The sequence below is a fragment of the Pseudescherichia vulneris genome (assembly GCF_902164725.1).
Lineage (GTDB): Bacteria > Pseudomonadota > Gammaproteobacteria > Enterobacterales > Enterobacteriaceae > Pseudescherichia > Pseudescherichia vulneris.
In genome coordinates, this window is record NZ_LR607338.1 from 3821532 (window position 1) to 3874425 (window position 52894).

Sequence of the window (52894 nt, forward strand, 5' to 3'; positions counted from 1 at the left end):
GCCTACATAGGGCGCGGTGCCGTTTGTAGGCCCGGTAAGCGCGAGCGCCACCGGGCATGCTCACTAGATGTGCAGCTCTTGCAGCTTATCTTTCGGCAGCGCCAGCTCGTCGTTGCTGTTGACGCGCACGTCGCGCTCCAGGATATGACGCGCAATCTCCTGCGCCTCGTCCAGAGAGTGCATCTGATAGGTACCGCACTGGTAAACGTTCAGCTCAGGGATCTGGTTCTGCTCTTTCACCTTCAGCACATCAGCCATCGCCGCTTTCCAGGCATCGGCAACGCGCTGCTCGTCAGGCGTGCCAATCAGGCTCATGTAGAAGCCGGTACGGCAGCCCATCGGCGAGATATCAATGATCTCTACGCCGTTGCCGTTCAGGTGGTCACGCATAAAGCCTGCGAACAGGTGTTCCAGGGTATGAATGCCCTTCTCCGGCATCACTTCTTTATTCGGGATGCAGAAACGCAGGTCGAAGACGGTGATGGCATCGCCGTGCGGCGTGTTCATGGTTTTCGCAACGCGAACAGCAGGGGCTTCCATACGGGTGTGGTCGACAGTGAAGCTATCCAACAACGGCATTTTTTCACCTCCGGAGTGATTTTTTTAAAATTAAGTGAACTCTTTGCACGCATGCAAGTCTGAATATATGAAAGACGCGCATTTGTTATCATCATCCCTGTTTTCAGAGATGAAATTTTGGCCACAGCAATGTGGCCTTTTTCTTTTCTGTCAGCGCTGTCAGGCGTGTTTTGCCAACAGTTCGTCAAACGACTCGGTGTCCGCCGCCTCAATCTCCCGCAGACGCGCCCAGGATGCATCGCGCTCTTTGGTGAAGTCCTCGTCCAGCAGAACCTCCAGCGGCTCTTCCCGCAGCATATCACGATACTGTGCCGCCAGCGCCTTGCCGGTGCCGCCAATACCGCTCTCAAGCATCGAGTGCAGAATACGCGCCGAAAAGGTCAGCTCTGGATCGTCAAAGCTCGCCACCAGCTGGTCACACACTTCTGCATAGGCGGTGCCGCCGTCAATGCTGTCCAGCGTCAGCGCAACACGCTTCAGGTCGCGGAACAGATCTTTGCCAACGTCTTTCAGCGGGAACTGCGCGGTTTCACAGCCGATGCCCAGGGTCAGACCCGGTTTACGCCCCTCCAGGATCACCCGATTCCAGTTGGTCCGGGTACAGAGCAGTTCGTCGCTGCTCATCTCTGGCGCATCCGCCAGCACGCACCAGACCATAAACAGATCGAGGAAACGCACCTGCTGCTCATCGACGCCCACCGCCGAGAAGGGGTTAATATCCAGAGAACGAACCTCAATGTACTCAATGCCGCCGCGCAGGAGCGCATCTGACGGCGCTTCGCCGCTGCGGGTTACCCGTTTCGGGCGCACCGGCGCATAGAGCTCGTTTTCGATCTGCAGAATATTGGTGTTGATCTGCAGATGCTTGCCGTCCTTCGTCAGCCCCATCTTTTCGTAATCAGCAGACGGCGTTTTGATCGCCCGTTTCAATGCTGCCACATAACCTTCTAAATCGTTAAACGTAATACCGAGATTGCTTTGCGATTTATTGGTATAGCCGAGGTCGCTCAGACGCAGCGAGGTGGCATACGGCAGGTAGTACATTCCCTCTTCCGTCTTTTCAAACGGCAGCGTAGTGGGTTTGCCCTGCAGGAACGAGGAGCAGATAGCCGGAGACGCGCCGAACAGGTAGGGGATCACCCAGCCGAAGCGGTAGTAGTTGCGGATCAGGCGGAAATAGCCGTCAGAGACCGCCTCTTTATCCGTACTGCCGCACTTTGCCTGCCAGAAGGCCATCGGCAGTGAAAAGTTGTAGTGCACGCCCGAGATGGTCTGCATCAGCGCACCGTAGCGGTTTTTTAACCCCTCACGGTAGAGCGTCTTGAGACGACCAATATTGGATTTGCCGTACTGCGCCAGCTCAATGTCCTGCCCGTTCTCAATATAGCAGGGCATACTCAGCGGCCACAGCCGCTCCTCTCCCAGATTGCGCACGGTATAGCGGTGCACGTCGCGCAGCACCGTCAGCATATGATCGATATCGCCATCAACCGGGGTAATAAATTCCAGCAGCGCTTCTGCGAAATCAGTGGTGATCCATTTATGTGTCAGCGCTGCACCCAGCTGCTCCGGATGTCCGGTTGTTGCAAGCGTGCCGTCAGCGTTAACGCGCAGCGTTTCGCGCTCCAGCCCTCGCATAATCCCTTTCAGGACATGAGGATTTTTTTCCAGCCAGGACAGTGCCTGTGATACGTCCGGGATCAAGTTGACCTCCCGCCTGTCGAAATCATTTCTAATAAGCATAATTGTAATGGTTGACGATCAAAGCGTATGACCAACCAATTAGTGCCACCACGTTATACCCTGCAGGGTTGCAGCCGTCAGGACGGCGTAGCGTAGCCCCTTGCCAAGGCATAAAAAAAAGATAACCGGCCCCCACGCAATGCGCATCCATCCCGCAAGCAGGCACAGCAGATCACCGATAACAGGCATCCAGCTCAATAATAGCGTGGCTGCGCCATAACGTTTCAAATAGTGTTGGGCTTTTTCCTGCCAGCGCGATGTTTTCCGCAGCGGAAAGAAACGTCCAAGGATAACGTTAGTCACCCCTCCAAGGCTATTACCCATTGTTGCTATTAACAAAAGAAGCCAGGGCTGACTGACGCCAGAGATTAACAGAGCAACCAGCAGCACTTCTGAGCTGCCCGGCAGAAGCGTGGCGCTGAGAAAGCTGCTGGTAAATAGGGAAAGGAGTGACAGCGCGTCGCTCACAGCGTACGCACGTCCACCGCATCCATTCCTGCCCGCCGCGCCGCCTCCAGACCAAAGTCAGCGTCTTCAAACACGACGCATTTGGTCGGGTCGACCCCCATCAGCTCGGCACAGAGCAGGAAGGTATCGGGCGCGGGCTTGTGGTGCTCGACGTCATCGGCGGCGACCACGGCGGTAAAGTACTGGCGCAGGTTAAGGTGAGTCAGCAGCGCTTCGGCAATGGCGCGCTCGCTGCCGGTGCCTACTGCCATTGGACGACGACCGTGCCACGCTTTCACCACCTCAATCAGCGGCAGCGGTTCGACGGTGTCCAGCAGCATCGCCTTCACCGCCTCGGTTTTTTCTTGCGCCAGGGCGTAAGGATCGAGATCGCCGTGGTTCCACTCAATCACCGCCTGCGCAATACGCCAGGTCGGCGAGCCGTTAAGCGCGACAATAGCCTGCTCATCAAAGCGCATGCCATAGTGCGCCAGCACGTCGTGCCAGGCTTTACGATGGGTAGGTTCGGTATCAAGGATGGTGCCATCCATATCGAAAATCAGACCGTCATAACGTTCGTACATCGCGTTCTCACACTGCGGATAACAGAACATTACTTTAACGTAAACAGGGCGTTTTGTCGCTGATGGCGATAGAGAGTTAGCGGGTAAACAGGATATTTGATAGAGAAATTATGAGGATGAAACAGAGAAGATAATATCAGGAGAAGATGGTGCATCCAGGAGGATTCGAACCTCCGACCGCTCGGTTCGTAGCCGAGTACTCTATCCAGCTGAGCTATGGATGCATTAGGATGGTGCTTTACTGCTTTTTCTAGAAGATGGTGCATCCAGGAGGATTCGAACCTCCGACCGCTCGGTTCGTAGCCGAGTACTCTATCCAGCTGAGCTATGGATGCATCAGGATACTGCTTTACTGCTTTTTCAATGTCGCTCAACTTGCCGCAACACTGCACAATATGGTGCATCCAGGAGGATTCGAACCTCCGACCGCTCGGTTCGTAGCCGAGTACTCTATCCAGCTGAGCTATGGATGCAAATGGCGGTGAGGCGGGGATTCGAACCCCGGATGCAGCTTTTGACCGCATACTCCCTTAGCAGGGGAGCGCCTTCAGCCTCTCGGCCACCTCACCAACACGCCTCTTGCGAGTGCTTCGAAGAACTTGTTTCTGCTCTTCGTCGCTGCGTTGGCGCACATATTACTTTCTGGGACTTATAAGTCAAACAATTTTTCCCAGCCCTGATTCGTTTGCACACTTCGCAAACAATTTGCGCTGAAAAGGATCAAAAAGTGTGTTTTAGCAGCAGGATCCTTGCCGTAACGCAGCATCAAGAAAGCGAGCAGAGAAATGAAAATGTCATGCAAAAGGGGGAGAATAAGCGGGAAGAGCGAAAAAAAGCGGGCTGAAAAGAGCTGCGTCTCGCCAGAAAGCGAGACGCGATGATATCAGTAGCTGGACTGTTGTGATTTTTCAGCCTGGATACGCTGGTAGATCTCTTCACGATGAACAGATACTTCTTTAGGGGCGTTCACACCAATTCTCACCTGGTTGCCCTTAACCCCTAAAACTGTCACGGTGACCTCGTCCCCAATCATGAGGGTTTCACCAACTCGACGAGTCAGAATCAGCATTCTTTGCTCCTTGAAAGATTAAAAGAGTCGGGTCTCTTGTATCCCGGCATTATCCATCATATAACGCCAAAAAGTAAGCGATGACAAACACGTAAAGTGTAAGCAGTCACGGCATCACATTCTGTTAAATGTAAGTTTAGCCGATATACACAACTTCAACCTGACTTTATCGTTATCAATAGCGTAGTGGCAAGTACGCCATAACCCAAGGGCTATGGCGTCCGCATTCGCTTTGTTTGTTATTACAGTTTTGCGCTTACCCAGTCTTTGACGCTGGCTAATGCCGCAGGGAGCGCAGCTGCGTCGGTACCGCCAGCCTGCGCCATATCCGGACGGCCACCGCCTTTACCACCCACCTGCTGGGCAACCATACCAATCAGCTCCCCTGCCTTCACGCGGTCGGTCACCTCTTTCGAGACTCCCGCAATCAGAGAAACCTTACCCTCTGCTACCGTGGCAAGAACGATCACCGCGGAACCCAGCTGGTTCTTCAGATCGTCAACCATAGTACGCAGCATCTTCGGCTCGACGCCCGCCAGCTCGCTCACTAGCAGCTTCACGCCGTTAATCTCTTCAGCTTTATCAGAGAGGTTTGCGCTCTCCTGTGCCGCCTGCTGCGCTTTCAGCTGCTGCAGCTCTTTCTCCAGCTGGCGGGTTTTGTCGAGAACGGAGCGCACTTTCTCGCCCAGGTTCTGACTGTCGCCCTTCAGCAGCTGAGCAATGTCATGCAGCTGCTCGCTCTGCGCATGGAGGCTGGCAAGCGCATTTTCACCGGTGACGGCTTCGATGCGACGAACGCCTGCCGCAGTACCTGATTCAGACACGATGCGGAACAGCCCGATATCACCGGTGCGGGAAGCGTGGGTGCCGCCGCACAGCTCGGTAGAGAAGTCACCCATGCTCAGCACGCGTACGCGCTCGTCATACTTTTCGCCAAACAGCGCCATTGCTCCTTTGGCCCGCGCGTCTTCCAGATCCATAATCTGGGTTTCGATCGGCAGGTTACGGCGGATCTGGGCGTTAACCAGATCTTCCACCGCGCGCAACTCCGCAGGCTTCATTGCTTCAAAGTGGGAGAAGTCAAAGCGCAGCACCTTGTCGTTCACCAGCGAGCCTTTCTGTGCCACGTGTGTACCCAGCACTTCGCGCAGCGCGGCGTGCATCAGATGGGTGGCAGAGTGGTTCAGACGGATACGTTCACGGCGGGCTTCATCCACCTCGGCCTTAACGCCGTCGCCCACTTTCAGGGAGCCGGATGCCAGCTTGCCCTGGTGACCAATCGCCTGGCCATACTTCTGGGTATCAGTCACGGTAAAGGTGAAGCCGTTGCCTTTCAGCTCGCCCTTATCGCCAACCTGGCCACCGGATTCTGCGTAGAACGGCGTTGCGTCAAGAATAACCACCGCCTCTTGCCCTGCGCCAATAGTGTCGACGGACTGGCCCTCAACAAACAGCGCGGTCACCTTGCTGGTCAGCTCCAGGCTGTCGTAGCCTTTAAATTCGGATGCGCCGTCAACGCGGATCATCGCGTTGTAGTCTGCACCAAAGCCGCTGGACTCACGGGCGCGGTTACGCTGCGCTTCCATCGCCGCTTTAAAGCCCTCTTCGTCAACGTTGATATCGCGCTCGCGACAGACGTCGGCGGTGAGGTCCATCGGGAAGCCGTAGGTGTCATACAGACGGAAGACAGTCTCACCGTCCAGCGTATCACCGGTCAGCTTCGCCAGCTCTTCGTCGAGCAGCGCCAGGCCACGCTCCAGCGTGCGGGCAAACTGCTCTTCTTCGGTTTTCAGGATCTGCTCAACCTGCGCCTGCTGGCTCTTCAGCTCTTCGCCTGCCGCACCCATCACATTAATCAGCGGAGCAACCAGCTTGTAGAAGAAGGTCTCTTTCGCGCCAAGCATGTTGCCATGACGGACCGCACGACGAATGATACGGCGCAGCACGTAGCCACGGCTCTCGTTCGACGGCAGTACGCCGTCGGCGAGCAGGAACGCACAGGAGCGAATATGGTCGGCGATCACGCGCAGGGATTTGTTGTTCAGATCGGTAGCGCCGGTTACTTTCGCCACGGCGGCGATCAGATCGCGGAACAGGTCGATCTCGTAGTTCGAGTTGACGTGCTGCAGCACTGCCGCAATACGCTCCAGGCCCATACCTGTGTCCACGGACGGTTTCGGCAGCGGCTCCATGGTGCCATCGGCCTGGCGGTTGAACTGCATAAAGACGATGTTCCAGATCTCAATGTAGCGATCGCCGTCTTCGTCCGGGCTGCCCGGAGGACCACCGGCGATATGCGCGCCGTGGTCGAAGAAGATTTCGGTACAGGGACCGCACGGACCGGTATCGCCCATCTGCCAGAAGTTATCAGAAGCGTAGGCACCGCCTTTGTTATCCCCAATGCGGATGATACGTTCGCGCGGGATGCCAACTTCTTTTTCCCAGATTTCGTAAGCTTCGTCGTCGGTTTCGTAGACGGTTACCCACAGGCGATCTTTCGGCAGGTTGAACCAGTTTTCACCGGTCAGCAGTTCCCATGCGTACTGGATAGCATCGTGTTTGAAATAGTCGCCAAAGCTGAAGTTACCCAGCATTTCAAAGAAGGTGTGATGGCGCGCGGTGTAACCGACGTTTTCCAGATCGTTGTGTTTACCGCCCGCACGCACGCAGCGCTGCGCTGTAGTAGCGCGGGAATAATTACGCTTGTCGAGACCAAGGAAAACATCCTTGAACTGGTTCATCCCGGCGTTGGTAAACAGCAGAGTTGGATCGTTGTTGGGTACCAGGGAGCTGCTCGCAACAACCTGATGACCTTTACTATGGAAAAAATCGAGAAACGCCTGACGGATCTCAGCGGTGCTCTTGCTCATAATTATCCTGAAATCAAGCTAACGAAATGTCGCAGCTGGCGTTTCTCCCTGTTACAGGCGACGACCAGCTACTGGAAAAAGTGGGAATAAGATAAGTTTTCTTGACTGCGAAGTAAAATCCCGTATGCAGCCAGGCCATAAAATTTCACCAAAGTTCTTTAATATCCTCCATCAGGAATCCCCGATAGAGTAAAAAACGCTGTACTTTAACCTTATCAGCAAAGACCGCTGGCAGCGGATCGCCATATTTGCGCTGGGCCTGCTCGCGGGCAATCTCAATCCAGTCGATGTCGCTTTCGCGCATCGCCTCCTCTCCCGTTTCCCGGTCAATTCCTTTCTGGGTCAGCTCCTGGCGGATACGCGCCGGGCCATAGCCTTTACGGCTGCGGCTGGCGATAAACTGGCGGGCAAAGCGGGCATCGTCGAGGTAGCGGTTTTCATAACACCAGCTCACCACGTTATTGATATCTTCTTCGGTGGCGTCTACCGGTTCGGGTCCGGTTTTGGTCATCACCGGGGCGGTCAGCTTGCGGCGGAACTCCTGTTCGCTGTGGTCACGCATGCCAAGAATGCGCATGGCGCGATCGAGCAAACGGGAATAGGCGGAGCGGCGGGGCGAGGTATCTGTCATGGCACACCTGCTGGATAGATAAATAGCAAAAAGGGCTGCATCGGCAGCCCTTGTTCATTACGTCAGATTATTAAAAATCTTCGTTGGTCTCTTTCGCATTGACGTCGTTGTCGTCAACCGTGAAGTCCGGTTTGCTGTCCGGGTTGGTGAGCAGAATTTCACGGATCTTCGTTTCGATCTCTTTCGCGGTAGTCGGGTTCTCTTTCAGCCAGGTAGTGGCATTCGCTTTACCCTGACCGATCTTCTCACCGTTGTAGCTATACCATGCGCCCGCTTTTTCGATCAGCTTCTCTTTCACGCCCAGGTCAACCAGTTCGCCGTAGAAGTTGATGCCTTCGCCATAGAGGATCTGGAACTCAGCCTGTTTGAACGGCGCAGCGATCTTGTTTTTCACCACTTTCACGCGGGTTTCGCTACCTACCACGTTATCACCCTCTTTCACCGCGCCGATACGGCGGATGTCGAGACGCACGGAGGCGTAGAATTTCAGCGCGTTACCGCCGGTGGTGGTTTCCGGGTTACCGAACATCACACCAATCTTCATACGGATCTGGTTGATGAAGATCAGCAGGGTGTTGGACTGCTTCAGGTTACCTGCCAGCTTACGCATCGCCTGGCTCATCATACGTGCCGCGAGGCCCATGTGAGAGTCACCGATCTCGCCTTCGATCTCGGCTTTCGGCGTCAGTGCCGCAACGGAGTCAACGACCAGCACGTCAACCGCACCGGAGCGCGCCAGCGCGTCACAGATCTCAAGCGCCTGCTCACCGGTATCCGGCTGGGAGCAAAGCAGGTTGTCGATATCAACGCCCAGCTTGCGCGCGTACACAGGGTCAAGCGCATGCTCAGCATCGATAAAGGCACAGGTTTTACCCTGACGCTGTGCAGCAGCGATAACCTGCAGCGTCAGCGTCGTTTTACCTGAGGACTCCGGCCCGTAGATCTCTACGATACGGCCCATTGGCAGGCCGCCCGCACCGAGGGCGATGTCCAGCGAAAGCGAACCCGTGGAGATCGTTTCTACGTCCATAGTACGGTCTTCACCCAGGCGCATGATGGAGCCTTTACCGAATTGCTTTTCGATCTGGCCCAGTGCTGCCGCCAACGCTTTCTGTTTGTTTTCGTCGATAGCCATTATTACTCCTGTCATGCCGGGTAAAGCAGGTGATGCTCGCCGGGGATTACTGTTTTGTTGCGCTCATTATACTGTATACGCATACAGTATCAAGCTCTTTGTAGAAAATGTTGCCACAGGGTTTGCAGGGCATAAGCGGTGGCCTGACGACGCACGTTTTCACGGTCACCGGCGAAGCATTCCCGCCGCGTGATCCCCTCTCCCGCCGCGCTGGCAAAGCCAAACCACACCGTGCCGACCGGCTTGTTTTCGCTGCCGCCGTCCGGCCCCGCGATGCCGCTAATGGAGAGGGCATAGGTCGCGCGGGCGGCCTTAATCGCACCGATCGCCATCTCCACCACCACGGGCTCACTCACTGCCCCGTGCTGGGCTAACGTCTCGGGTTTGACGCCAATCATCTGCGCCTTGGCTTCATTAGAATAGGTGACAAACCCCCGTTCAAACCAGGCGGAGCTGCCGGCGATATCGGTAATGGCTTTCGCCACCCAGCCGCCGGTACAGGACTCGGCCGTGGTCACGGTTGCGCCGCGCGCCTTTAACGCCTGCCCGATGCGCTCGCTCAGCTGCATCAATTCACTGTCAGTCATAACCGCTCCGTAAACGGCTGAAATGAGAGAGATAAGATAGCACTTTCTCTCTTAATATGGGGGCGAAGACGGGATTTTACGAGGCCGATTCAGAAAAAAGGCCAGCGCGCGCTGGCCTTGGATCGCGGGTAAGCGCTACTGCACGCGGGCCAGCGACACCGCCTGGCCCAGCTGCCAGACCGCCATCGCATAGTGGGTGCTGGCGTTGTACCGGGTGATGGTGTAGAAGTTCGGCAAACCGTACCAGTATTCGTACCCGGTCCCGACGTCGAGGCGCAGCAGGCTTACCTGCTGATGGTTGCCCACCGGCTGCTGCGGCGTCAGGCCAGCGGCCGCCAGCTGCGAGACGCTGTATTTAGTTTTAAAGCCGTTTGCCAGACCCGGTGCCTGACCATTAGCCGGAATAGCGACCGGATCGCCCTTCACCCAGCCATTGGCTTTAAAGTAGTTCGCCACGCTGCCAATCGCGTCAACCGGATCCCACAGGTTAATGTGTCCGTCGCCGTTAAAATCGACCGCCAGCTTTTTATAGGATGAGGGCATAAACTGTCCGTAGCCCATCGCCCCGGCAAAGGAGCCTTTCAGCTCCAGCGGATCGTCCTGCTCGTCGCGGGCCATCAGCAGGAAGGTCTCCAGCTCGCTGGAGAAGTACTCGGCGCGGCGCGGGTAGTTAAACGACAGGGTCGCCAGCGCGTCGAGAATGCGCGTTTTCCCCATCACGCGGCCCCAGCGGGTCTCTACCCCGATAATGCCGACGATAATCTCCGGCGGCACGCCGTAGACCTGCCATGCACGGTTGAGGGCGTCCTCATACTGGTTCCAGAACGCGACACCGTTCTGCACGTTGTCCGGGGTAATAAACTGCTTCTTGTAGCGCAGCCATGCGCCGTTCGGGCCGACTGGGGCTGGGCCAGTAGGTGCCTGGCGATCCATCAGGCGCAGGACGTAATCAAGACGCTTCGCCTGGGATAAGATTTCACGCAGCTGCTGGGGATCGAAACCATGCTTGCTGACCATTTTGTTGATGAACTGCTCTGCCGCCGGGTTATTGGCAAAGTCACCGCCTGACATAATGACATCATGCTGCGGCTGAAGCAGGAAACCGCCGGATGGCGTACCGGTTGTGGCCGGAGGCGCTTCCGGCGTTTTGGGTTTGCTGCTGCAGGCAGAGAGCAAAACAAGCGCGGGAAGAAGAGTAATATAACGACGCTTAAACATGGGTTGTCCCTAATACAAAATCGACCTGAGAATCATGGTAAATCATCTGGCTGGCCTTTCAAGCCCAGCCGCTTCGCCAGCCGGTGCAGGTTGGCGACGTCCATCTCCAGCGCCCGGGCACAGGCGGCCCAGCTCTGGTTATGCTGTGCCAGCGTCTGGCGGATAGTTTGGCGCTGAAAATCCTCCGTCGCCTCGCGCAGATTTCTGCCCGGCACGGAGGGCGCGGCGTCCGCTATCTGCGGCAGAGGCGCGTCGGCAAAGGCAAAGTGCTGCGCCTCCAGCGTGACCTCATCCCCTGCCCGTGCGGCACGCGCCAGCACCACGGCACGATGGATGGCGTGCTCCAGCTCGCGCACGTTGCCCGGCCAGCCATACTGTAGCAGCTGCGAACGCGCTCCGCTGCTTAATAGCACCTGCGCGAGGCCAAAGCGCTGCCGACACTGCTCGCAGAAGTAGCCTGCCAGCAGTACGACATCCTCACCACGCTCGCGCAGCGGCGGCACCGCCAGCGGAAAGACGCTCAGGCGATGGAACAGATCGGCGCGAAAGCGTCCGGCCAGCACCTCTTCCCGCAGATCGCGGTTGGTGGCCGCCAGCACCCGGACGTCAACCCGCAGGCTGCGATCGTCCCCGACGCGCTGAATGTCGCCGTACTGCAATACGCGCAGCAGCTTAGCCTGCAGCGCCAGCGACAGCTCGCCAATTTCATCAAGGAACAGCGTGCCGTTATCAGCCATCTCAAACTTGCCGCTGCGGTTGCTGATCGCCCCGGTAAATGCCCCTTTAACGTGACCAAACAGCTCGCTCTCCGCCACGCTCTCCGGCAGCGCCGCGCAGTTAAGATAGACCAGCGGCTGGTCTGCACGCGGAGAGCCTTCATGAATGGCTTTCGCCACCAGCTCTTTGCCGGTGCCGGTCTCGCCACTAATCAGCACGTTCAAATCCGAGGCGGCAACAATGTCGATCTCCTTTTTCAGCTGCGTCATGCCCGGGGACAGGCCGATCATCCGGGTGGTGGTCACCGGCTCGAAGATCGCAGGCGCGCCCGGGAGCATATTCTGGCTCTCCAGCTGCTCAATCAGCAGGGCGTTATTGAGCGCCCCCGCCGCCAGAGCGGCAATCAGCCGCAGCTCCTCGTCGCTGAAGTTATCAAAGCGATCCGGCGACATGCCGTCGAGGGTCAGCGCGCCAATCAAATGCTGCCCGGCAAACAGCGGCAGGCCGATGCAGGCGTGTACCTTCAGCGCCTCCTGGCCCGGAATGAGCCCGTCATAGGGATCGGGCAGATCGCTATCGGCCGGGAAACGCACCACGTCCCCTGCCCTGGCGATGGCCTCCAGCCGCGGATGCCCTTCCAGCCTAAAACGTCGCCCCAGCACGTCCGGCGCGAGGCCGTCGATGGCTAAGGGAATAAACTCCCGCGCGCTGTAGCGCAGCAGCGCCGAGGCGTCGCAGCCTAAGACCTGACGCAGAGTGGCAATCAGCCGCTGAAAGCGATCCTGATGGCCGATGCCACTTTGTAACTCGATGGCGATCTCTGCTAATACCTCAACTGAAAAACTCATCGTTACCTCGCTGTCATTTTGACAATTCATAGTGTCATATTGACAACATTTATGATAGTCAAAATGACTACCCACCTTGAGTCATCATCACTATAAACTCTTTATTTTCAAAAAGTTAAAAAGCTGGCACGCAACTTGATATAAGCAAAGTATCTGAGTCAAACATGCTGAATTGAAAATGAGGTTGCTATGTCTATTCTGGTTAAAAATAACATTCATTGGGTTGGTCAACGTGACTGGGAAGTGCGCGATTTCCATGGGACCGAATATAAAACGCTGCGCGGCAGCAGCTATAACAGCTATCTCATCCGCGAAGGCAAAAACGTACTGATCGATACGGTCGATCATAAATTCAGCCGCGAGTTCGTGCAGAACCTGCGCAGCGAGATCGATCTTAACGCCATCGACTACATCATCATTAACCATGCTGAAGAGGACCACGCGGGTGCGCTGACCGAGCTGATGTCGCACATCCCGAATACGCCGATCTACTGCACCACCAACGCCATCGACTCCATTAACGGTCACCATCACCATCCGGAGTGGAACTTCCACACCGTGAAGACCGGCGATACGTTAGATATCGGCAACGGCAAGCAGCTGATCTTTGTTGAAACGCCGATGCTGCACTGGCCGGACAGCATGATGACCTATATGACTGGCGACGCGGTGCTGTTCAGCAACGACGCCTTCGGCCAGCACTACTGCGATGAACGCCTGTTCAACGATGAAGTGGATCAGAACGAGCTGTTTGAGCAGTGCCAGCGCTACTACGCCAATATCCTGACCCCGTTCAGCCGCCTGGTGACGCCAAAAATCACCGAAATCCTCGGCTTCAACCTGCCGGTGGATATGATTGCGACCTCTCACGGCGTGGTCTGGCGTGAAAACCCGACCCAAATCGTTGAGCTGTATCTGAAATGGGCGGCGGACTATCAGGAAGATCGCATCACTATCTTCTACGACACCATGTCCAATAATACCCGCATGATGGCAGACGCCATTGCCCAGGGGATCAACGAAGTAGACCCCAACGTAACGGTCAAAATCTTCAACGTGGCGCGCAGCGATAAGAACGAAGTATTAACCAACGTCTTCCGCTCCAAAGGCGTGCTGGTGGGCACCTCCACCATGAACAACGTGATGATGCCGAAAATTGCCGGTCTGGTAGAAGAGATGACCGGCCTGCGCTTCCGCAACAAACGCGCCAGCGCCTTTGGCTCCCACGGCTGGAGCGGCGGCGCGGTAGACCGCCTCTCTACCCGACTTCAGGATGCCGGTTTTGAGATGTCCTTAAGCCTGAAGGCGAAATGGCGTCCGGATATTGATGCGCTTGAAATTTGTCGCCAGCATGGCCGTGATATCGCACGTCAGTGGGCACTTACTCCATTACCTGTCGCTGCACCTGCGTCCGCAACAGCGCCAGAGGCCAGCCCCTGTGCAACTGCCGCCGATCTGGGTCCGAGCATGCAGTGCAGCGTCTGCCAGTGGATCTACGATCCGGCTAAAGGCGAGCCGATGCAGGACGTTGCCCCTGGGACGCCGTGGTGCGATGTGCCGGACAACTTTCTCTGCCCGGAATGCTCCCTGGGTAAAGAGGTCTTTGATGAACTGGCTACGGAGGTAAAATGAACCACGGCATCGTGATTATTGGCTCGGGCTTTGCCGCCCGCCAGCTGGTGAAAAATATCCGCAAGCTTGATGCGAACGTGCCGGTGACGCTGATTGCGGCCGACAGTATCGATGAATACAACAAGCCGGACTTAAGCCACGTGATCAGCCAGAGCCAGCGTGCAGACGACCTCACCCGCCAGACGGCGGGGGAGTTTGCCGAACAGTTTAACCTGCGTCTGTTTCCCTACACCTGGGTGACCGATATTGACGCCGCCGCGCACATGGTGAAAGCGGGCGATCGATCCTGGCAGTACGATAAGCTAGTGCTGGCGACGGGGGCATCCGCCTTTGTGCCGCCGGTTGAGGGGCGAGAGCTGATGCTTACCCTCAACAGCCAGCGGGAGTATCGCGCCTGTGAAACCGCGCTTCGCGACGCGCAGCGGGTGATGATTATCGGCAGTGGTCTGATTGGCACCGAGCTGGCGATGGATTTTTGCCGCGCCGGAAAAGAGGTTGCCCTCATCGACCGGGCAGCCAGCATTCTGCCGACGCTGATGCCGCCAGAAGTAAGCAGTCGCTTACAGCATCGCCTGACCGATATGGGCGTGCAGCTGCTGCTGAAATCGCAGCTGCAGCGGCTAGAGGAGACCGCTGACGGTATCCGCGTTCAGCTGGATCGCAGCCGCAGCATTGAAGTAGATGCGGTGGTGGCTGCCACCGGCCTGCGGGCGGAAACCGCGCTGGCGCAGCGCGCCGGAGCAGAAACGCATCGCGGGGTGAAGGTCGACAGCTACCTGCAAACCACGCAGCCGGATATCTATGCGCTTGGCGACTGTGCGGAGATCAACGACAACGTCCTGCCGTTCCTCCAGCCGATTCAGCTTAGCGCCATGTACCTGGCGAAAAACCTGCTCGGTGCCAGCGTTCCGCTTAAGCTACCCGCGATGCTGATAAAGGTCAAAACCCCTGAGCTGCCCTTACAGCTGGCGGGCGACGCCGGACGACGCGATCTGCGCTGGCAGATGGAAACCAGCGCGGCGGGGATGGTCGCTCAGGGGTTTGATGAAGACGGTCAGCTCTGCGCCTTTGCGATTAGCGAGGAGCGCATGAAAGAGGCGTTTACTCTGCTGAAGCAGCTCCCGCCAGCGAGTCATAGCCCCGTATCCGATAGTTAACAATCGAGGCTAGCCAGCAAAGGATAAAAATCGCCACCACGATAAAACCGGCGTCGCCGAGGTTATCGTTCAGCGAGGCGATAGCATCCCATACGCCGCCGCTCAGGGCGAACTTATCCACCAGCAGCCCCAGCGCTTCCAGCCCGCCGATAACCAGCGCCACCACCACTGACGTACCGGTGATGGTCATGTTGTAGTAGAGCTTGCGCTGGGGTTTAGCAAAGGCCCAGCCGTAGGCGTTGACCATCAGCAAATTATCCAGCGAATCCACCAGCGCCATGCCGCTGGCAAACAGCGCCGGGAAGACCATAATCGACCAGATAGAGATGCCGTTAGAGGCGCTGGCAGCAGAGATCCCCAGCACGCCAATCTCCGTTGCGGTATCGAACCCCAGGCCAAAGAGAAAGCCCACCAGATACATGTGCCAGCTCCTGCCTACCAGGCGAAAGGCGGCGCTAAACAGCCAGTGCATCACCCCACCCGGCGTGGCGCTTTCGGCATCCACCGGCTTACCCTGCTTCAAGGCCTGGAAGCTGCGCCATACGCCGCGCAAAATCACCAGGTTCACCAGCGCCATTGCCAGCAGAAAGATGGCCGACACCGCCGTGCCGATCATACCGCCGGTTTCGTGAAACCACGCCATCCGGTGCTGGAACGCCGCCGCCGTGGCGGCAATGGCCACAGAGGCCAGCACGACGATGCTGGAATGGCCCAGAGAGAACCAGGCCCCGACGCCAAACGGGCGTTTGCCCTGCTGCATCATTTTGCGCGTCACGTTATCGATGGCGGCGATGTGATCCGCATCGACCGCGTGGCGCAGCCCGTAGCCCCACGCCAGCAGGCTGGCAGCCATCAGTGCCGGGCTGCTGGCAAAGGCGTGCCACGCCCAGCCCCGGGCCAGCAGGTTAGCCATCGTTAGCCCCAGCATTAGCAGCGCCGCACGCGGCTCGCTGCGTAAAATTCGCATCAACATCATCAGTTCCTTAGTTATAAATGTCTGGCGGCGGCAATCACCGCCTGCCCAAAGGCAAGTGCACCGTCCCCCGCAGGCAGCCTGCGAGGAAACAGCAGCGTAAAATCAGAAAGGTAAAACGCGAGGCGCGCGCGCAGGAGCCGGTTATGGATCACCCCGCCGCTAAAGCAGAGCGTGTGGATCCCGTGCGCGTCGGCGTGCTGGCGCATCAGGTCTGCCAGGCCGTGGGCCAGCGCATCATGAAAAGCCCACGCTCGCGCCTGCGGTTCCGCCTGCCAGCCCAGCAGCAGCTGCCATAAGCGCGTCAGATCGAGCCTGCCCGCGTGCAGCGGCAAGGTGAGCGGATGCGCCACGCCAGCGCAGCGTTCGGCCAGCGCCTCCAGTCGACAGGCCGCCTCCCCCTCGTAGCTCAGGGTTGTCGGGGCGCACCCCAGCGCACAGGCCACGGCGTCAAACAGACGCCCGCAGGAGGAGGCCAGCGGCGCATTAATCCCCCGCTCAATTGCCCGCGCCAGCGGCAGCCAGTTTTGCGCCTGCACCGGCTGGGTTTCAGGGTAGCCCTGCCACTCCGGGACAAATGCCAGGCAGTGAGCCAGCAGGTTCCGCCAGGGCTGCTGCGCGGCCAGATCGCCACCGGGGAGCGCCACGGCGGGGAGACCGCCCAGATGTTCGCACTCGCGGTAGTTCACCCGCAGACACTCTCCCCCCCACAGCGCGCCATCGGCACCCATGCCGATCCCGTCCAGCGTCAGGGCGATAACGTCTCCGCCCGTCAGCGGCCAGCCGTGCTCGGCCAGGCAGGCCGCCGCGTGGGCGTGGTGATGCAGCACCTGCATAACCGACAGCCCGCTCTCCGCCGCCCACTGGCTGGATCGGTAGCCCGGATGGGCATCGCAGACAATCTGGCGAGGAGAGAAGTGATAGATGGACTGCATCAGATCCAGCGCCTGTCGCCACTGCGCCTCGACGCCCTCGTCACCGAGATCGCCGAAGTGCTGGCTCATTACCGCCTGCCCGCCGCGCACCAGGCAGAAGGTATTTTTCATATCCGCCCCCATGCAGAGCAGCGGCGGCACATCGGTAAAGCCTGGCGGCAGCGGCAGCGCGTCCGGTACAAAACCACGCGAGCGCCGAAGCACTTCTCCGTCGGCCCGCACGACCGAGTCGTCCATCCGCTGGACGATATCGCGGTTATGCAGCAGGAAACCGTCGGCGGTGGCGGCGAGATCCCGCTGCGCCTCGTGGTTAGTTAACGCGGGCGGTTTACCGCTGAGGTTGCCGGAGGTCATTACCAGCGGACGGTTAAGGCTCTGCATCAGCAGATGCTGGAGGGGATTGGCAGGCAGCATGACGCCTACCTCGTTGAGCCCCGGCGCGATAGCCGCATCCAACTCGGGCAGGAGGGTTTTATCCACCAGCACCACCGGCGCGGCCGGGATCTCCAGCGCCGCGCGGGCCGCCTCAGGCAGGTTCTGCGCATCGGCAATCATCACCGCCAGCGGCTTGGCCGGACGCCGCTTGCGCAGACGCAGACGCGCCACTGCCTGCGGGTTATGCGCATCGCAGGCGAGATGAAAGCCGCCGAGGCCCTTCACCGCCACGATGCCGCCTGCATCCAGCACGGCCACCGCCGCCCTCAACGCCGCCTCTCCTGCCAGCGTCTCGCCCGCCGCATGCCATGCCAGCTGCGGGCCGCACTCCGGGCAGGCCACCGGCTGAGCGTGAAAGCGGCGATCCGCCGGGTTGCGATACTCCGCCTCGCAGGCCGGACAGAGCGGAAATGCCGCCATGGCGGTCTGCGGGCGGTCGTAGGGCATAGCGCGGATAATGGTCACCCGCGGCCCACAGTGGGTGCAGTTGACGAAGGGGTAGCGATAGCGGCGATCCCTGGGATCGTTCATCTCTGCCAGGCAGGCCGGACAGGTTGCCGCATCCGGCACGATTTGAGTATCCATGCCGCCCCCCGCGCTGGGCAGAATAGTGAACGCCACAGGACGCTGCAGCCAGTGAAACGGCACGGCCTCGGTCTGGTCAATGCGCGCCAGCGGCGGGCAGGCCTGCCGCATTTGCACCATAAACCCGGCCTCCTCTCCCCAGAGCCGCACCACCACGCCCTGCCCGTCGTTGCAGACGTCGCCGGTACGCTGGAGCCGCTGCGCCAGCTGCCAGATAAAGGGGCGGAAGCCCACCCCCTGAACTTTGCCCCGCACGCGGATAAGGACGCCGCTATCGCTCATGCCCCTACACCGCCGCGTCGCGCAGGCGGGTTTTCATCGCCTGATAGGTGGTCTGGGTATAGTTTTCTGCCCAGGGCTGATCGGCAATGGCGCTGACCTTCACCGCGCAGTACTTGGTCTCCGGCGTTTTGGAGATCGGATCAAGATTGTCCTGAGTGAGCTCGTTGCAGGCCCCAATCCACCACTGGTAGGTCATGTAGACGCTGCCGCGATTAATGCGCTCATTCACGTCGGCACGGCTGATTACCTTCCCGCGCCGGGACTCCACCCACACCAGCTGCCGGTCATGAATACCGAGCGCCTGCGCATCGTCCGGGCTGATCTGCACAAAGCCTGGCTCGTCGGCGAGGGTTTGCAGCGCCGCGCAGTTGCCGGTCATCGAGCGGCAGGAGTAGTGGCCCACCTCGCGCACGGTGCAGAGCACCAGCGGGAAGTCGGCATCCGGCACCTCGGCGGGCGCGCGCCATTGCGCCGCAAACAGGTGCCCTTTGCCGTCAGGGGTATCGAACTTATTGCCCTGGTAAAGATAGGGCGTTCCCGGATGATCCAGCGTTGGACAGGGCCACTGCACGTGCCCCATATCGCCCATCTTCTCGTAGGTGACGCCGTAGAAGAGCGGGCACAGCTCGCGCAGCTCATCCCAGATCTGCTGGTTGCTGTCATAGTGCATCGGGTAGCCCATCTCGGTGGCGATCAGGCTGATGATCTCCCAGTCGCGCTTGACGTTGTACTGCGCGTCCACTGCCTTCTCGAAACGCTGGAAGCCGCGATCGGCGCAGGTAAAGACGCCCCCGTGTTCACCCCATGAGGTCGCGGGTAGCAGGACATCCGCCTGCTCAGCGGTTTTGGTCATAAAGATATCCTGCACCACCACGAAGTCGAGCGCCTCAAAGCCCTTGCGCACCAGGCCCAGGTCGGCTTCGGTCTGGAGCGGATCCTCACCCATGATGTAGTAGGCTTTGACCTTGCCCTCCAGCGCCAGGTGCGGCACTTCGGTAATGCGAACCCCGACCTGGTCGTCCATATCCGCAGCGTTAATTCCCCAGGCTCTGGCGAATTTCTCCCGCACCACCGGATCCACCACGTCCTGGTAGCCAGGGAACTGGTTGGGGATCACCCCCATATCGCACGCCCCCTGGACGTTGTTCTGCCCGCGCACCGGTCCGACGCCGACGTGCTCCCGTCCCAGGTTGCCGGTGAGCAGCGCCAGGCTTGCCAGACCTTTCACCACGTCCACCGCCTGGCCGAACTGGGTGACACCCATGCCCCACATAATGGTGGCCGACGGTGCTGCGGCGTAGGTACGCATCGCCTGGCGGATCTGCTGGGCGCTGACCCCGGTCAGATGCTCAACCGCTTCGGGCGCATAATCTTTAACCACCTCGCGGTAGGCGTCGAGGCCGCTGGTAAAGCTGGCTACATACTTCCTGTCGTACAGCTCCTCCTCCAGCAGCACATAGCCAAAGGCGTTGACCAGCGCCATATTGCAGCCGTTGTTGATTTGCAGATGCTGATCGGCAATGCGCGCGGTCTCGATCCGTCGCGGATCGCAGACGATGATTTTCGCCCCGTTCTGTTTAGCTTTGATCACCCGGCGGGCAACGATGGGGTGCGAGTCGGCGCAGTTGTAGCCGAACACCAGCAGGCAGCGGGAGTGTTCGATGTCACCGATGGAGTTGCTCATCGCTCCGTTACCCAGCGCCTCCTGCAAACCCGCTACCGACGGGCCGTGACAGACCCTGGCGCAGCAGTCGACGTTGTTGGTGTGCAGCACGCCGCGGGCAAACTTCTGCATCACATAGTTGGTTTCATTGCCGGTTCCGCGTGAAGAGCCGGTGGTCATGATCGCCCGGCCACCGTACTGGGCCTTGATCTCCCCCAGCCGTTTTGCCGTGTAGCGAATGGCTTCATCCCAGCTTACGGGCGTTAATTTGCCGCCTTTTTGATAGCGGATCATCGGCTGGGTCAGGCGCGGCGTCAGGAGTTTTGTATCGTTAAGAAAATCCCAGCCGTAATAGCCCTTCAGGCAGAGCTGATTCTGGTTGGTGACGCCTTCCGCCGCTTCGGCACGAATAATTTTGTTGTTATCGACCACCAGCTTCAGTTTGCAGCCTGCGCCGCAGTATGGACAAACGCTCGTAATTTTTTTCATCAGTAACAGACCTGTTAAAAGTTGAAATGCTGTTCAGTTAAAAGAGAAATGAAGCGGCGGTATCGAGCGCCGCGCGGCGGCGTCTCTCAGCGCTGAGCTGCTCCAGACGCGCTCTGTCAACACAGACCAGCGCCTCGGTGGGGCAGACTTCCATGCAGGCGGGGCCTGCCTCGCGGGTATGGCAGAGATCGCACTTGTTGGCCTCGGCTTTCTCCGCCCGCACGTTCAGGCCCGCGCCGCTGTTGCGAACCACCGGACGCACAACGACCTCCATCGCGCCATAGGGGCAGGCGACCACGCAGGTTTTGCACCCGATGCAGCGCTCCTGCATCACGTTAACAAAGCCTTTATCCCGGCTGATTGCGCCGTTGGGGCAGACGTTGGCGCACGGGGCGTCCTCGCACTGACGGCAAAGGGTAGCGGTAGAGACGTTCACGCCTTTAATGACGTGAATACGCGGCAGGAAGGTGTCGGGGGTTAAAGAGGCACAATCCTGTTGCGCCTGATGGGAGACCACGCAGGCAACTTCACAGGTACGGCAGCCAATACATTTACTGGCGTCGGCCATGATGAAACGGTTCATCAAATTCTCCAGCATTAACGGTAGTGTGCCGGAGTATTCACGAATCGTGCCAGAGTTTATTTCATTGATTTATATAGTTTTTAAAACAAGAAGAAACTGTCATCGACACTTGTGACGATGACAGCTGTCGACATCAGGCGTGCGGACCGTGGCTAACGGAGCCGCGCAGGATCAGCTCGCCGGTAAAGGGTGGCTGGGTCGTGAACTCTCCGCCATCAAGCATAAAAATAAGGCGGTTGATGGTCTCTTTGATCATCTCCGTGACCGGAATTTTAACGCTGGCCAGCGGCGGGACGGTATAGGGGGCGATGGCAATGTCATCGAAGCCAATCACCGAGACCTGATCCGGGACAGCAATGCCGCTGCCGTGCAGCTGGCTAATGGCCCCTATCGCCATATCGTCATTGCTGGCCACCAGCGCACTAAAGCGCACCCCGCGTTCCAGCAGCGTCGCGACGCCTGCCGAGCCGCTGGCGGGCGTCCACTTACCTTCGACGATCAGTTCGTTACGCACCGCCACGCCGTGCCGCTCCAGCGCCTCTCTATAGCCGGAGAGACGCTCGTTACCGGTAGGCGAGTCGAGGGAGCCGGTGATAAAGGCGATATCCCGGTGCCCCTGGGCCAGCAGCGTCTCTACCGCCGCCAGGCTGGTGCTTTTCTGGTCGCAGTAGACGCAGTGGCTGCTGTTTTTACGCAGCCGCCGGTTGAGCACCATAATGGGCTGGGTGTGGCCGTCGATGATCGTGTCGATCTCGTCGACGCTGAGAAAGCGCGGGTAGATCACGATCGCATCGCAGCGTAGATCGAGCAGGTACTGGATCGCCTGCCGCTCCTCGTCGGCGCTGTGTTTGCCATCGGCAAGGATCAGCTGGCGGCCACGATCCTCCGTCATCCGCGCCGCATGGAACAGGAGTTCGCTAAAGTAGACCCCGTGATAGAGCGTATTGGTCACCACTAGCCCGAGGGTTTGGGTGGTTTTCGCCGCCAGGTTACGCGCCAGCAGGTTCGGCCGGTAGCCGCTCTCCTCAATAGCTTTGAATACGCGTTCCCTGGTCTCCTGGCCAACGTAGCCGTTGCCTGACAGCACGCGGGACACCGTCGCCTTTGATACCCCTGCCCGCTTCGCTACCTCCAGCATCGTGGTCATATTTGCTTTCCTTTCATTTGTATATCGGCAGTTTACTGCACCCGACGCGGATTTGCAGCGCTTTGCCCAGTGGCGATCATGGTGATCGTCCTCACGGATCTAAACATCCGGCATTGAATATAAAAATGAAACTCAGCATGATTTTGTGGAACCGGTTTCCTACATCACGTCTCACTGCTCGCGGTGCAGCCGTAACCCCATACTAAAACAGGATAAAAATCCGATGGCCAAAAACTATGCCGCGCTGGCGACGACCGTGGTCACCGCGCTGGGCGGGGCAGACAATATCGCCGCCGTCACCCACTGCATGACGCGCCTGCGTTTTGTGGTGAAAGATGAGACGCAGATCGACAGCGCCACGCTGAAAAGCACTCCCGGCGTGATGGGCGTGGTGCGCAGCGACAGCCAGTGCCAGGTGATCATCGGCAATACGGTGTCGCAGGCCTATGCCGAAGTGGTACGCCTGCTGCCGGCCGATATGCAGCCAGTGGTCGACACCGGGCCGCAGAAGCTGACCCTCCGGCGCATTGGCGCAGGCATTCTCGACGCCCTGATCGGTACCATGTCCCCGCTGATCCCGGCGATCATCGGTGGCTCGATGGTCAAGCTGCTGGCGATGATCCTTGAGATGACCGGCGTGCTGGAGAAAGGCTCCTCTACCCTGACGATCCTCACCGTTATTGGCGACGGGGCCTTCTTCTTCCTGCCGCTGATGGTAGCGGCCTCGGCGGCGGTGAAGTTTAAAACCAACATGTCGCTGGCGATTGCCATCGCCGGGGTGCTGGTGCATCCGAGCTTTATCGAGCTGATGGCCAAGGCGGCTCAGGGCCAGCAGGTAGAGTTCGCCCTGGTTCCGGTGACGGCGGTGAAGTACACCTACACGGTGATCCCGGCGCTTGTGATGACCTGGTGCCTCTCTTACATCGAACGCTGGGTGGATCGCATCACCCCGGCGGTAACGAAAAACTTCCTTAAGCCGATGCTGATCGTGCTGATCGCCGCCCCGCTCGCCATCCTGTTGATCGGGCCGATCGGGATCTGGATCGGTAGCGCCATCTCTGCGCTGGTCTACACCATTCACAGCTACTTAGGCTGGCTGTCGGTGGCGATCATGGGCGCGCTCTGGCCGCTACTGGTGATGACCGGCATGCATCGCGTCTTTACCCCGACCATCATCCAGACCATCGCCGAGACCGGCAAAGAGGGCATGGTGATGCCGTCCGAGATTGGCGCGAACCTGTCGCTGGGCGGCTCGTCGCTGGCGGTGGCGTGGAAAACCAAAAACCCGGAGCTGCGCCAGACGGCGCTGGCAGCGGCGGCCTCGGCCATTCTGGCGGGTATCTCCGAGCCTGCGCTGTACGGGGTGGCGGTGCGCCTGAAGCGTCCCCTGGTCGCCAGCCTAATCAGCGGCTTTATCTGCGGCGCGGTGGCCGGGATCGCCGGGCTTGCCAGCCACTCGATGGCCGCGCCGGGACTCTTTACCAGCGTCCAATTTTTCGATCCGGCTAATCCAATGAGCATTGTCTGGGTCTTTGCCGTAATGGCGCTGGCGGTGGTGCTGTCGTTTGTGCTCACCCTGCTGCTGGGCTTTGAGGATCTGCCCGTCGAGGATGAAGCAGCCAAAGCGCGTGCGTTGCAGGCGGCAAAGCCAGCGGCAGCGGCCAGAGCCTGATTTAACAAGAGGTAAACTATGTCTGTATTTCCAGAGGGATTTTTATGGGGCGGCGCACTGGCCGCCAACCAGTCGGAGGGGGCGTATCGCGAAGGCGGCAAGGGGCTGACCACCGTTGATACCATTCCGCACGGCGCAAACCGTCTGCCGGTCAAGCTGGGCCTGGAGAAGCGCTTTACCCTGCGCGACGATGAGTTCTACCCCAGCCATGAGGCGATCGATTTCTATCATCGCTACCGGGAAGATATCGCCCTGATGGCGGAGATGGGCTTCACCGTATTTCGCACCTCCATCGCCTGGGCGCGCCTCTACCCCAACGGCGACGAGCTGACGCCCAACGCCGACGGGATCGCCTTCTACAGGGCAGTATTTGAGGAGTGCCGGAAGTACAACATCGAGCCGCTGGTGACCCTATGCCACTTCGATGTGCCGATGCATCTGGTGCGCGAGTATGGCTCCTGGCGTAACCGTAAGATGGTGGAGTTCTTCACCCGCTACGCTCGCACCTGCTTCGAGGCGTTTGACGGGCTGGTGAAGTACTGGCTGACCTTCAATGAGATTAACATCATGCTGCACAGCCCCTACTCGGGCGCTGGGCTGGTGTTCGAGGAGGGTGAGAACCCGGAGTGGGTCAAGTATCAGGCGGCGCACCACGAGCTGATCGCCAGCGCGCTGGCCACTCAGATTGCTCACGAGGTGAACCCGAACAACCAGGTCGGCTGTATGCTGGCGGGCGGCAACTTCTACCCCTACTCCTGCAAGCCAGAGGACGTCTGGGCGGCGCTGGAGAAGGATCGCGAAAACCTGTTCTTTATTGACGTTCAGGCGCGCGGGGCTTATCCGGCGTGGACGGGGCGCATGTTCCGCGAGAAGGGGATCGCTATTGAGATCCTGCCCGGTGACGAGGAGATCCTTAAGCACACCGTCGATTTTGTGTCGTTCAGCTACTACGCCTCCCGCTGCGCCTCGGCGGAGATGAACGCGGGCAACACCAGCGCGGCTAACGTTGTTAAGTCACTAAAAAACCCCTACATCGAGGCCAGCGAGTGGGGCTGGGGTATCGATCCTCTCGGCCTGCGTATCACCATGAACATGATGTATGACCGCTACCAGAAGCCGCTGTTCCTGGTGGAAAACGGGCTGGGGGCGCGGGATGAGTTCGATGCTAACGGCGAGATTAACGACGACTACCGCATCAGCTATCTGCGGGAGCATATTCGTGCCATGGGCGAGGCGGTGGCGGACGGCATTCCCCTGCTCGGCTACACCTCATGGGGCTGCATCGATCTGGTGGCGGCCTCAACGGGAGAGATGAGCAAGCGCTACGGCTTTGTCTACGTCGACCGCGACGACCAGGGCAACGGCACGCTGGACCGCGTCCGCAAGAAGTCGTTCTGGTGGTATAAGAAGGTGATCGCCAGCAACGGAGCCGATTTAGACTAGCTTGTAGGCCCGGTAAGCGCAGCGCCACCGGGCGTTATCCTACAGCGCCGCAAACCCTCCCTGCCCCTGCCAGCCGTCAAGCCGCTGATACACCGTTTCCACTGCCTCTTTAACCGGCGGCGTCATCGGGTAGTAGAAGCCGACGATATCCGGCTGGATGCCAAGGAAGATCACCTCCCCCACATCCTCTTTGAGCTGATCCACCAGATAGTTCAGGGGCATATTGTGGGTGGTCATCATAAACAGATCGGCAATGTCGTCGGGATCGACAATACGGATCTCGCCGGGGTTTAACCCCATGTCGGTGGCGTCGACGATCAACAGGCGATCTGGACGCAGCTCGCGGATCGCCACCACGTCATTCTCCGGTGCGCTGCCGCCGTCAATGACCTGCCACGTGCCCGGCTGCCGGGCGGCGCACATTTCCGCCAGCAGTGGGCCTGCGCCATCGTCACCCATCATGCTATTGCCTACGCAGAGTAAAACGTCAGTCACGGACTCTCCTCACCATCAGATAGATGGCGCTTTCCTGATAAATGTCATGCAGCAGACTGAGCAGTACGCGGCTCCACGTCTGCTGCTGCGGAGTCTGAACCGCCAGCGCCCGGTCAAAGGCGCTTGCCAGCATCGCGATATGCGAATGGTCGATGACGATCTCGCCATACTTCGGCACGCCCGCCATCTTGCGCCGGGCAGTGCTCCCCTCCTCCAGGGTGGCGATCCACGCCAGGTAGTCGTCCCACGGGCAGGTCAGCGCCGCCTCCAGGCAGTCGATTACCCCTAAGTGGTGACCGATGGCGAGGCTGTAGTAGACCACCTGCTGCGCCTCGGCGGGCGTGGCGTCGTTCTCATCGATAAACTTTCGGCTCAGCTGGCTGAAGACCACGGATTCACTCATGAGATCCGCGCCTCATCGACGACGGCGTTAAGGTGCGCCACAATTTCGTTCAGGCGCGGGTCATCTTCTGCCGCCAGCCAGCGCGCTACCTGGCTCTCACCCAGCGCCCGCAGGCGCAGGTAGTCATCAGCGATCTCGCGCCCATAGCGGTAGCCCGCCAGCCGCCGCGCCTCGCGATCGACACGCACCCGCAGGGGCTGGACGATATCCTCATGCAGCAGCGCCGCAGGCTGGTTATCCTCTTCTCCCGGCAGGCGAGCGTGAATTTTCTGCTCCAGCAGCCCCAGCGCCATCGCAAAGCCGTAGAGCGTCGCGGCGGGCGTCGGCGGGCAGCCGGGAATGTAGACATCCACCGGGACGATTTTGTCGGTGCCGCCCCAGACGCAGTAGAGATCGTGGAAGATGCCGCCGCTATTGCCGCACGCACCGTAGGAGATGCAGATTTTCGGATCGGGAGCCGACTGCCAGGCCCGCAGCGCCGGGGAGCGCATCGCTCGGGTCACCGCCCCGGTAAACAGCAGAATGTCGGCGTGACGCGGAGAGGGCACAACCTTGATGCCGAAGCGTTCGGCGTCAAACAGCGGCGTCAGGGTAGCGAAGATTTCGATTTCACAGCCGTTGCAGCCCCCGCAGTCGACGCGGTAGACGTAGGCCGAGCGCTTGATCTTTTTCAGCAGCGACGCCTTCATGCTGGCGATGGACTCCTCCACCGTCATCGGCACGGGAATGCCGTTGGCATCGCGCGGTCCCAGTAAATTGCTCATCAGCTGGCCTCCTGCATATGGCGGGTAAGTTCAATGCGATCGGACGACACCAGGCACTTCTGCCGCTTGCATGCTGGACAGGTTTCGAAGCCTTCGCGATGATGTTCCGCCCGGCTGTCGCCGTTATGCGCCAGCAGCGCAATGGCGTAGTCGATCTCTTTCTGCACCGCAAAAGGCCGCTCGCAAACGCGGCAGTGGCACAGGTCAAAGCGCGACTGCTGTAAAAAATCCTCTTTCTTCCACACCGCCAGCTCGTACTCCTGGGAGAGGGTAATCGCCGCCGTGGGGCAGACCTCCTCGCAGCGTCCGCAGAAGATGCAGCGCCCAAGGTTAAACTGCCAGGCCTGCTCGCTGCTCGCCAGCAGGGTCTCTACCGATAAGGCATTCGAGGGGCAGGCGTTGACGCAGGCCGCGCAGCCAATGCACTGGCGGGGATCGTGCTGCGGCTTGCCGCGAAAGTGCTTATCCACCTCAATAGGCGCAAGCGGATAGGACGCGGTGGGCGTGCCGGTCTTGATCACTTTTTTGATAAAGGTAAACATGACGACTCCTTATTTCAGCGGCGAGTTTTTACGCTCAATGCCGTAGCGCTCAAGCTCTTTGTAAGGCACGACCTTGCTCTTCTTCTTGCGTACGTCCACTACCGTCATACGGTCGGTGCAGGAGTAGCAGGGGTCGAGGCTGCCGATGATCAGCGGCGCATCGGAGACGGTATTGCCGCGCAGCATATAGCGCAGGGTCGGCCAGTTGGCGTAGGTCGCCGCCCGGCAGCGCCAGCGGTAGAGCTTCTGGTTATCCCCGGTCATGCTCCAGTGGATATCATCCCCGCGCGGCGCTTCGGCAAAGCCAAGGGCGAAGCGGTTAGGGATATAGGTGAAGCCCTCCACCATCAGCGGGCCACCGGGCAGGTTATCCAGCCCGAACTCGATCATATTCAGGGCGGTGAGCACCTCGTTGATGCGCACCTTGAGGCGGGAGATAACGTCGCAGCCCTGCTCGCTGTGCACCTCTACCGGCAGCAGGCCGTAGCCGACAAAGGGGTGATCGGCGCGGGTATCCCGAGCGTGGCCGCTGGCGCGCACCATCGGGCCGACGTTGCTGAAGTCGCGGGCGATCTGCGGATCGAGACGGCCAATCCCTACCGTACGCTGCTCAATATTCGGCGTGCTCATCAGGACATCGACCAGCTCCTGCACGTCGCGGCGCATCTGGCGAGCAAGCTGCCGGGTCTGGATCATGTCATCCTTCAGCATGTCGCGACGAATGCCGCCGATCAGGTTCAGGCCGTAGGTTTTACGTGCCCCGGTGAGGATCTCCGCCATCTTCATGGAGGTCTCACGCACGCGGAAGAACTGCATAAAGCCGGAGTCGAAGCCGACGAAGTGGCAGGCCAGGCCGAGGTTAAGCAGGTGGCTATGCAGACGCTCCACCTCCAGCAGAATGGCGCGGATCATCTGGGCGCGCTCCGGCACCACGATGCCCATCGCGTTCTCCACCGAGGTGGTGTAGGCGGTACTGTGGGCGAAGCCACAGATCCCGCAGACGCGATCCGACAGGAAGGTCACCTCGTTGTAGCCCATGCGGGTCTCCGCCAGCTTCTCCATGCCGCGATGGACGTAGAAGAGACGGTAGTCGGCGTCGATAATATTTTCGCCATCGACAAACAGGCGGAAATGGCCCGGTTCATCAGAGGTGACGTGCAGCGGGCCAATCGGCACCACGTTGTTCTTTTTGCTGCCCAGTTCGTTAATGAACTCGTAGGTTTCGCTGTCGGTGGTCGGCGCGGGGCGCTGGCGATAGTCCATGCTGTCTTTACGCAGCGGATAGAGTTCATCCGGCCAGTCGTCCGGCAGCACCAGACGACGCTCGTCCGGCAGGCCAACCGGGATCAGGCCATACATATCACGTACCTCACGCTCGCCCCAGACGGCGGCAGGCACGCGCGGCGTGACCGACGGGAACTCCAGCGTATTGGCATCAACCTCGACGCGCACGGTGATCCAGCACTTGGTCCCCTGCTCCATCGACAGCACGTAGTAGACGGCATAGCGGCCGCAGAGCTGGCGCTCGTCGTTGCCAAACAGCACCGACAGCCAGCCTCCCTGCTGGTAGTAGAGATACTCCACCACCTCTGGCAGGGCGTTCACCTTTACGGTAATGGTCAGCTGATCGCGGGTCTGCCAGGCCTCATCCAGCACCGCGCCGGGAATGGCCTGATGCAGCGCCGCCAGGTAGTGCTGACCCAATTTTTCTTCAGACATGTTCAAATTCTCTTTCATCACGCCGCCAGCAAGGAGACGAAGGCTAAAAATGCAAAGCCAAACCCGGCCCAGGTTACGCGGGAGGTCGCGCAGAAGCGCAGCCGCGCCATACTGTTCTCAAACAGGGCAATCACCAGCACGCCAAGCACCAGCTTGACGACGGCCACCACCAGCGCCAGCAGCAGGCCGCCCGCGCTAAAGGTCACCATCTGCCCCCACGGCAGGAAGAGGCCGACAAAAAGCTGCAATACCACCAGCTGCTTGAGGCTGATGCCCCACTTCAGCAGGGCAAAACCGTAGCCGCTGTACTCGGTCAGCGGGCCCTCCTGCAGCTCCTGCTCGGCTTCGGCGAGATCGAACGGCAGCTTGCCCATTTCGATAAAGGTGGCGAAGGCGCAGGCGCAGAGGGCCAGCAGCAGCGGAATGCTGTGCCCAGCGGGCCAGGACCAAAGCGTGGCGGTCATGGTGCTGATGTGGGTCGAGCCCGCCACCAGCGCCACGACCCACAGGCCGAGAAGAAGGATCGGCTCTACTAATACGCCGAGCATCGCCTCACGGCTGGCTCCGAGGCCGGTAAAGGGGCTGCCGGTATCGAGCCCGGCGATGGCAAAGAAGAAGCGGGCAATGGCAAAGAGGTAGATCAGGGTGATGAGATCCCCTAGCGCCGGCAGCGGGGAGGCCACGGTCACCACCGGCAGCGCGGTGGCGATGGTCAGCATCACGCCGATCATCACAAAGGGCATCAGGCGGAATACCCAGCTGGCATCCGCCGGGGCGACGCTCTGACGCCCCAGCAGCTTGATCAGATCCCGGTACTCTTGCAGTACCCCTGGCCCACGGCGGTTATGCAGGCGGGCACGGGCCACGCGGCTTATCCCGGACAGCAGCGGCGCAAAGGCAAAGAGCACCAGCGCCTGAAGTAACGGATAGAGAACGCTCATGTTCAGGCTCCTCGTGAAATAACAATAACCACCAGCACCGCCAGCTCGACCAGCGCCAGGCGACGAACCAGCGCCGGAGCAGCACGCTGCCAGACCGGCATCAGCGCCACCGGGTTGAGCCGCTTACGCAGGTCGAGCACCGGCGCAAAGGCCTCTTTCACTGGCATTGCGAACCCGTGCGCGGTGATCACCATCGACTGTTCATGCTCGTAGCCGCACGCCCAGGCCGCACCACGCGAGCGCGACGGCAGGCGGTGACCTTTGAACAGCATCATGATGATGAACGGCAGCAGCGGACAGGCGATCAGCAGCAGGGCAATCATCGGCTGGGAAACGACGCTTGTGGTAGTGAGCGGTAACGGCACCGCGGCGGAGAGCAGCGGCAGCAGCCACGGCGAAGCGACGCCGCCGATGAGACAGCACACAGCCAGCCCGACGACCGAAGCGGTCATTAGCCACGGCGCGCGGCGGGCATTGGCGGCTTCCGGCGTACGCGGTGCGCCAAGGAAAGTGACGCCGTAAACCTTGGCCATACACATCACCGCCAGCGCACCGGTGATCGCCAGCCCCACCGCCAGCAGCGGGCCGAGCAGGCGGGCGATAAAGAGGTTGCTGCCGCTTAAGGCGAAGAAGCCCTGGTAGATCACCCACTCACCGGCAAAGCCGTTCAGCGGCGGCAGCCCGGCCATCGCCATCAGCCCCACCAGCATCATCAGAGAGATAACCGGCATCCGTTTACCGATGCCGCCGAGCTTCTCAATATCGCGATGGCCGGTAGTGAACCAGACGCTGCCCGCGCCCAGCAGCAGCAGGGTTTTAAACAGGCTGTGGTTGATCAGGTGATAGAGCCCACCCACCAGGCCCAGCGCAATCAGCGCCGGTTGGCCGAGGGCGACCCCGGTCAGGCCTGCGCCGAGGCCCAGCAGAATAATGCCGATATTTTCCAGGGTGTGGTACGCCAGCAGGCGCTGGATGTTGTGCTCCATCAGGGCATAGAGGCCGCCGACAAACGCGGTTACCGCCCCGAGCAGCAGCAGGCCGAGGCCCCACCACAGCGGCATGGCCTGCCCGGCCAGCAGCGGCAGGACAAAGAGACCAAACAGCCCGACCTTCATCACCACGCCGGAGAAGAGCGCGGCGGCAGGGGCATCGGCCCCGGCATGCGCCTGCGGTACCCAGCCGTGCAAGGGGATAATTCCCGCCAGCATGCCGAATCCCACCAGCCAGAGCAGCCAGACCGCCGTTCCCGGCCCCTCATCAACGAAGCGCGCCGCGAGGCCAGTAATCTCCAGCGTGCCGTAGCGCTGCCACAGCAGCCAGCAGGCCGCAGCCAGCAGCAGCGTTCCGATGCGGCCCAGGGTAAACCACAGCTTGCCGGACTGCGCGCAGCCGGTAAGAAACGCGCCGCACAGCGCCATGATCTCTGCCATCACCACCAGGGTAAGCAGATCGCTGGCGACGATAGTGCAGACCGCCGCCGCCATCAGCAGATTGACCAGCAGGCCGTTAACCTTCACCTGCGCATGTCGGTGCCACGCCACGTTATAGAGGCTGATAAAAAACCCCGGCAGGGCGATCGCCAGCAGCCAGACGGCGTTGAGCGGCGTCAGGCGGATCAGCTGAGGCAGGTAAAGCACGGCGCTCTCCCCGCTTGCGGTTCTGCCGGTTAACAGCCCGGCAGCCACGGCGATCACCATTCCGCAGGCCACCGCTCCGCCAACACCGGCCAGCAGGCCGCTTAAGCCGCGATGAAACGAAAAAAGCAACGCCAGCACCGCCGCTGCAACAAACAGCAGGACGGCCAGGTCGATCAGCATAAATGCGCTCATTTCGCGCCTCCTTGCAGGTTGAGCAGCGAGAGGTCGCCATAGTCGCCGTTGAGGGTCAGCTCGCGCTTGCGTTTGCTGGCCCGGGCGATATCCAGCGAATTCACCATCCGCAGTGCGCCGGTTGGGCAGGTGCGGATGCAGGCCGGGCCGCCCTCATCGAAGTCACAGAGATCGCACTTCACCGCTACGGCGCGTATGCCAGGCACCCAGTCGAGCAGGGAGCTGACGCGAGCAGGGGCAGGCGGCGCGGGAGGCGCTTTCGGTGAGTTGGCGTTAGCCGGAATATGCAGCGGACGGCTGCCGCTCATCTCAATCGCGCCGAAAGGACAGGCGATTGCGCACAGCTTGCAGCTCACGCACAGGCTCTCATTGAGCTGTACCGCGCCGTCCACGCGATTGATAGCGTTGACCGGGCAGACCCCGGCGCAGGGCGCATCCTCACAGTGGTGACAAAGCTGCGGGGCAGACTCTTTCGCGCTGCGCATCACGCTCAGGCGGGGCATCGATTGCAGCCCGTGCTGGCGGTGCGTCTCTGAGCAGGCGGCTTCACAGGTGTGGCAGCCGATACAGAGCGTGGCGTCAGCAATAACAAAACGATTCACCGGACACTCCTCAGGTGGTCATTTTTGACGAAATCGTGCCGACGGCCTGTCATTTCGACACTCCTCGACACGGCAGGCATTCAGGCCACCGAGGCCTGGGCGGATTGATTGACGAGCTGGCGGAGATCTACCGGCGTGTCCTGCTGAATGGCTGAATACAGGCCGTTGTAAACTGGACCGATCTTCTCTAAGTAGTGCTCCAACACCTGGGCGCGGTCGCGATTGTTGATCCGGCCATCGATGCGGCCATCCTGCGCCAGCTGGGCCTCGGCAATCAGTAGCTGCTCGCCGCCGTTTTTGCTCTCCACCAGATAGTGGATGGTGTGGCTGTTAAAGCCGTCCGCCAGGGCGACGGTAATAAGGAAGTGTTCGAACAGCACAAAGCAGAGATCCCGCTCCGGCGCGCAGTACATGCCGTGATGCAGGTGGGCTTTGGAGAGCGTAATGCCCTGCACCAGCGAGTTGCAGTAAGCCTGCCACTCCTCTTGCAGGCGATGGTGCCGTTCGGCAATGAAGTCAGCTTTTTCGCTAATTTCCCAAATGGTCATTTCAGATTACCCGGTTAGTTGTGACCAGCCCATATAGCACTTTCCATGCCATTTTTTAACTATTTGATTTTTAATGAAATTAATTGAATGGCAGTGTCATTTCGTCAGCGTCGACATCGTCAGTAACGTCGTTTTCGTTGGCTGGCACCGTTATTGCATTATTGGCGCTGTGAATAACGGGAGGCCCTATGCACGAAATAACCCTATGCCAGCGGGCGCTGGAGCTTATTGAGCAGCAGGCGGCGGCGCACGGCGCACGGCGGGTGACCGGCGTATGGCTGAAGATAGGCGCGTTCTCCTGTGTAGAGAGCAGCGCCCTCACCTTCTGCTTTGAACTGGTATGTCGGGGCACGCTGGCGGAAGGCTGCACGCTGCATATCGACGAGCAGCAGGCGGAGTGCTGGTGCGAAAACTGCCAGCAGTATGTGACCCTGCTGAGCCAGCGGGTGCGGCGCTGTCCCCAGTGCCAGAGCAACATGTTGCAGATCGTGGCCGACGACGGCCTGCAGATCCAGCGACTCGAAATTGAACAGGAGTAGACTATGTGTAGTACCTGCGGCTGCGGCGAAGGCAATCTCTATATAGAGGGCGATGAGCACCGCCCCCACTCGCCATTTCGCAGCGCCCCCTTCGCCCCTGCCCAGCGCAGCGGCCAGGCTATTACCGGGGTGAAAACGTCATCCTTTACCCCCGCCCGGACGCCGGAAGGCGATCTCCACTACGGCCACGGCGTTGCCGGAACCCATGCACCGGGCATGAGCCAGCGGCGGATGCTGGAGATCGAGATCGACGTCTTAGCCAAAAACAATCACCTTGCGGCCCGCAACCGCGCCCGCTTTGCCGCGAAGCAGCAGCTGGTGCTTAATCTGGTCTCCAGCCCCGGCGCGGGTAAAACCACCCTGCTGAGCGAAACGCTGCTGCGCCTGAAAGGTAACGTTCCCTGTGCGGTGATCGAGGGCGATCAGCAGACTGTCAACGACGCAGCACGCATTCGCGCCACCGGCACCCCGGCCATTCAGGTCAATACCGGCAAAGGCTGCCATCTGGACGCGCAGATGATCGCCGACGCCGCCCCGCGCCTGCCGCTGGCCAACGGCGGGATCCTGTTTATCGAAAACGTTGGCAACCTGGTCTGCCCGGCCAGCTTCGATCTTGGCGAACGCCATAAGGTGGCGGTGCTGTCGGTCACCGAAGGCGAAGACAAGCCGCTCAAATATCCGCATATGTTTGCCGCCGCCTCACTGATGCTGCTCAACAAAATCGACCTGCTGCCCTACCTCCACTTTGATGTGGAAAAATGCCTCGCCAGCGCCAGGGCAGTGAACCCGGACATTGAGATTATTCAGCTCTCCGCCACCAGCGGCGAAGGCATGGACCAGTGGCTGGCCTGGCTGGAGGCGCAGCCATGTGCATAGGCGTCCCAGGACAGATCAGCGCCATCGACGGGCTACAGGCGAAGGTTGAAGTGTGCGGCATTCAGCGCGACGTCGATTTGACCCTGGTGGGCAGCGTGGATGAGTCCGGCTGCTCCCGCCTCGGCCAGTGGGTGCTGGTCCACGTCGGCTTTGCCATGAGCGTGATCGACGAAGCCGAGGCCCGCGACACCCTGGCGGCGCTGCAAAATATGTTTGAGGTCGAGCCAGACGTCGGCGCGCTGCTGTATGGGGAGAATGCCTGATGCGCTTCGTTGATGAGTACCGTGCCCCAGAGGCGGTGATGCAGCTGCTTGAACGCTTATGCGACCGCGCCCACCGTCTCGACTACACCCCGGCGCGCCCGCTGCGGATTATGGAGGTGTGCGGGGGACATACGCACGCTATCTTTAAGTTTGGCCTCGACCAGCTGCTGCCGGAGAATATCGAATTTATTCACGGTCCCGGCTGCCCGGTCTGCGTCCTGCCGATGGGGCGCATCGACGCCTGCGTGGAGATTGCCAGCCGTCCGGAGGTGATCTTCTGTACCTTTGGCGACGCCATTCGCGTTCCGGGAAAAAATGGCTCGCTGCTGGTGGCGAAATCACGCGGGGCCGACGTGCGCATGGTCTATTCACCGATGGATGCGCTGAAGCTTGCGGAGGCCAATCCCGATCGCAAGGTGGTCTTTTTTGGGCTAGGATTTGAGACCACCATGCCCGCCACCGCTGTGACCCTGGAGCAGGCCCGCGCCCGCAACCTCACCAACTTCTTCTTCTTTTGCCAGCATATTACCCTCGGCCCCACGCTGCGCAGCCTGCTGGAGCAGCCGGATAACAGCATCGACGCCTTTTTGGCCCCCGGCCACGTCAGCATGGTGACCGGCACGGCGGCCTACGGCTTCATCGCCGATGAGTTTCAGCGTCCATTAGTGGTGGCTGGATTCGAACCACTTGATCTACTGCAAGGCGTGATGATGCTGGTTGAGCAGAAAATAGCAGCCTGTAGCCGGGTAGAGAACCAATACCGGCGGGTGGTGCCCGACAACGGCAATCCGCTGGCGCAGCAGGCTATCGCCAGGGTGTTTACCGTTGAGGGCGAAAGTGAGTGGCGTGGGCTGGGCGTGATTGCCCACTCCGGAGTGCGTCTCAGCGATGCATTCCGGCGCTTCGATGCCGAAACGCATTTTCAGCTCCGTCCGCAGCAGACCTACGACGATCCGCGCGCCCGCTGCGGCGAGGTGTTGACGGGGCGTTGTAAGCCGCACCAGTGCCCGCTATTTGGTCAAACCTGCAACCCACAAACCGCCTTCGGCGCGCTGATGGTCTCTTCAGAAGGGGCGTGCGCCGCCTGGTATCACTATCGCGCCCAGGAGTGTGAAGTATGAGTACGGTGCAAATGGCCCACGGCAGCGGAGGCCAGGCGATGCAGCAGCTGATTAACGCCCTGTTCATGCAGGCCTTTGATAACCCCTGGCTGGCAGAACAGGAGGATCAAGCCCGTCTCGATCTTACTGAGCTGGCGGCGGGCGGCGATCGGCTGGCCTTCTCCACCGATAGCTATGTGATCGATCCGCTCTTCTTTCCAGGGGGCGATATCGGCAAACTGGCGGTGTGCGGTACCGCTAACGATATTGCGGTCAGCGGCGCGATCCCGCGCTATCTCTCCTGCGGCTTTATCCTTGAGGAGGGGCTGCCGATGGCGACTCTGCAGGCGGTGGTCAACAGCATGGCGGCCACGGCGAAGGCGGCAGATATCGCCATCGTCACCGGCGACACCAAGGTGGTGCAGCGCGGGGCGGCGGATAAGCTGTTTATTAACACCGCAGGCATCGGCGCAATTCCCACCGGGCTGAACTGGCGCGCGCAGGCGCTGCTGCCGGGGGACGTCGTGCTGGTAAGCGGCACGCTGGGCTGCCACGGCGCGACCATTCTCAACCTGCGCGAGCAGCTCGGGCTGGACGGCGAGCTGGTAAGTGACTGTGCTGTGCTCACGCCGCTGATCCAGTCCCTACGCGCTATTGACGGCATTAAGGCCCTGCGCGACGCCACGCGCGGCGGCGTCAACGCGGTAGTGCATGAGTTTGCCGCCAGCAGCGGCTGCGGCATTGAGCTTAACGAGGCCAGCCTGCCGGTGAAGCCCGCCGTGCGCGGCGTGTGCGAGCTGCTGGGCCTTGACGCCCTCAACTTTGCCAACGAGGGCAAGCTGGTGATTGTTGCCGAGCGTCAGGCCGCCGAAGCTGCGGTTGAACGGCTGCGCCAGCATCCGCTGGGTGGTGATGCGGCAATTATTGGTGAGGTCGTGGCCCGAAAAGGGGTACGGCTGAGTGGTCTTTACGGCGTGAAGCGCACCCTAGATCTCCCCCATTCTGAACCCCTGCCGCGCATTTGCTAAGGCATTTTGCAGGTAAGATAAAAAACGATTAGGCTTTTGGCACCCCGTTCGGTGCCTTTCTGGATTATCACAATGTCGAATACACCGATGGGCGATCTCGGACAGCAGGGGCTGTTCGATGTCACCCGGACTCTATTACAGCAGCCGGATCTCGCCGCGCTGGCACAAACCCTGTCCGGGCTGGTCAGGGAGGCGGCGCTGACGGATCGCGCCGGAATTGTTCTCTGGCGCGCCGGCGATCGTCGGGCTAGCTACTACGCCTCTGGCCCCGACGGCATGCCCGTGGCGTATGAGGATGAAACCGCCCTGGCCCACGGCCCGGTGCGCCGCATTCTCTCACGCCCGCAGGCTCTGCACTGCGGCTACCAGGATTTTAGCGCGGCCTGGCCGCAGCTTGCGGAAAGTCATCTCTACCCCGCCTTTGGCCACTACGCACTGCTGCCGCTGGCGGCAGAGGGGCAGATCTTCGGCGGCTGCGAGTTTATCCGCCGTGATGACAGGCCCTGGAGCGCCCAGGAGATGGAGCGCCTGCACACCTTCACCCAGATCGTTGGCGTGGTGGTGGAGCAGATCCAGAGCCGGGTCGACAGCGGCCCGGACTACGATCTCCTGTGCCGCGAGCGCGACAACTTTCGCATTCTGGTTGCCATCACCAACGCGGTGCTCTCCCGCCTTGATATGGACGAGCTGGTGGGTGAGATTGCCAAAGAGATCCACCGCTATTTCGATATCGACGCCATCAGCATCGTGCTGCGCAGCAGCCGCAAGGGCAAGCTGAACATCTACTCCACCCACTACCTCAACGAGCGCGCGCCCCTGCACGAGCAGAGCGAGGTTGACGAGGCTGGCACCCTCTCCGAGCGGGTATTTAAGAGCAAAGAGATGCTGCTGCTCAACCTGCATGAGCGCGACCGGCTGGCCCCCTACGAGCGGCGGCTGTTTGAAACATGGGGCAATCAGCTCCAGACGCTCTGCCTGCTGCCGCTGATGTCCGGCGACAATCTGCTGGGCGTACTTAAGCTGGCCCAGTGTGAGGAGAAGGTCTTCACCACCGCCAACTTGCAGCTGCTGCGCCAGATTGCCGAGCGGGTGGCGATTGCCGTCGACAACGCCCTTGCCTACCAGGAGATCCAGCGCCTCAAGGAGCGGCTGGTGGATGAGAACCTCGCCCTGACCGAACAGCTAAACAACGTCGAGGGTGAGTTCGGGGAGATCATCGGCCGCAGCGAGGCGATGTTCAGCGTCCTCAAGCAGGTGGAGATGGTGGCCCAGAGCAACAGCACGGTGCTAATCCTTGGCGAGACCGGCACCGGCAAAGAGCTGATTGCCCGGGCGATCCACAACCTGAGCGGCCGCAACACGCGGCGGATGGTCAAGATGAACTGCGCGGCGATGCCTGCTGGACTGCTGGAGAGCGATCTCTTTGGTCACGAGCGGGGGGCCTTTACCGGGGCCAGCGCCCAGCGCATCGGACGCTTTGAGCTGGCGGATAAAAGCTCGCTCTTCCTGGACGAGGTAGGCGATATGCCGCTGGAGCTGCAGCCCAAGCTGCTGCGCGTGTTGCAGGAGCAGGAGTTTGAGCGCCTCGGCAGCAACAAGCTGATCCAGACCGACGTCCGGCTGATCGCCGCTACCAATCGGGATCTCCGGCAGATGGTGCAGGATCGCGAGTTCCGCAGCGATCTCTACTACCGGCTCAACGTCTTCCCGATCCATATCCCACCCCTGCGCGAGCGTCCGGAGGATATCCCCCTGCTGGTGAAGGCCTTCACCTTTAAAATCGCCCGGCGGCTGGGACGCAATATCGACAGCATCCCTGCTGAAACGCTGCGCACCCTCTCCAGCATGGAGTGGCCGGGCAACGTGCGCGAGCTGGAGAACGTGATTGAGCGGGCGGTGCTGCTGACGCGCGGCAGCGTGTTGCAGCTGTCGCTGCCGGAGATTGCCGTTGCCGCGACCACGCCGGTAGCGGTCGCCCAGGACGGTGAAGAAGAAACGCAGCTGATCCTGCGGGTGCTGCGAGAGACCAACGGCGTCATCGCCGGGCCGAAAGGGGCCGCCCAGCGTCTGGGCCTCAAGCGCACCACGTTGCTCTCACGCATGAAACGGTTAGGCATTGACAAAACGATGTTGGGGTAAATTATTTCTTGCGCTGATACTTCTCGGGCAACGGCGGCACCGGGCGCTTATCGTCAATCAGATGGCGCACAGTGAGGATCGGGTGGTGCCACAGCATACGCGGCCCGGCCCAGCGCATAATCTGCTTCATCTCTTCCCGCTTCGCCGGCTGGTAGCAGTGTACCGGGCACTGCTTACAGGCCGGCTTCTCCTCACCAAAAACGCACTTATCCAGACGTTTTTCCGCATAGGCAAAGAGCGCATCGTAGTGTCCCTCTTCCGTGGAGGCAGCGGGCGCGCCGCGCTGATAGAGGGCAATCATCCTGCGGATAGTGAGTTTTTCACGGGCGATGCGAGGGCCAGCCATAGAAGACGCTCCTGGAAGGAGAAAGAGGTATCCATATTACATCTTCTGCACGAGCGGCTCAAAGAGTTCAGATTGTTCTGCCCTACAGAGTTAAAAACGTTGACTATACTCAAAATTCATCACAACAAAGGAGGATGTATGGTTAATAAAAGTGAAATTCGTGAACACGCTCAGGTTATCGCCAGCTGTGGTACCCACGTTGGCACCGTTGACCACCTCGAAGGCGAAGACAAGATCAAACTGGCAAAAAGTGATTCGGCTTCCGGCGGTGTGCACCACTATATCCCTCTAAGCTGGGTAGAAAAAGTTGACGGTAACAACGTGGTTCTCAACAAGAACTCGGAAGAAGTAAAATCTTCCTGGCAGACCGCGTAACTGCAGTTTCTGCGCCGTTCGGGCCTCTGGTCTGAGCGGCGCGCTCTATTTTCCCGCCCATCTCTTACTCCTAAAAATAAGCCCACCTGTCAAGCAACTGTTTTTAAAAGATAAACAGACACACTTTTTTTGTGACGAAACTTTACAAATAAGGGATAATTTGTGAAAAGTATTAGTCAGCCCGCGCATTACGCGGCATAGTGAAAAGCTAAAGCGCTGGGGTGAGGATAGAGAATGTTTTCTTTTGTCGCCAGACAGGCGATTTTTGATGAAAATTTGCAGACGTTTGGCTATGAGCTCCTGTTTCGGGACAGTATGGCTAATCGTTTCCCCAACGTTTCACCTGAACACGCTACCGCCCAGCTCATCGAAGAGCAATTCTTTGGTGCGCCCAGCGACGGCCAGAAAGAGTCGGGCACGGTGTTTGTTAACTTTCCCTATGAACTGCTGCTCCAGGGGCTGGCAGAAACGCTGCCTAAAGATCGGGTGGTTATTGAGATCCTTGAAACCGCCGAGCCGACCGGGGCCCTACTCGCCACTATTAAAAGACTGCATCAGCAAGGGTTTCGCGTTGCGCTGGATGATTTTTCTCTCAGCAGCGACTGGGATATCTTTATTCCCTACATCAGCATTATCAAATTTGATATTCGAGAAAATAGCTGGCCGGAAATACAGGACTATCTGCTGTGCCGCGAGGCGCTGCTGAAAAATACCCTGCTGCTGGCAGAAAAGATCGAAACCTTTGACGAATACGAACTCTTTAAAAACGCCGGCTTTACCCTGTTCCAGGGCTATTTCTTTAGCAAGCCGGTGGTCTACAAAAGCAATAAGCTGGTGCAGAACCATATCGTCTCTTTGAATCTGATTCAGGAGGTGAATTCCGACGCGCCTAACCTGCAGCGTATCGAAGATCTGCTCAAGCACGACGTCGCCCTCTCCTATAAGGTGATGCGCTATGCGCAGAACATTCTCTATAACACCCGGGGCATTAAGGGGACGCGCAGCCACTCGCTGAAGGATATTGTGGTTTATCTGGGGGCCAAAGAGCTGCGGCGCTTTGTGCTGGTCACCTGCCTCAGCTCAATGAAAGACGTTAAAACCAATGAAACCTACTATCAAAGCCTAATCCGCGCCAAGTTTTGCGAGCTGGCGGCGGCCCGCCTGCGTGGCAGGGTCTCGGCCAACGACGCGTTCATGGTGGGACTCTTCTCGCTGCTGGACGCCGTATTCGAGATCCCGCTGGAGGAGCTGATCGGCCAGGTGGTGATCTCTCAGGACGTTCGCATGGCCCTGCAACAGCACCGGGGTCTGCTGCACCAGTTTGTTGGTTTGGCCGAGCTGTACGAACAGCGGAAGTGGGAGGAGGCCAGCCAGCATGCCTACCGGCTGGGACTGACGCGCGGAATGGTGGCTGAGATGATGTCCTCAGCCACCCAGTGGGCCGACGAGATGCCGGTTAACGCCCCGTTGAAAGCCAGCCCGCCGAAGAGCGCCCGCGTGCGCTAAACCATGGCGCGCTCGGCGTTAACCACCGCCACGCACTGCCCGGCCCGCACCGACGATCCCGGCTGCACCCGAACCTGATCCACGATGCCATCGCAGGTGGCCCGCAACGGGATCTCCATCTTCATCGACTCCAGGATCACCATTACGTCCCCCTCCTTCACCCTGTCGCCCGGCTTGACCAGCACCTGCCAGAGATTACCGGCAATGGGGCTGTCGATGCCACGCTGCCCCGCCTGAAGCGGCGCATCATCACCCAGCTCCGGCATAGCGTCGTTGCTATCAAAGTGCGCCTGGCCGGAGGCTACCCAGCGCTCTCTTTCAGCATTAAACGCCGCCTGCTGATGGTGGCGGAAGGCGTCAATGCTGGTCGCCTCCTCGGCCAGAAACTGCTGGTACTCCGCCAGCCGCAGCGTGCTCTGCTCAATGCGCAGCGGATAGCGCCCGAGCGGGAAGTCGCGGCGAATGGTCAGCAGCTCTTCGGCAGAAACCGGGTAGAAACGGATCTGGTCGAAGAAGCGCAGCAGCCACGGCTTACCGCCGAAATCTTCGACCGCATGATAGCGATTCCACATCTGCAGCGTGCGTCCCACGAACTGATACCCGCCCGGCCCCTCCATGCCGTAGACGCAGAGATACGCCCCGCCGATCCCGACCGAGTTCTCCGCCGTCCAGGTACGCGCCGGGTTATATTTGGTGGTCACCAGCCGGTGGCGCGGATCGAGCGGCGTCGCCACCGGCGCGCCGAGATAGACATCTCCCAGGCCCATCACCAGATAGCTGGCGTCAAACACCGTGCGATAAACCTCGTCAATGTTGTCGAGATCGTTGATGCGGCGGATAAACTCCAGGTTGCTTGGACACCAGGGCGCATCCCGGCGTACGGTGGTCATGTACTTGTCGATGGCTTTCTGGCAGGCCGGATCGTCCCACGACAGCGGCAGCCAGACCACACGCGACGGCACCTGCAGATCCTCCTGCTGACATACCGAGTGCCACACTTCGCGTACGATCGCCAGCAGGTGCGATAGCGTCAGCGCCTCCGGCTGATAGTGTACCTGTAGCGAGCGGATGCCGGGCGTCAGGTCAATCACCCCGTCAAGGGCCAGCGCCTCCAGGGCCTGCATCAGAGCGTGGCCGCGAAAGCGCAAAACCAGATCCAGCTCGGCATCGCCAATCTCCAGCAGCAGATGGGTATCACCAGAGAGCCGCGCCACCAGCCGCTTGTCCGCTGCCCCAGTCTCCATGACTACCGGCGAGGTGAGCGGCTGCATCTGCCAGTTGATCGCCACCGGTTGCAGGCTAGCCAGCTCCTGGCTGCGCCCCTGCGCCAGCAGGCGGGCGGTGTCGATATCCACCGGCACGAAGCGCACCCGATCCCCGGCGTTAAGCTGGCCAAGCTGCCAGAGATCCGCCTCGATGACCGTCACCGGGCAGACAAAGCCGCCGAGGCTTGGGCCATCCGGGCCGAGGATCACCGGCATATCGCCGGTAAAGTCCACCGCGCCAATGGCATAAGGGTTGTCATGAATATTCGAGGGGTGCAGCCCCGCCTCGCCGCCGCTGTCGCGCGCCCACTCCGGTTTTGGGCCAATCAAACGCACGCCGGTGCGGCTGGAGTTGAAATGCACCTCCCACTCGGTGGCAAAAAAGGTCGGGATCCACTCGGGCGTAAAGTACTCTGGCGCGCCGTGCGGGCCGTAGATCACCCGCAGCTCGCGTACCGTCCCGAGGGACGTATGCAGCGCCGCAGGCAGGGCCGCGCCGCAGCGGGTATCGGTTAACGGCGCAAGGTGCAGCACGTCCCCGGTGCGCAGAGCGCGCCCGGCGTGACCGCCAAACTGGCCGAGGGTAAAGGTGCTCTTGCTGCCTAAATAGTCCGGCACGTCGAGACCGCCGCGCAGGCAGAGGTAGCTGCGCACGCCCGCCTCCAGGGTATCTCCCAGGGTTAGCGTGGTGCCAGCACGAATGAAGAAAGTACAGTTCATGGCCTGCGACTGGCCGTCCAGTTCGACGCTTATCGCTGCGCCGGTGACGACCGCCACCGCATCGGTATTAAACTTCAGGATCGGACCGCTGACGGTGATCTCCAGCCCTGCCGCATCGTCGGCATTGCCTAACAGACGGTTGCCAAGGCGCAGCGCGCGATCGTCCATTGGCCCAGATGGCGGCACGCCCACCGCCCAGTAACCCTGCCGTCCCGGATAGTCCTGCACCGTGGTTTGCGTCCCGGCGCTGATCACCTCCAGCGTCGCCGCCTGATAGCTCAGGTTCTCAAGGCAGCGGGTCCATGGCTGGCCGCTGGCAAAGGGCGCGTCGCGCAAAATCTGCCCCAGGTACTGGCGGTTAGTCTCTACGCCGTAGAGGCGCGTCTCTTCCAGCGCGCTATCCAGCCGATCGATCGCCTCGTCGCGGGTAGCGGCGTAGGTAATGATCTTGGCCAGCAGCGGATCGAAAAATGGCGGTACCTCGCAGCCCGACTCTACCCAGGTGTCGATCCGCAGCGTAGTGCGATCCTGCTGCGGAAAATTCACGTTGGTCAGCAGGCCCGGCGAGGGCTGGAACTCACGGCCCGGATCCTCGGCATAAACGCGGGCCTGGATCGCATGCCCGCGCGGGCTTAAGCCAGCCGCGATCTCCGCCAGCGGAGGCAGATCGCCTGCTGCCAGGGCGATCATCATCTGAACCAGATCCACGCCCCACACCTGCTCGGTGACGCCATGCTCGACCTGCAACCGGGTGTTGACCTCCAGGAAGTAGAACTGCTGCGCGCTGCTGTCGTAAACGAACTCCACCGTGCCGGCGCTGCGGTAGCTCACCGCCTTGCCCAGCTCGATAGCCGCCTGGCAGAGCGCCTCGGCCATTCCCTCAGGCAGCGCGGTGGCGGGAGTCTCCTCCAGCACCTTCTGGTTACGCCGTTGCACCGAGCAGTCGCGTACGCCGAGAGCAATCACCTCCCCTTCGCCGTCGCCAAAGATCTGCACCTCCAGATGGCGGGCACGCTCGATGTACTTCTCAATAAAGACGCCCGCATCGCTGAAGTTATTTTTCCCCAGCCGCTGCACCGCGTCGAAGGCCTCCGCCAGCTCTGTCGGGCTATAGCAGACCCGCATTCCGATCCCACCGCCCCCCGCCGTGCTCTTGAGCATCACCGGGTAGCCGACGCTTTCTGCCGCAACCAGCGCTTCCGCGACGTCGGCCAGCAGCTCGGTGCCTTCCAGCAGCGGCACGCCGTGGCTTTTCGCCAGCGCGCGAGCGGTATGTTTGAGGCCAAAGATGCGCAGCTGCTCGGGAGTTGGGCCAACGAAGGCAATCCCGGCGGCCTCGCACGCGTCGGCAAAAGCAGCATTTTCCGACAGGAAGCCGTAGCCGGGATGGATAGCCTGGGCCCCGCTCTCCTGGGCGGCGGCGAGGATCTTATCCACCTGCAGGTAGGTTTGCGCCGCCGGGCCTTCGCCCAGGCTGATCGCCTCGTCGGCTTCGCGAATATGCAGGCTGCTGGCGTCGGACTCCGACCAAACCGCCACCCCTTTCACGTTCATCTCCCGCAGGGTGCGCAGGATACGGCAGGCGATAGCGCCCCGGTTAGCAATGAGTAATTTAGTAAACATGATCCAGACCCGAACCGTGGCGGGTCGTCCCGCCGGGAATAATCTCGCCGCCTGGTCGTCCAGGGGGAAAAGGGTGTTACTGCTGCGGCTTATTGTCCAGCGTCAGGCGATTGGCCCGTACAGCAAACAGACGGTAGAGTACGAGGCGCAGGCGGCTCAGTTCCATACCAGCACCTCCGCAGGGGTCGGGTTCCAGCCGTTGCACGGGTTGTTAAGCTGCGGGCAGTTGGAGATCAGCACGATGACGTTGCACTCCGCGCGCAGCTCAACGTACTTACCCGCAGCGGAGATGCCGTCCTCAAAGGTCAGCCCGCCCTCCGGCGTTACCGGCACGTTCATAAAGAAGTTGATGTTGGCCCCGATATCGCGCTTGTGCAGACGACCATCGTGCAGACAGGCGCAGAGAAAGTTATCCCGGCAGCTGTGCATGTAGCGTTTGTCGAGCGAGTAGCGCACGGTGTTGCTCTCCTGGGCGCAGGCTCCGCCGAGGGTGTCGTGGCGGCCACAGGTATCGGCCACGATGGTCAGCAGCGGATTGCCCAGCCCCGACCACAACACGCTTCCGGTGGTGAGGTAGGCGTTGTTCTGACGGCGCAGGGTGCGCTGGGGATCGTAGCGCTCGCGCGGGTTATCGGCGTTATAGAACAGGGTATCGATGGCCTGGTTGCCTTCGAGATCGTGCAGGCGCAGGGTCTGCCCCTGCTTCACTTCAAACAGGTAGTGCTCACCCGCCGGAATGGTATGGCGAAACACCGCTTCTGCCGGATGTTTTTGGCTTTCAACAAGAGACATTTTTCGGCTCCTTACAGGGCAAACAGCTGGGTGTTAGTAAAAGCGCGACCGTTTTCGGGACGGGTCAGCAGCGCGTTAACGGCGGCCTCGTTGTCGGTGGCCTCGAACCAGCTCAGCGCCACCGGACGCGGAGCGTACTCGGGCTGCGGATCCATCGGGTGTGGCAGCGCGGTCAGGACGATCAAGGTATTCATCGGCGCATACAGCTCGACATAGCTTCCCGGCGTTGAGAAGCCGCTGTGGAAGGTAAAAGCCCCCTGCTCGTCAACGCTGACCTTGCTGAAGAAGTTCACCACCATCAGCAGATCCTCAAGATTGAGGTCCCATTTGCCCATCTCCACCAGCAGGTTATCCATGCCGTTGCGGTAGAAGCCGTTGCGCAGCTCCTGATAGCGACCCTGACCATACTTCTCGGCGGTCTCCTCGGCGTTCAGCACCCCGCCAAAGGGATCGTGCCAGCCGCAGGTATCCGCCACGATGCCCGCCAGCACGCGCCCCATGTCGGAGTAGAAGCAGTGCCCGGCGGTGAGCCTTGCGGTGTGCTGGCCCTTGAGGGTATCCGGCAGGTTCAGACGCTCGCTCTTCTCGTGAGCGTTGAGCATCATCATGCTGACGTTCGCCCCGCCCTCGCTGTCGGTGAGGCGCAGGATCTGCCCACGCTTGAGAATAAAAGAGGCGTGACCGCCGCCGGGAACGGTCTCCTCGCGAATGGCGGTGGAGGTATGCAGAGAGTGCGTCATCGAATTAGCTCCTTAAAGAAATGACGTTAGCGGACGGCGGGGTCATGACCTCCGCCATGCGCGCCTCGTTCAGCGGGATGTCATAGGTGATCCGCGCCCCGTAAGCGTTCGGCTCGTGGGGGTCGATGCGCACCTTGTCGAACACCAGCAGGCGCGTGCCGAGGTTGAACCCCTCGGAGAGATCGTGGGTGACCATAAAGACGGTCATCCGGGTTTCGCTCCACAGCTGGAGCAGCAGGGCGTGCATATCCTTGCGGATGCCCGGATCGAGCGCGCCGAACGGCTCATCCAGCAGCAGCACCCGCGGCTGCATAATGAAGGCCTGGGCGATGGCTAACCGCTGCTGCATCCCGCCCGAGAGCTGGGCCGGATACTTGGTCAGGGCATGGCCAAGACCGACCTTCTCCAGCATCTGTGTCGCCTGCTCGCGGGCTACTTTTTTACGGCTGCCGAACAGGCGACCTAGCAGTGGACTGTTGGGCAGTTCGAGGCCGATAGCGACGTTATCCAGCACGTTAAGGTGCGGAAACACCGAGTAGCGCTGAAACACCACGCCGCGGCTGCGATCCGGCTCCGCCGCCAGTGGCTGGCCGTCAAGGGTAATGCTGCCTCGGGTGGGGCGCTCCTGGCCCAGCAGCAGGCGCAGGAAGGTCGATTTGCCGCAGCCCGATGCCCCGACCATGGAGCAAAACTCCCCCTGCTGAATTTGCAGGTTGACCCGCTCCAGCACCACGTGGTTGCCGTACTCTTGCCAGATATTGTTGATATCGATAAAGCTCATGCCTTCCCTCCTTCCGCCCAGGGAAAACAGGTTTTGTGCAACGCCCGCAGCGCCAGATCCATCAGCCAGGCCAGCAGAGTGATCCAGACAACGTACGGAATGATGACGTCCATCGCCATATAGCGGCGGACCAGAAAGATGCGGTAGCCCAGCCCGGCGGTGGAGGAGATCGCCTCGGCGGAGATCAGGAACAGCCACGCGGATCCGAGCAGCAGCCGCAGGGAGGTAAGCAGGCGCGACAGCAGCTGCGGCAGCACGACGCGCAATACCAGGGTCCAGCTGCTGGCTCCCAACGTCTGGGCCTTAATCAGGATCTCCTGGGGGATCTCCCGCGCCCTGTGCTCAAGATCGCGGGCCAGCATCGGCGTAATGCCGATAACGATCAGCATGATCTTCGACAGTTCGTCGAGGCCGAAGACGATAAACAGCACCGGCAGGATCGCCAGGGGAGGGATCATCGACAGCACGGTCATCAGCGGCGACAGCGAGGCTCGCCACATCGGGAAGACCCCGGCGGTGATGCCGATGCACAGCCCAATCAGCGAGGCGATAACCAGCCCGGTGAGCAGGCGCGCCAGGCTCACCAGGGTATCCAGCCAGAAGAGGTAGTCGCCGCTGCGCCTGTCTGGCGTGAAAGCCATCCGATCAATGGCGGCCAGCATACCGTCGAGGCCCGGCAGCAGCTTGTCGTGCGGGTTAGCCTCAAGGCGTACCGCGGAGCCAAGAAAGTAGGCCGCCAGCAACAAAACAAACGGCAGCAGCACCAGCATAAGGCGCATACCAGGCTGTGGGTGGCGGTTAATTTGTCGCATGCACAGGCTCCGTTAGTCTTAAAGTTTGCCGTCGGCGGCCAGCTTCACGAAGCTGTCGTCAAAGCGCAGCTTGACGTTGCCCGCATCGCCCTGGGTCACGTTGCCTGGGAAGGCCATGCCGATAAAGTCCGCGCTCTGCGCTCCGTCACCCAGCAGCCCCTTGTCAAAGGAGAACTGCGCCACGCGCTGCATGGTTTTCGCCAGATCGCCCGAAGTGGTGAACGCGAGGTTATCCGCCGGGGTATAGAAGAGATGGGTGGTTTTTAGTTGCGCCTGGTAGCCCGCCAGATCGGTGCCGGAGGCTGCCGCCATGGCGTTCAGCGCCTTCGCATCCTGGGCTTTCATCAGGCCCATCATTTCGTACCATGCTCCGGTCAACGCCTTGCCCAGAGCCGGGTTATCCTTCAGCGTTTCGGTATTGACCACCATCATGTCGATCAGCTCGCCCGGCACGGCGGTAGAGCTAAAGACCTCAGTGGTTTTTGGCGTCGCCTTGATGGTGGAGAGCTGCGGATTCCACGCCACCGCCGCCTGGACGTCATCGGTGGCGAACGCAGAGACGATGTCAGCGTCGGAGGTGTTCACTACCGTCACGTCACGCTCCTGCAATCCGGCCTTCTCCAGACCGCGAACCAGCAGATAGTGGGAAACAGACAGCTCCGGCAGGTAGATTTTCATCCCTTTCAGGTCGGCGAGCTTTTTGCCTTCGCCCTTAAGCACCACGCCGTCGTTGCCTTCGGAGTAGCTGCCGAGGATCAGCGCCGTGGTATCGACCCCGCCCGCCGCCGGAATGGTCAGCGCATCCATATTGGTCATGGTGCAGCCGTCAAACTGGCCGGCGGTGTACTGATTAATGGATTCGATATAGTCATTGAGCTGGACGATGTTGATTTTGATGCCGTACTTACTCGCCCATTTGTCGATGATCTTCTCGCTGCTGATGGTGCCCCACGGCATCCAGCCCGCGTAGATGGTCCAGCAGACGTTGAACTCTTTTTTAGCCGCCGCAAATGAGGGAACGCTGGTAAGCAGGGCCAGCGACAGAGCAAGCGTGCGGAGAAAGGAACGTTTTTTCATTATCTGACCTCGGGTTGGCACAAAAACAGGGAGCAGCGCGACACCCTCTGGTGCTGCTGTCTCCCGGGCTTTTGTCCCGCCGTGTAACCTCAGAGAGGTCGCCAGCTCTCGGACCAGCATTCATCAGCGATGAACCGGAACCCTAGCCAGCTATTTTTACAGATAAGTTATGTTGCGCTGCCTTCTACCTAGAACAGTGCAAAAGCTATGCCAGGCGCTAACGCCCGCAAACGGTGCCTGCTGCGAGCGCAGCAGGCGAAAAGTGCGCCCCAAAATTGGGCAGTGCTATGTGATGGTGCAATACCCTACTCTACCGCACGGCTTTTACTGCCGGAGTAGATAAACCAGAGGGCGATACCGAGGCAAACCACTGCCCCCAGTCTGGTAGCGGAGAAGGGGATCGCCTCGTTATGCAGCCAGCCAAAGTTGTCGATCAGCATGCTCATCGCCAACTGGCCGAAGATCACCGCCACGGTGGCCACCGCCGTGCCGATACGCTGCACCGCCAGCACCATAATCACGATATAGGGCACGCCCAGCAGCGCGCCGAGCAGCTGCCACTTCGGCACCTCCAGCAGGGTCACCGCATGCTTAGTCTCAAAGAAGAAGATCAGCAGGGCGGTAATCAGCGCGCCAACGGAGAAGGTCAAAAATGCGCTGCGAAACACGCCCACCTTGCTGCCTAGCTGGCCGTTGATCGCCGCCTGCACGCTCAGCAGCGCGCCGCCCACCACGGAGAGAATAATCATCAGTAGAATCATTTTTCGTTATCCTTTTGCCACCAGCGCCAGCGCGGCGATGATGAAAACCAGAGCCCACAGGCGCTTTGCATCAATTTGTCTGCGCCCGGTCCCAAAGAGTCCAAAGTGATCGATCACCAGGCTCTTAAACACCTGCCCGGCGAGAATGCCGATCATGCACATGGCTACCCCAACGATCGGCGCGGCCAGGGTGAGGATCACCACGTAAGCCGGGCCGAGCACGCCGCCGAGCAGCTGCCAGCCGGGCTGGCTGAAAAAGGAGGGGCTGTTGCGCGGACTGAAAAAGAGCATCAGCAGGAAGGTGAGCGCGGCCCCGACGCCAAAGATGCTGAAGGTGGCCCACAGGTGCCCTACCTCGCCCCCCAGCGGGCCGAGAATGCCAGCCTCTACCGACAGCCCCATGCCGCCCACGATCACCAGTAAAATCAGTAAGAATTGCATGACTACGTATTCCTTAAGAACAGAAGCGCAGCAGCCTAAAGCAACCTTCAATATTAAAAAACGCTATAATGCGGGAAACACCTTTGCAGGTTCTGCACTAATGAACGATACAGGCTCGATCACCCTGCGCGCACTGCGCTTTTTTGTTGCCGTCTATGATAAACAGAGTTTTTCAGCGGTGGCGCGCCGGGAGGGCGTCTCCGCCTCGATGATCTCTCGCACCGTGATCCAGCTGGAGAACGCGCTGGGGCAGCAGCTTTTCTATCGCAATACCCGGGCGGTGATCCCTACCGAAGCGGGTCACCTGTTTATGGTGCACGCTCGCGCCATGCTGGAAAACATGCACAGCGCGCAAACGGAGCTGCAAAACCGCGCTGCCGTGCCCGCCGGGCTGGTGCGTATCAATGCCCCGGTGTTCTTTGGTCAGCACCATATTGCCCCCTGGCTCAGCGGCCTGGTGGCGCGCTATCCGCAGCTACAGATTGAGCTGAACCAGACCGACGACTATATCGATCCCCATCGCGACGCCGCCGATCTGATCTTTAGCATTGGCACCCTAACCGACTCCTCTTTTCACGCGCGTATTTTAGGCACCCAGCGCTACTACCTCGCCGCGTCGCCGGACTACGTGGCAAAACACGGGGTACCGCAGACGCCAGCGGAACTGAATCAGCATCGCTGCCTGGTCTACAGCGGCTCCTCCGGCCCTAATCGCTGGCTATTTAACGCCGAGGGCAGCGAGTGGGTGCACTACCCGGTAGCAGCCCACCTCAGCTCAAATAATGCTGAGACGCTGCTTACCGCTGCGCTAGGCGGCATGGGAATTGTGTTATTTCCAGACTGGATGGTGGGTAACTGTCTACGGCAGAGAACATTAGTTGAGCTATTAGCTGACTATCACCCCACAATTAATGCTGGACCGCAGCATATTGCCGTGATTTATCCCAATACCCGGCATCCGCCTTTAACAGTACGTGCGGTTATCGATTATTTTGTCGAGGTTTATGGCACCCCCCTTTATTGGCAGGTCACCTGAACTCATGAGAAGGTTGTAGAATTAAAAAAGTCTTCTACACTTATTTCCAAGGCTTCGATTTTAATCACGTTTTGATGAGGTCTTTAATATTCAACTGACAATCAGGAGAGTCTAATGAAAAAAGCGATCGTTTTACCTGTTGCAATTTTACTTGGCGCAGCGGCCCTGTCTGGTTGTACCCGTACCAGCTACGCGATTCATACCAATGATGGCCGGACCATCATCACCGATGGCAAACCTGAGCAGACCGATGCAGGCCTGTTAGGCTATAAAGATGCCAACGGCGTTAAGCAGCAGATAAACCAGTCCGAAGTTCAGAAGGTCTCTGAAGTACCTCATTAATAGAAGGGCCCTTACGGGGGCTTTTTTATTGCCCCCTTAACCCTCTCTCAATTAACGCCCCTTGCGCTTCTCGGAATACATCACCGTATCGGCATCCTTTAGCATATCCACGAGGTCATCATATTTTCCTGTGCTATTTTCCAGCATGCCGTAGGAGTAATTTAACGGATATTTCTTACCTACATGACTATACCAGTCATCTATTTTAGTTTGCAGATTGAATAAAAACGCGTCGGCATCATTCTGTCCGTTATGCGCCAGCAGCACGGCAAAAGCACTGCTGTCCACGCGACCACAGACGTCACCGCTTTTCATGCAGCTATTAAGGCACTTGGCAAAGGCTCGCAGGGCGTTATCTCCCTCGGCGTGGCCCCAAATATCATTAAGAGACTGGAGGTCCTCGACCACGAAATAGAGCAGCGAAAAAGGCGTCGCGTCCCGGGTGAGCTCGGCAAAACGTTTATCGCCTATCTGGAAAAATCCACGCCGGTTAGGCAGTTCGGTGAGCTTATCGGTCATCGCCATGCCAATAATCACCAGCTCATCTTCAACGATCGCGCCTAAATCGAGCAGGAGATTAATATCGTCGGAGCTGAACTCCCGTGGCTTATTATCAAGTAGGCAGATAGTGCCCGCGATCGATCCATCGGGCAGGCGCACCGGGCAGCCCGCATAGAAACGCACAAAGGGTTCATCGTGTACCAGTGGGTTATTGTCGAAGCGATCGTCCTTCAGCGCATCTTTAACGATCATAATGCCCTGCAGCAGGATCGCGTGGGCGCAGAAGGAGACGTTGCGCGAGGATTGGCGCATATTGAACCCCTCGCAGGAGATCATCCACTGCCGATCCCGGTCCAACAGGGTGATAAGCGCAATGGGCACGTTAAAGGTCGCTTTTGCCAACCGGGTAAGGCGTTGCAGCCGCTCATCATCTTTTTTATCAAGCAGATCCATCATATAGAGCGATTTTAAGCGCTCTTTTTCATTAACGGGTACACCGGGAAATTTCATAGACACCCTCTCTGGTTTATTAACAATATAACCGAGAAGTGTGTTTTTGGTAGG

49 protein-coding genes, 4 tRNA genes and 1 riboswitch are annotated in these 52894 nt (G+C 59.8%); of the genes, 14 read left to right on the top strand and 39 right to left on the bottom strand.

What is annotated here, in order from left to right:
• Positions 1-63: 63 nt before the first annotated feature.
• The 15 genes from luxS to norR form a co-directional block, all read right to left on the bottom strand.
• Positions 64-579: an S-ribosylhomocysteine lyase gene (luxS, locus tag FN633_RS15830; protein WP_042387630.1), complete on the bottom strand. Its 516-nt coding sequence runs from the start codon at positions 577-579 to the stop codon at positions 64-66.
• A 159-nt stretch (positions 580-738) separates the two neighbouring features.
• Positions 739-2283, bottom strand: a complete 1545-nt coding sequence (gene gshA, locus FN633_RS15840) for a glutamate--cysteine ligase (RefSeq protein WP_154058368.1) — start codon at positions 2281-2283, stop codon at positions 739-741.
• 78 nt (positions 2284-2361) lie between these two features.
• Positions 2362-2790, bottom strand: a complete 429-nt coding sequence (locus FN633_RS15845; protein ID WP_154058369.1) for a YqaA family protein — start codon at positions 2788-2790, stop codon at positions 2362-2364.
• Positions 2787-3353: a fructose-1-phosphate/6-phosphogluconate phosphatase gene (gene yqaB / locus FN633_RS15850; RefSeq protein ID WP_154058370.1), complete on the bottom strand. Its 567-nt coding sequence runs from the start codon at positions 3351-3353 to the stop codon at positions 2787-2789. The genes FN633_RS15845 and yqaB overlap by 4 nt, the downstream gene beginning before the upstream one ends.
• Before the next feature lie 147 nt (positions 3354-3500).
• Positions 3501-3577, bottom strand: a tRNA-Arg gene (locus FN633_RS15855).
• 34 nt (positions 3578-3611) lie between these two features.
• Positions 3612-3688, bottom strand: a tRNA-Arg gene (locus tag FN633_RS15860).
• A 61-nt stretch (positions 3689-3749) separates the two neighbouring features.
• Positions 3750-3826, bottom strand: a tRNA-Arg gene (locus tag FN633_RS15865).
• A gap of 3 nt (positions 3827-3829) precedes the next feature.
• A tRNA-Ser gene (locus FN633_RS15870) sits at positions 3830-3922 on the bottom strand.
• A 314-nt stretch (positions 3923-4236) separates the two neighbouring features.
• Positions 4237-4422, bottom strand: coding sequence for a carbon storage regulator CsrA (gene csrA, locus FN633_RS15875; protein WP_000906486.1), 186 nt, complete (start codon positions 4420-4422; stop codon positions 4237-4239).
• Between the two features lie 242 nt (positions 4423-4664).
• Positions 4665-7292 (bottom strand): alanine--tRNA ligase, encoded by a 2628-nt coding sequence (gene alaS / locus FN633_RS15880; RefSeq protein WP_154058371.1) that lies wholly within the window; start codon positions 7290-7292, stop codon positions 4665-4667.
• A 145-nt stretch (positions 7293-7437) separates the two neighbouring features.
• Positions 7438-7923, bottom strand: a complete 486-nt coding sequence (gene recX / locus FN633_RS15885) for a recombination regulator RecX (RefSeq protein WP_154058372.1) — start codon at positions 7921-7923, stop codon at positions 7438-7440.
• Positions 7924-7993: 70 nt separating this feature from the next.
• The gene (recA, locus tag FN633_RS15890) at positions 7994-9058 is read right to left on the bottom strand and encodes a recombinase RecA (RefSeq protein ID WP_154058373.1); all 1065 of its coding nucleotides are present in this window, start codon (positions 9056-9058) and stop codon (positions 7994-7996) included.
• Between the two features lie 89 nt (positions 9059-9147).
• Complete coding sequence (gene pncC / locus FN633_RS15895) at positions 9148-9645, bottom strand: nicotinamide-nucleotide amidase (RefSeq protein ID WP_154058374.1); 498 nt, start codon at positions 9643-9645, stop codon at positions 9148-9150.
• Between the two features lie 135 nt (positions 9646-9780).
• On the bottom strand, positions 9781-10863 hold the full coding sequence (gene mltB / locus FN633_RS15900; RefSeq protein ID WP_042387649.1) for a lytic murein transglycosylase B: 1083 nt from the start codon (positions 10861-10863) through the stop codon (positions 9781-9783).
• A gap of 32 nt (positions 10864-10895) precedes the next feature.
• Positions 10896-12428, bottom strand: a complete 1533-nt coding sequence (norR, locus tag FN633_RS15905) for a nitric oxide reductase transcriptional regulator NorR (RefSeq protein ID WP_154058375.1) — start codon at positions 12426-12428, stop codon at positions 10896-10898.
• A gap of 189 nt (positions 12429-12617) precedes the next feature.
• Between norR and norV the strand changes: the two genes are divergently transcribed.
• Both norV and norW read left to right on the top strand, forming a co-directional pair.
• The gene (norV, locus tag FN633_RS15910) at positions 12618-14060 is read left to right on the top strand and encodes an anaerobic nitric oxide reductase flavorubredoxin (RefSeq protein ID WP_154058376.1); all 1443 of its coding nucleotides are present in this window, start codon (positions 12618-12620) and stop codon (positions 14058-14060) included.
• Positions 14057-15217, top strand: coding sequence for an NADH:flavorubredoxin reductase NorW (gene norW, locus FN633_RS15915; protein ID WP_154058377.1), 1161 nt, complete (start codon positions 14057-14059; stop codon positions 15215-15217). The genes norV and norW overlap by 4 nt, the downstream gene beginning before the upstream one ends.
• Here norW and FN633_RS15920 read toward each other — a convergent pair.
• The 5 genes from FN633_RS15920 to FN633_RS15940 all read right to left on the bottom strand — a co-directional run bounded on the left by FN633_RS15920 (position 15162) and on the right by FN633_RS15940 (position 22309).
• Positions 15162-16190, bottom strand: a complete 1029-nt coding sequence (locus FN633_RS15920; protein ID WP_154058972.1) for a HoxN/HupN/NixA family nickel/cobalt transporter — start codon at positions 16188-16190, stop codon at positions 15162-15164. The two genes, norW and FN633_RS15920, sit on opposite strands and share 56 nt — an antisense overlap.
• Before the next feature lie 14 nt (positions 16191-16204).
• Positions 16205-18427 (bottom strand): carbamoyltransferase HypF, encoded by a 2223-nt coding sequence (hypF, locus tag FN633_RS15925; protein WP_154058378.1) that lies wholly within the window; start codon positions 18425-18427, stop codon positions 16205-16207.
• A 4-nt stretch (positions 18428-18431) separates the two neighbouring features.
• A complete protein-coding gene (gene fdhF / locus FN633_RS15930) occupies positions 18432-20579 on the bottom strand; it encodes a formate dehydrogenase subunit alpha (protein WP_154058379.1) in 2148 nt (715 codons plus the stop codon).
• A gap of 37 nt (positions 20580-20616) precedes the next feature.
• A complete protein-coding gene (gene hydN, locus FN633_RS15935) occupies positions 20617-21162 on the bottom strand; it encodes an electron transport protein HydN (protein ID WP_154058380.1) in 546 nt (181 codons plus the stop codon).
• Between the two features lie 133 nt (positions 21163-21295).
• Positions 21296-22309, bottom strand: a complete 1014-nt coding sequence (locus FN633_RS15940; protein WP_154058381.1) for a LacI family DNA-binding transcriptional regulator — start codon at positions 22307-22309, stop codon at positions 21296-21298.
• A gap of 223 nt (positions 22310-22532) precedes the next feature.
• On the opposite strand from FN633_RS15940, the gene ascF reads away from it, so the two are divergent.
• Complete coding sequence (ascF, locus tag FN633_RS15945; protein ID WP_154058382.1) at positions 22533-23981, top strand: PTS cellobiose/arbutin/salicin transporter subunit IIBC; 1449 nt, start codon at positions 22533-22535, stop codon at positions 23979-23981.
• 18 nt (positions 23982-23999) lie between these two features.
• The gene (locus tag FN633_RS15950; RefSeq protein WP_154058383.1) at positions 24000-25424 is read left to right on the top strand and encodes a 6-phospho-beta-glucosidase; all 1425 of its coding nucleotides are present in this window, start codon (positions 24000-24002) and stop codon (positions 25422-25424) included.
• A 39-nt stretch (positions 25425-25463) separates the two neighbouring features.
• Here FN633_RS15950 and hycI read toward each other — a convergent pair whose 3' ends face one another.
• From hycI to hycA, 9 genes are all read right to left on the bottom strand, one after another.
• Positions 25464-25919 (bottom strand): hydrogenase maturation peptidase HycI, encoded by a 456-nt coding sequence (gene hycI, locus FN633_RS15955; RefSeq protein ID WP_042387675.1) that lies wholly within the window; start codon positions 25917-25919, stop codon positions 25464-25466.
• A complete protein-coding gene (locus FN633_RS15960) occupies positions 25912-26322 on the bottom strand; it encodes a formate hydrogenlyase maturation HycH family protein (protein WP_154058384.1) in 411 nt (136 codons plus the stop codon). Before FN633_RS15960 ends, hycI begins: the two co-directional genes overlap by 8 nt.
• The gene (locus tag FN633_RS15965; RefSeq protein ID WP_154058385.1) at positions 26319-27086 is read right to left on the bottom strand and encodes an NADH-quinone oxidoreductase subunit B family protein; all 768 of its coding nucleotides are present in this window, start codon (positions 27084-27086) and stop codon (positions 26319-26321) included. Before FN633_RS15965 ends, FN633_RS15960 begins: the two co-directional genes overlap by 4 nt.
• Complete coding sequence (locus tag FN633_RS15970) at positions 27086-27628, bottom strand: formate hydrogenlyase complex iron-sulfur subunit (RefSeq protein WP_042387680.1); 543 nt, start codon at positions 27626-27628, stop codon at positions 27086-27088. Before FN633_RS15970 ends, FN633_RS15965 begins: the two co-directional genes overlap by 1 nt.
• A 9-nt stretch (positions 27629-27637) precedes the next feature.
• Complete coding sequence (hycE, locus tag FN633_RS15975; RefSeq protein WP_042388574.1) at positions 27638-29347, bottom strand: formate hydrogenlyase subunit HycE; 1710 nt, start codon at positions 29345-29347, stop codon at positions 27638-27640.
• Between the two features lie 17 nt (positions 29348-29364).
• A complete protein-coding gene (locus FN633_RS15980) occupies positions 29365-30288 on the bottom strand; it encodes a respiratory chain complex I subunit 1 family protein (protein ID WP_154058386.1) in 924 nt (307 codons plus the stop codon).
• Between the two features lie 2 nt (positions 30289-30290).
• Positions 30291-32117 (bottom strand): formate hydrogenlyase subunit 3, encoded by a 1827-nt coding sequence (gene hycC / locus FN633_RS15985; RefSeq protein ID WP_154058387.1) that lies wholly within the window; start codon positions 32115-32117, stop codon positions 30291-30293.
• The gene (locus FN633_RS15990; protein ID WP_154058388.1) at positions 32114-32719 is read right to left on the bottom strand and encodes a 4Fe-4S dicluster domain-containing protein; all 606 of its coding nucleotides are present in this window, start codon (positions 32717-32719) and stop codon (positions 32114-32116) included. The genes hycC and FN633_RS15990 overlap by 4 nt, the downstream gene beginning before the upstream one ends.
• 80 nt (positions 32720-32799) lie before the next feature.
• Positions 32800-33267 carry a formate hydrogenlyase regulator HycA gene (gene hycA, locus FN633_RS15995; RefSeq protein WP_154058389.1) on the bottom strand — a complete coding sequence of 156 codons (468 nt, stop codon included), beginning with the start codon at positions 33265-33267 and terminating at the stop codon, positions 32800-32802.
• 188 nt (positions 33268-33455) lie between these two features.
• Here hycA and hypA point away from each other — a divergent pair, with 188 nt between their 5' ends.
• From hypA to flhA, 6 genes are all read left to right on the top strand, one after another.
• Positions 33456-33806: a hydrogenase maturation nickel metallochaperone HypA gene (hypA, locus tag FN633_RS16000; RefSeq protein ID WP_154058390.1), complete on the top strand. Its 351-nt coding sequence runs from the start codon at positions 33456-33458 to the stop codon at positions 33804-33806.
• Positions 33807-33809: 3 nt separating this feature from the next.
• On the top strand, positions 33810-34682 hold the full coding sequence (gene hypB, locus FN633_RS16005) for a hydrogenase nickel incorporation protein HypB (protein ID WP_154058391.1): 873 nt from the start codon (positions 33810-33812) through the stop codon (positions 34680-34682).
• Positions 34673-34945, top strand: coding sequence for a HypC/HybG/HupF family hydrogenase formation chaperone (locus FN633_RS16010; protein WP_154058392.1), 273 nt, complete (start codon positions 34673-34675; stop codon positions 34943-34945). Before hypB ends, FN633_RS16010 begins: the two co-directional genes overlap by 10 nt.
• Positions 34945-36066 carry a hydrogenase formation protein HypD gene (hypD, locus tag FN633_RS16015; RefSeq protein ID WP_154058393.1) on the top strand — a complete coding sequence of 374 codons (1122 nt, stop codon included), beginning with the start codon at positions 34945-34947 and terminating at the stop codon, positions 36064-36066. The genes FN633_RS16010 and hypD overlap by 1 nt, the downstream gene beginning before the upstream one ends.
• Positions 36063-37073, top strand: coding sequence for a hydrogenase expression/formation protein HypE (gene hypE / locus FN633_RS16020; RefSeq protein WP_154058394.1), 1011 nt, complete (start codon positions 36063-36065; stop codon positions 37071-37073). Before hypD ends, hypE begins: the two co-directional genes overlap by 4 nt.
• 72 nt (positions 37074-37145) lie before the next feature.
• Positions 37146-39212, top strand: coding sequence for a formate hydrogenlyase transcriptional activator FlhA (gene flhA, locus FN633_RS16025; protein ID WP_154058395.1), 2067 nt, complete (start codon positions 37146-37148; stop codon positions 39210-39212).
• Position 39213: 1 nt separating this feature from the next.
• Here the strand turns inward: flhA and FN633_RS16030 are convergent, their stop codons facing one another.
• Complete coding sequence (locus tag FN633_RS16030; protein ID WP_042387701.1) at positions 39214-39558, bottom strand: nitrous oxide-stimulated promoter family protein; 345 nt, start codon at positions 39556-39558, stop codon at positions 39214-39216.
• Positions 39559-39696: 138 nt separating this feature from the next.
• On the opposite strand from FN633_RS16030, the gene FN633_RS16035 reads away from it, so the two are divergent.
• Both FN633_RS16035 and FN633_RS16040 read left to right on the top strand, forming a co-directional pair.
• Complete coding sequence (locus tag FN633_RS16035) at positions 39697-39933, top strand: DUF2171 domain-containing protein (RefSeq protein WP_042387703.1); 237 nt, start codon at positions 39697-39699, stop codon at positions 39931-39933.
• A gap of 315 nt (positions 39934-40248) precedes the next feature.
• A complete protein-coding gene (locus FN633_RS16040) occupies positions 40249-41439 on the top strand; it encodes an EAL and HDOD domain-containing protein (RefSeq protein ID WP_243731510.1) in 1191 nt (396 codons plus the stop codon).
• Here FN633_RS16040 and uca read toward each other — a convergent pair.
• The 8 genes from uca to FN633_RS16080 all read right to left on the bottom strand — a co-directional run bounded on the left by uca (position 41436) and on the right by FN633_RS16080 (position 50451).
• Positions 41436-45047 carry an urea carboxylase gene (gene uca, locus FN633_RS16045; protein WP_154058397.1) on the bottom strand — a complete coding sequence of 1204 codons (3612 nt, stop codon included), beginning with the start codon at positions 45045-45047 and terminating at the stop codon, positions 41436-41438. The genes FN633_RS16040 and uca overlap by 4 nt on opposite strands.
• Before the next feature lie 156 nt (positions 45048-45203).
• On the bottom strand, positions 45204-45839 hold the full coding sequence (locus FN633_RS16050; RefSeq protein ID WP_154058398.1) for an urea amidolyase associated protein UAAP2: 636 nt from the start codon (positions 45837-45839) through the stop codon (positions 45204-45206).
• A gap of 11 nt (positions 45840-45850) precedes the next feature.
• Positions 45851-46579, bottom strand: coding sequence for an urea amidolyase associated protein UAAP1 (locus FN633_RS16055; RefSeq protein WP_154058399.1), 729 nt, complete (start codon positions 46577-46579; stop codon positions 45851-45853).
• A gap of 4 nt (positions 46580-46583) precedes the next feature.
• Positions 46584-47360, bottom strand: coding sequence for an ABC transporter ATP-binding protein (locus tag FN633_RS16060; RefSeq protein WP_154058400.1), 777 nt, complete (start codon positions 47358-47360; stop codon positions 46584-46586).
• Complete coding sequence (locus FN633_RS16065) at positions 47357-48172, bottom strand: ABC transporter permease (protein WP_154058401.1); 816 nt, start codon at positions 48170-48172, stop codon at positions 47357-47359. The genes FN633_RS16060 and FN633_RS16065 overlap by 4 nt, the downstream gene beginning before the upstream one ends.
• 18 nt (positions 48173-48190) lie before the next feature.
• Entirely contained in the window at positions 48191-49249 is a 1059-nt protein-coding gene (locus tag FN633_RS16070) for a putative urea ABC transporter substrate-binding protein (protein WP_154058402.1), read from the bottom strand.
• A 58-nt stretch (positions 49250-49307) separates the two neighbouring features.
• A riboswitch (guanidine-I (ykkC/yxkD leader) is annotated at positions 49308-49406 on the bottom strand.
• A gap of 148 nt (positions 49407-49554) precedes the next feature.
• Positions 49555-50010 (bottom strand): DMT family transporter, encoded by a 456-nt coding sequence (locus FN633_RS16075; RefSeq protein ID WP_154058403.1) that lies wholly within the window; start codon positions 50008-50010, stop codon positions 49555-49557.
• 6 nt (positions 50011-50016) lie between these two features.
• Positions 50017-50451, bottom strand: coding sequence for a DMT family transporter (locus tag FN633_RS16080; RefSeq protein ID WP_154058404.1), 435 nt, complete (start codon positions 50449-50451; stop codon positions 50017-50019).
• Between the two features lie 100 nt (positions 50452-50551).
• Between FN633_RS16080 and FN633_RS16085 the strand changes: the two genes are divergently transcribed.
• Together FN633_RS16085 and FN633_RS16090 are read left to right on the top strand one after the other, a co-directional pair.
• A complete protein-coding gene (locus FN633_RS16085) occupies positions 50552-51487 on the top strand; it encodes a LysR family transcriptional regulator (protein ID WP_154058405.1) in 936 nt (311 codons plus the stop codon).
• Positions 51488-51601: 114 nt separating this feature from the next.
• Positions 51602-51829, top strand: coding sequence for a YgdI/YgdR family lipoprotein (locus FN633_RS16090; RefSeq protein ID WP_042387723.1), 228 nt, complete (start codon positions 51602-51604; stop codon positions 51827-51829).
• Between the two features lie 51 nt (positions 51830-51880).
• On the opposite strand, the gene FN633_RS16095 is transcribed toward FN633_RS16090, so the two are convergent.
• Positions 51881-52840, bottom strand: a complete 960-nt coding sequence (locus FN633_RS16095) for a sensor domain-containing diguanylate cyclase (protein WP_154058406.1) — start codon at positions 52838-52840, stop codon at positions 51881-51883.
• Positions 52841-52894: the final 54 nt, after the last annotated feature.

Coding starts and splice junctions, on each gene's coding strand:
- luxS (WP_042387630.1), bottom strand. CDS start 579: ATGCCGTTGTTGGATAGCTTCACTGTCGACCACACCCGTATGGAAGCC.
- yqaB (WP_154058370.1), bottom strand. CDS start 3,353: ATGTACGAACGTTATGACGGTCTGATTTTCGATATGGATGGCACCATC.
- csrA (WP_000906486.1), bottom strand. CDS start 4,422: ATGCTGATTCTGACTCGTCGAGTTGGTGAAACCCTCATGATTGGGGAC.
- alaS (WP_154058371.1), bottom strand. CDS start 7,292: ATGAGCAAGAGCACCGCTGAGATCCGTCAGGCGTTTCTCGATTTTTTC.
- recX (WP_154058372.1), bottom strand. CDS start 7,923: ATGACAGATACCTCGCCCCGCCGCTCCGCCTATTCCCGTTTGCTCGAT.
- recA (WP_154058373.1), bottom strand. CDS start 9,058: ATGGCTATCGACGAAAACAAACAGAAAGCGTTGGCGGCAGCACTGGGC.
- pncC (WP_154058374.1), bottom strand. CDS start 9,645: ATGACTGACAGTGAATTGATGCAGCTGAGCGAGCGCATCGGGCAGGCG.
- mltB (WP_042387649.1), bottom strand. CDS start 10,863: ATGTTTAAGCGTCGTTATATTACTCTTCTTCCCGCGCTTGTTTTGCTC.
- norR (WP_154058375.1), bottom strand. CDS start 12,428: ATGAGTTTTTCAGTTGAGGTATTAGCAGAGATCGCCATCGAGTTACAA.
- norV (WP_154058376.1), top strand. CDS start 12,618: ATGTCTATTCTGGTTAAAAATAACATTCATTGGGTTGGTCAACGTGAC.
- norW (WP_154058377.1), top strand. CDS start 14,057: ATGAACCACGGCATCGTGATTATTGGCTCGGGCTTTGCCGCCCGCCAG.
- FN633_RS15920 (WP_154058972.1), bottom strand. CDS start 16,190: ATGTTGATGCGAATTTTACGCAGCGAGCCGCGTGCGGCGCTGCTAATG.
- hypF (WP_154058378.1), bottom strand. CDS start 18,427: ATGAGCGATAGCGGCGTCCTTATCCGCGTGCGGGGCAAAGTTCAGGGG.
- fdhF (WP_154058379.1), bottom strand. CDS start 20,579: ATGAAAAAAATTACGAGCGTTTGTCCATACTGCGGCGCAGGCTGCAAA.
- hydN (WP_154058380.1), bottom strand. CDS start 21,162: ATGAACCGTTTCATCATGGCCGACGCCAGTAAATGTATTGGCTGCCGT.
- FN633_RS15940 (WP_154058381.1), bottom strand. CDS start 22,309: ATGACCACGATGCTGGAGGTAGCGAAGCGGGCAGGGGTATCAAAGGCG.
- ascF (WP_154058382.1), top strand. CDS start 22,533: ATGGCCAAAAACTATGCCGCGCTGGCGACGACCGTGGTCACCGCGCTG.
- FN633_RS15950 (WP_154058383.1), top strand. CDS start 24,000: ATGTCTGTATTTCCAGAGGGATTTTTATGGGGCGGCGCACTGGCCGCC.
- FN633_RS15960 (WP_154058384.1), bottom strand. CDS start 26,322: ATGAGTGAATCCGTGGTCTTCAGCCAGCTGAGCCGAAAGTTTATCGAT.
- FN633_RS15965 (WP_154058385.1), bottom strand. CDS start 27,086: ATGAGCAATTTACTGGGACCGCGCGATGCCAACGGCATTCCCGTGCCG.
- FN633_RS15970 (WP_042387680.1), bottom strand. CDS start 27,628: ATGTTTACCTTTATCAAAAAAGTGATCAAGACCGGCACGCCCACCGCG.
- hycE (WP_042388574.1), bottom strand. CDS start 29,347: ATGTCTGAAGAAAAATTGGGTCAGCACTACCTGGCGGCGCTGCATCAG.
- FN633_RS15980 (WP_154058386.1), bottom strand. CDS start 30,288: ATGAGCGTTCTCTATCCGTTACTTCAGGCGCTGGTGCTCTTTGCCTTT.
- hycC (WP_154058387.1), bottom strand. CDS start 32,117: ATGAGCGCATTTATGCTGATCGACCTGGCCGTCCTGCTGTTTGTTGCA.
- hycA (WP_154058389.1), bottom strand. CDS start 33,267: ATGACCATTTGGGAAATTAGCGAAAAAGCTGACTTCATTGCCGAACGG.
- hypA (WP_154058390.1), top strand. CDS start 33,456: ATGCACGAAATAACCCTATGCCAGCGGGCGCTGGAGCTTATTGAGCAG.
- hypB (WP_154058391.1), top strand. CDS start 33,810: ATGTGTAGTACCTGCGGCTGCGGCGAAGGCAATCTCTATATAGAGGGC.
- FN633_RS16010 (WP_154058392.1), top strand. CDS start 34,673: ATGTGCATAGGCGTCCCAGGACAGATCAGCGCCATCGACGGGCTACAG.
- hypD (WP_154058393.1), top strand. CDS start 34,945: ATGCGCTTCGTTGATGAGTACCGTGCCCCAGAGGCGGTGATGCAGCTG.
- hypE (WP_154058394.1), top strand. CDS start 36,063: ATGAGTACGGTGCAAATGGCCCACGGCAGCGGAGGCCAGGCGATGCAG.
- flhA (WP_154058395.1), top strand. CDS start 37,146: ATGTCGAATACACCGATGGGCGATCTCGGACAGCAGGGGCTGTTCGAT.
- FN633_RS16030 (WP_042387701.1), bottom strand. CDS start 39,558: ATGGCTGGCCCTCGCATCGCCCGTGAAAAACTCACTATCCGCAGGATG.
- FN633_RS16035 (WP_042387703.1), top strand. CDS start 39,697: ATGGTTAATAAAAGTGAAATTCGTGAACACGCTCAGGTTATCGCCAGC.
- FN633_RS16040 (WP_243731510.1), top strand. CDS start 40,249: ATGGCTAATCGTTTCCCCAACGTTTCACCTGAACACGCTACCGCCCAG.
- uca (WP_154058397.1), bottom strand. CDS start 45,047: ATGTTTACTAAATTACTCATTGCTAACCGGGGCGCTATCGCCTGCCGT.
- FN633_RS16050 (WP_154058398.1), bottom strand. CDS start 45,839: ATGTCTCTTGTTGAAAGCCAAAAACATCCGGCAGAAGCGGTGTTTCGC.
- FN633_RS16055 (WP_154058399.1), bottom strand. CDS start 46,579: ATGACGCACTCTCTGCATACCTCCACCGCCATTCGCGAGGAGACCGTT.
- FN633_RS16060 (WP_154058400.1), bottom strand. CDS start 47,360: ATGAGCTTTATCGATATCAACAATATCTGGCAAGAGTACGGCAACCAC.
- FN633_RS16065 (WP_154058401.1), bottom strand. CDS start 48,172: ATGCGACAAATTAACCGCCACCCACAGCCTGGTATGCGCCTTATGCTG.
- FN633_RS16070 (WP_154058402.1), bottom strand. CDS start 49,249: ATGAAAAAACGTTCCTTTCTCCGCACGCTTGCTCTGTCGCTGGCCCTG.
- FN633_RS16075 (WP_154058403.1), bottom strand. CDS start 50,010: ATGATTCTACTGATGATTATTCTCTCCGTGGTGGGCGGCGCGCTGCTG.
- FN633_RS16080 (WP_154058404.1), bottom strand. CDS start 50,451: ATGCAATTCTTACTGATTTTACTGGTGATCGTGGGCGGCATGGGGCTG.
- FN633_RS16085 (WP_154058405.1), top strand. CDS start 50,552: ATGAACGATACAGGCTCGATCACCCTGCGCGCACTGCGCTTTTTTGTT.
- FN633_RS16090 (WP_042387723.1), top strand. CDS start 51,602: ATGAAAAAAGCGATCGTTTTACCTGTTGCAATTTTACTTGGCGCAGCG.
- FN633_RS16095 (WP_154058406.1), bottom strand. CDS start 52,840: ATGAAATTTCCCGGTGTACCCGTTAATGAAAAAGAGCGCTTAAAATCG.